Origin of the sequence: Flavobacterium sp. B183 (genome assembly GCF_023539155.1) — a bacterium.
In the GTDB taxonomy this organism is placed as follows: domain Bacteria; phylum Bacteroidota; class Bacteroidia; order Flavobacteriales; family Flavobacteriaceae; genus Flavobacterium; species Flavobacterium tructae.
Genome location: NZ_CP097434.1, coordinates 4,266,399 through 4,323,844, shown reverse-complemented (window position 1 = coordinate 4,323,844; position 57,446 = coordinate 4,266,399). Strand labels below are relative to the sequence as shown.

60 protein-coding genes, 2 tRNA genes and 1 pseudogene (1 of these 63 only partly in view) are annotated in these 57,446 nt (G+C 35.9%); 21 read left to right on the top strand and 42 right to left on the bottom strand.

The window, feature by feature from the left end; genetic code table 11:
- The 4 genes in view from traN to M4I44_RS17910 are tightly spaced (at most 35 nt apart) and all read left to right on the top strand, a layout consistent with a single transcriptional unit that may run on beyond the window.
- A protein-coding gene (gene traN, locus M4I44_RS17925; protein ID WP_249965621.1) for a conjugative transposon protein TraN crosses the window boundary here: on the top strand, window positions 1–261 show its 3' end. Its footprint begins 603 nt before the window's first position; 261 of the gene's 864 nt are visible here — the last part of the coding sequence; its start codon lies off the left edge, out of view; it ends in the stop codon at window positions 259–261.
- Between the two features lie 15 nt (window positions 262–276).
- The gene (locus M4I44_RS17920) at window positions 277–1,428 is read left to right on the top strand and encodes a hypothetical protein (protein ID WP_249965620.1); all 1,152 of its coding nucleotides are present in this window, start codon (window positions 277–279) and stop codon (window positions 1,426–1,428) included.
- Between the two features lie 5 nt (window positions 1,429–1,433).
- Complete coding sequence (locus M4I44_RS17915) at window positions 1,434–1,736, top strand: hypothetical protein (protein WP_012026321.1); 303 nt, start codon at window positions 1,434–1,436, stop codon at window positions 1,734–1,736.
- 35 nt (window positions 1,737–1,771) lie between these two features.
- Window positions 1,772–2,047, top strand: coding sequence for a DNA-binding protein (locus M4I44_RS17910; protein ID WP_249965619.1), 276 nt, complete (start codon window positions 1,772–1,774; stop codon window positions 2,045–2,047).
- 349 nt (window positions 2,048–2,396) lie between these two features.
- Here M4I44_RS17910 and M4I44_RS17905 read toward each other — a convergent pair whose 3' ends face one another.
- The 7 genes and pseudogenes from M4I44_RS17905 to M4I44_RS17875 form a co-directional block, all read right to left on the bottom strand.
- Entirely contained in the window at window positions 2,397–3,704 is a 1,308-nt protein-coding gene (locus tag M4I44_RS17905; protein WP_035688725.1) for a site-specific integrase, read from the bottom strand.
- Between the two features lie 291 nt (window positions 3,705–3,995).
- Window positions 3,996–4,076 (bottom strand) — tRNA-Tyr (locus M4I44_RS17900).
- Between the two features lie 273 nt (window positions 4,077–4,349).
- Window positions 4,350–4,430, bottom strand: a tRNA-Tyr gene (locus M4I44_RS17895).
- 617 nt (window positions 4,431–5,047) lie between these two features.
- A pseudogene (locus M4I44_RS17890) lies at window positions 5,048–5,434 on the bottom strand (peroxiredoxin family protein); the annotation flags it as partial.
- Window positions 5,435–5,452: 18 nt separating this feature from the next.
- Window positions 5,453–6,214 (bottom strand): DUF4369 domain-containing protein, encoded by a 762-nt coding sequence (locus tag M4I44_RS17885; RefSeq protein ID WP_017495547.1) that lies wholly within the window; start codon window positions 6,212–6,214, stop codon window positions 5,453–5,455.
- Window positions 6,215–6,473: 259 nt separating this feature from the next.
- Window positions 6,474–6,914: a KTSC domain-containing protein gene (locus M4I44_RS17880; protein WP_017495548.1), complete on the bottom strand. Its 441-nt coding sequence runs from the start codon at window positions 6,912–6,914 to the stop codon at window positions 6,474–6,476.
- A gap of 335 nt (window positions 6,915–7,249) precedes the next feature.
- Complete coding sequence (locus M4I44_RS17875; protein WP_017495549.1) at window positions 7,250–7,501, bottom strand: hypothetical protein; 252 nt, start codon at window positions 7,499–7,501, stop codon at window positions 7,250–7,252.
- A gap of 88 nt (window positions 7,502–7,589) precedes the next feature.
- On the opposite strand from M4I44_RS17875, the gene M4I44_RS17870 reads away from it, so the two are divergent.
- The 13 genes from M4I44_RS17870 to M4I44_RS17810 all read left to right on the top strand — a co-directional run bounded on the left by M4I44_RS17870 (window position 7,590) and on the right by M4I44_RS17810 (window position 19,953).
- Window positions 7,590–8,132 carry a hypothetical protein gene (locus M4I44_RS17870; RefSeq protein WP_017495550.1) on the top strand — a complete coding sequence of 181 codons (543 nt, stop codon included), beginning with the start codon at window positions 7,590–7,592 and terminating at the stop codon, window positions 8,130–8,132.
- Complete coding sequence (locus tag M4I44_RS17865; RefSeq protein ID WP_089059935.1) at window positions 8,132–8,275, top strand: hypothetical protein; 144 nt, start codon at window positions 8,132–8,134, stop codon at window positions 8,273–8,275. Before M4I44_RS17870 ends, M4I44_RS17865 begins: the two co-directional genes overlap by 1 nt.
- An 81-nt stretch (window positions 8,276–8,356) precedes the next feature.
- Entirely contained in the window at window positions 8,357–8,587 is a 231-nt protein-coding gene (locus tag M4I44_RS17860) for a hypothetical protein (protein ID WP_017495552.1), read from the top strand.
- On the top strand, window positions 8,559–8,957 hold the full coding sequence (locus tag M4I44_RS17855) for a YchJ family protein (protein ID WP_249965618.1): 399 nt from the start codon (window positions 8,559–8,561) through the stop codon (window positions 8,955–8,957). The genes M4I44_RS17860 and M4I44_RS17855 overlap by 29 nt, the downstream gene beginning before the upstream one ends.
- 106 nt (window positions 8,958–9,063) lie before the next feature.
- Window positions 9,064–10,182 carry a VWA domain-containing protein gene (locus M4I44_RS17850; RefSeq protein WP_017495554.1) on the top strand — a complete coding sequence of 373 codons (1,119 nt, stop codon included), beginning with the start codon at window positions 9,064–9,066 and terminating at the stop codon, window positions 10,180–10,182.
- A 212-nt stretch (window positions 10,183–10,394) separates the two neighbouring features.
- Window positions 10,395–11,858 (top strand): AAA family ATPase, encoded by a 1,464-nt coding sequence (locus M4I44_RS17845; RefSeq protein ID WP_249965617.1) that lies wholly within the window; start codon window positions 10,395–10,397, stop codon window positions 11,856–11,858.
- 139 nt (window positions 11,859–11,997) lie between these two features.
- On the top strand, window positions 11,998–12,591 hold the full coding sequence (locus M4I44_RS17840) for a 2OG-Fe(II) oxygenase family protein (RefSeq protein WP_017495556.1): 594 nt from the start codon (window positions 11,998–12,000) through the stop codon (window positions 12,589–12,591).
- A 103-nt stretch (window positions 12,592–12,694) separates the two neighbouring features.
- Window positions 12,695–13,135: a MarR family winged helix-turn-helix transcriptional regulator gene (locus M4I44_RS17835; RefSeq protein WP_249965616.1), complete on the top strand. Its 441-nt coding sequence runs from the start codon at window positions 12,695–12,697 to the stop codon at window positions 13,133–13,135.
- Window position 13,136: 1 nt separating this feature from the next.
- Window positions 13,137–14,456, top strand: a complete 1,320-nt coding sequence (locus M4I44_RS17830) for a serine hydrolase (RefSeq protein ID WP_249965615.1) — start codon at window positions 13,137–13,139, stop codon at window positions 14,454–14,456.
- Between the two features lie 30 nt (window positions 14,457–14,486).
- Entirely contained in the window at window positions 14,487–15,341 is an 855-nt protein-coding gene (locus M4I44_RS17825; RefSeq protein WP_249965614.1) for an EamA family transporter, read from the top strand.
- Window positions 15,342–15,771: 430 nt separating this feature from the next.
- Window positions 15,772–17,058, top strand: coding sequence for a Glu/Leu/Phe/Val dehydrogenase (locus M4I44_RS17820; RefSeq protein WP_249965613.1), 1,287 nt, complete (start codon window positions 15,772–15,774; stop codon window positions 17,056–17,058).
- A 160-nt stretch (window positions 17,059–17,218) separates the two neighbouring features.
- Window positions 17,219–18,442: a sterol desaturase family protein gene (locus M4I44_RS17815; RefSeq protein ID WP_249965612.1), complete on the top strand. Its 1,224-nt coding sequence runs from the start codon at window positions 17,219–17,221 to the stop codon at window positions 18,440–18,442.
- Window positions 18,443–18,783: 341 nt separating this feature from the next.
- Window positions 18,784–19,953 (top strand): hypothetical protein, encoded by a 1,170-nt coding sequence (locus tag M4I44_RS17810; RefSeq protein WP_249965611.1) that lies wholly within the window; start codon window positions 18,784–18,786, stop codon window positions 19,951–19,953.
- A gap of 25 nt (window positions 19,954–19,978) precedes the next feature.
- On the opposite strand, the gene M4I44_RS17805 is transcribed toward M4I44_RS17810, so the two are convergent.
- From M4I44_RS17805 to M4I44_RS17685, 25 genes are all read right to left on the bottom strand, one after another.
- The gene (locus M4I44_RS17805) at window positions 19,979–20,413 is read right to left on the bottom strand and encodes a DUF6526 family protein (RefSeq protein WP_249965610.1); all 435 of its coding nucleotides are present in this window, start codon (window positions 20,411–20,413) and stop codon (window positions 19,979–19,981) included.
- 116 nt (window positions 20,414–20,529) lie between these two features.
- Entirely contained in the window at window positions 20,530–21,045 is a 516-nt protein-coding gene (locus tag M4I44_RS17800) for a DNA-deoxyinosine glycosylase (protein WP_249965609.1), read from the bottom strand.
- A 193-nt stretch (window positions 21,046–21,238) separates the two neighbouring features.
- Window positions 21,239–22,438, bottom strand: a complete 1,200-nt coding sequence (locus M4I44_RS17795) for an FAD-binding oxidoreductase (RefSeq protein ID WP_249965608.1) — start codon at window positions 22,436–22,438, stop codon at window positions 21,239–21,241.
- Window positions 22,435–22,923 (bottom strand): low affinity iron permease family protein, encoded by a 489-nt coding sequence (locus M4I44_RS17790; protein ID WP_017495567.1) that lies wholly within the window; start codon window positions 22,921–22,923, stop codon window positions 22,435–22,437. Before M4I44_RS17790 ends, M4I44_RS17795 begins: the two co-directional genes overlap by 4 nt.
- An 11-nt stretch (window positions 22,924–22,934) precedes the next feature.
- Entirely contained in the window at window positions 22,935–23,762 is an 828-nt protein-coding gene (locus M4I44_RS17785) for an MlaD family protein (RefSeq protein WP_249965607.1), read from the bottom strand.
- Between the two features lie 22 nt (window positions 23,763–23,784).
- On the bottom strand, window positions 23,785–24,564 hold the full coding sequence (locus tag M4I44_RS17780) for an ABC transporter ATP-binding protein (RefSeq protein ID WP_249965606.1): 780 nt from the start codon (window positions 24,562–24,564) through the stop codon (window positions 23,785–23,787).
- A gap of 2 nt (window positions 24,565–24,566) precedes the next feature.
- Complete coding sequence (locus M4I44_RS17775; RefSeq protein ID WP_249965605.1) at window positions 24,567–25,325, bottom strand: ABC transporter permease; 759 nt, start codon at window positions 25,323–25,325, stop codon at window positions 24,567–24,569.
- Between the two features lie 251 nt (window positions 25,326–25,576).
- Window positions 25,577–26,050 carry a DUF1440 domain-containing protein gene (locus tag M4I44_RS17770; RefSeq protein ID WP_249965604.1) on the bottom strand — a complete coding sequence of 158 codons (474 nt, stop codon included), beginning with the start codon at window positions 26,048–26,050 and terminating at the stop codon, window positions 25,577–25,579.
- A gap of 2 nt (window positions 26,051–26,052) precedes the next feature.
- Window positions 26,053–26,559: a DinB family protein gene (locus M4I44_RS17765; protein ID WP_249965603.1), complete on the bottom strand. Its 507-nt coding sequence runs from the start codon at window positions 26,557–26,559 to the stop codon at window positions 26,053–26,055.
- Between the two features lie 15 nt (window positions 26,560–26,574).
- Complete coding sequence (locus tag M4I44_RS17760; RefSeq protein WP_249965602.1) at window positions 26,575–26,952, bottom strand: VOC family protein; 378 nt, start codon at window positions 26,950–26,952, stop codon at window positions 26,575–26,577.
- Window positions 26,953–27,041: 89 nt separating this feature from the next.
- A complete protein-coding gene (locus M4I44_RS17755) occupies window positions 27,042–27,254 on the bottom strand; it encodes a hypothetical protein (protein ID WP_249965601.1) in 213 nt (70 codons plus the stop codon).
- Between the two features lie 9 nt (window positions 27,255–27,263).
- Window positions 27,264–27,644 carry a DoxX family protein gene (locus M4I44_RS17750; protein ID WP_249965600.1) on the bottom strand — a complete coding sequence of 127 codons (381 nt, stop codon included), beginning with the start codon at window positions 27,642–27,644 and terminating at the stop codon, window positions 27,264–27,266.
- Between the two features lie 290 nt (window positions 27,645–27,934).
- A complete protein-coding gene (locus M4I44_RS17745; protein WP_249965599.1) occupies window positions 27,935–28,681 on the bottom strand; it encodes a GNAT family N-acetyltransferase in 747 nt (248 codons plus the stop codon).
- Window positions 28,682–28,753: 72 nt separating this feature from the next.
- Complete coding sequence (locus M4I44_RS17740) at window positions 28,754–29,359, bottom strand: Crp/Fnr family transcriptional regulator (RefSeq protein WP_249965598.1); 606 nt, start codon at window positions 29,357–29,359, stop codon at window positions 28,754–28,756.
- Between the two features lie 242 nt (window positions 29,360–29,601).
- A complete protein-coding gene (locus tag M4I44_RS17735) occupies window positions 29,602–30,051 on the bottom strand; it encodes a hypothetical protein (RefSeq protein WP_249965596.1) in 450 nt (149 codons plus the stop codon).
- A 454-nt stretch (window positions 30,052–30,505) separates the two neighbouring features.
- Window positions 30,506–31,924 (bottom strand): TolC family protein, encoded by a 1,419-nt coding sequence (locus M4I44_RS17730; protein WP_026109892.1) that lies wholly within the window; start codon window positions 31,922–31,924, stop codon window positions 30,506–30,508.
- Window positions 31,925–32,054: 130 nt separating this feature from the next.
- Window positions 32,055–35,222, bottom strand: coding sequence for an efflux RND transporter permease subunit (locus tag M4I44_RS17725; RefSeq protein WP_249965594.1), 3,168 nt, complete (start codon window positions 35,220–35,222; stop codon window positions 32,055–32,057).
- 11 nt (window positions 35,223–35,233) lie between these two features.
- Window positions 35,234–36,445 carry an efflux RND transporter periplasmic adaptor subunit gene (locus tag M4I44_RS17720; protein ID WP_249965593.1) on the bottom strand — a complete coding sequence of 404 codons (1,212 nt, stop codon included), beginning with the start codon at window positions 36,443–36,445 and terminating at the stop codon, window positions 35,234–35,236.
- A 295-nt stretch (window positions 36,446–36,740) separates the two neighbouring features.
- Window positions 36,741–37,334 (bottom strand): TetR/AcrR family transcriptional regulator, encoded by a 594-nt coding sequence (locus M4I44_RS17715; protein ID WP_249965592.1) that lies wholly within the window; start codon window positions 37,332–37,334, stop codon window positions 36,741–36,743.
- 451 nt (window positions 37,335–37,785) lie between these two features.
- Window positions 37,786–38,709: a bifunctional helix-turn-helix transcriptional regulator/GNAT family N-acetyltransferase gene (locus M4I44_RS17710; RefSeq protein ID WP_249965591.1), complete on the bottom strand. Its 924-nt coding sequence runs from the start codon at window positions 38,707–38,709 to the stop codon at window positions 37,786–37,788.
- A 190-nt stretch (window positions 38,710–38,899) separates the two neighbouring features.
- Complete coding sequence (locus M4I44_RS17705; protein WP_249965590.1) at window positions 38,900–39,244, bottom strand: cupin domain-containing protein; 345 nt, start codon at window positions 39,242–39,244, stop codon at window positions 38,900–38,902.
- A gap of 51 nt (window positions 39,245–39,295) precedes the next feature.
- The gene (locus tag M4I44_RS17700; protein WP_249965589.1) at window positions 39,296–39,688 is read right to left on the bottom strand and encodes a MauE/DoxX family redox-associated membrane protein; all 393 of its coding nucleotides are present in this window, start codon (window positions 39,686–39,688) and stop codon (window positions 39,296–39,298) included.
- Window positions 39,689–39,815: 127 nt separating this feature from the next.
- Window positions 39,816–40,610 (bottom strand): AraC family transcriptional regulator, encoded by a 795-nt coding sequence (locus M4I44_RS17695; RefSeq protein WP_249965588.1) that lies wholly within the window; start codon window positions 40,608–40,610, stop codon window positions 39,816–39,818.
- A gap of 300 nt (window positions 40,611–40,910) precedes the next feature.
- Complete coding sequence (locus tag M4I44_RS17690) at window positions 40,911–41,408, bottom strand: SRPBCC domain-containing protein (RefSeq protein WP_249965587.1); 498 nt, start codon at window positions 41,406–41,408, stop codon at window positions 40,911–40,913.
- Window positions 41,405–41,725 carry a helix-turn-helix transcriptional regulator gene (locus tag M4I44_RS17685; protein ID WP_089076467.1) on the bottom strand — a complete coding sequence of 107 codons (321 nt, stop codon included), beginning with the start codon at window positions 41,723–41,725 and terminating at the stop codon, window positions 41,405–41,407. Before M4I44_RS17685 ends, M4I44_RS17690 begins: the two co-directional genes overlap by 4 nt.
- Window positions 41,726–42,379: 654 nt before the next feature.
- Between M4I44_RS17685 and M4I44_RS17680 the strand changes: the two genes are divergently transcribed.
- Window positions 42,380–42,613 (top strand): hypothetical protein, encoded by a 234-nt coding sequence (locus M4I44_RS17680; RefSeq protein WP_249965586.1) that lies wholly within the window; start codon window positions 42,380–42,382, stop codon window positions 42,611–42,613.
- 48 nt (window positions 42,614–42,661) lie between these two features.
- On the opposite strand, the gene M4I44_RS17675 is transcribed toward M4I44_RS17680, so the two are convergent.
- The 5 genes from M4I44_RS17675 to M4I44_RS17655 all read right to left on the bottom strand — a co-directional run bounded on the left by M4I44_RS17675 (window position 42,662) and on the right by M4I44_RS17655 (window position 50,414).
- On the bottom strand, window positions 42,662–43,201 hold the full coding sequence (locus tag M4I44_RS17675; protein WP_249965585.1) for a hypothetical protein: 540 nt from the start codon (window positions 43,199–43,201) through the stop codon (window positions 42,662–42,664).
- Window positions 43,202–43,517: 316 nt separating this feature from the next.
- Complete coding sequence (locus M4I44_RS17670) at window positions 43,518–44,198, bottom strand: hypothetical protein (protein WP_089076464.1); 681 nt, start codon at window positions 44,196–44,198, stop codon at window positions 43,518–43,520.
- Window positions 44,199–44,522: 324 nt separating this feature from the next.
- Window positions 44,523–45,608 carry an efflux RND transporter periplasmic adaptor subunit gene (locus M4I44_RS17665; RefSeq protein WP_202704009.1) on the bottom strand — a complete coding sequence of 362 codons (1,086 nt, stop codon included), beginning with the start codon at window positions 45,606–45,608 and terminating at the stop codon, window positions 44,523–44,525.
- A gap of 117 nt (window positions 45,609–45,725) precedes the next feature.
- Window positions 45,726–49,016 (bottom strand): efflux RND transporter permease subunit, encoded by a 3,291-nt coding sequence (locus M4I44_RS17660; protein ID WP_249965584.1) that lies wholly within the window; start codon window positions 49,014–49,016, stop codon window positions 45,726–45,728.
- Between the two features lie 12 nt (window positions 49,017–49,028).
- Window positions 49,029–50,414, bottom strand: coding sequence for a TolC family protein (locus tag M4I44_RS17655; protein WP_249965583.1), 1,386 nt, complete (start codon window positions 50,412–50,414; stop codon window positions 49,029–49,031).
- Window positions 50,415–50,580: 166 nt separating this feature from the next.
- Between M4I44_RS17655 and M4I44_RS17650 the strand changes: the two genes are divergently transcribed.
- Both M4I44_RS17650 and M4I44_RS17645 read left to right on the top strand, forming a co-directional pair.
- Window positions 50,581–51,621: a sensor histidine kinase gene (locus tag M4I44_RS17650; RefSeq protein ID WP_017495598.1), complete on the top strand. Its 1,041-nt coding sequence runs from the start codon at window positions 50,581–50,583 to the stop codon at window positions 51,619–51,621.
- The gene (locus M4I44_RS17645) at window positions 51,618–52,316 is read left to right on the top strand and encodes a LytTR family DNA-binding domain-containing protein (RefSeq protein WP_017495599.1); all 699 of its coding nucleotides are present in this window, start codon (window positions 51,618–51,620) and stop codon (window positions 52,314–52,316) included. Before M4I44_RS17650 ends, M4I44_RS17645 begins: the two co-directional genes overlap by 4 nt.
- Before the next feature lie 356 nt (window positions 52,317–52,672).
- Here the strand turns inward: M4I44_RS17645 and M4I44_RS17640 are convergent, their stop codons facing one another.
- Window positions 52,673–53,389, bottom strand: coding sequence for a DUF4386 domain-containing protein (locus M4I44_RS17640; protein WP_249965582.1), 717 nt, complete (start codon window positions 53,387–53,389; stop codon window positions 52,673–52,675).
- Window positions 53,390–53,536: 147 nt separating this feature from the next.
- Between M4I44_RS17640 and M4I44_RS17635 the strand changes: the two genes are divergently transcribed.
- On the top strand, window positions 53,537–54,010 hold the full coding sequence (locus M4I44_RS17635) for a hypothetical protein (RefSeq protein WP_249965581.1): 474 nt from the start codon (window positions 53,537–53,539) through the stop codon (window positions 54,008–54,010).
- A gap of 95 nt (window positions 54,011–54,105) precedes the next feature.
- Here the strand turns inward: M4I44_RS17635 and M4I44_RS17630 are convergent, their stop codons facing one another.
- The 4 genes from M4I44_RS17630 to M4I44_RS17615 all read right to left on the bottom strand — a co-directional run bounded on the left by M4I44_RS17630 (window position 54,106) and on the right by M4I44_RS17615 (window position 56,929).
- Window positions 54,106–54,870, bottom strand: coding sequence for an SDR family NAD(P)-dependent oxidoreductase (locus M4I44_RS17630; RefSeq protein ID WP_249965580.1), 765 nt, complete (start codon window positions 54,868–54,870; stop codon window positions 54,106–54,108).
- Window positions 54,871–54,970: 100 nt separating this feature from the next.
- Entirely contained in the window at window positions 54,971–55,894 is a 924-nt protein-coding gene (locus M4I44_RS17625) for an AraC family transcriptional regulator (RefSeq protein ID WP_249965579.1), read from the bottom strand.
- 116 nt (window positions 55,895–56,010) lie between these two features.
- Window positions 56,011–56,571 (bottom strand): 2'-5' RNA ligase family protein, encoded by a 561-nt coding sequence (locus M4I44_RS17620; RefSeq protein ID WP_249965578.1) that lies wholly within the window; start codon window positions 56,569–56,571, stop codon window positions 56,011–56,013.
- Between the two features lie 43 nt (window positions 56,572–56,614).
- Window positions 56,615–56,929, bottom strand: coding sequence for a hypothetical protein (locus M4I44_RS17615; protein ID WP_017495605.1), 315 nt, complete (start codon window positions 56,927–56,929; stop codon window positions 56,615–56,617).
- Between the last annotated feature and the right edge of the window lie 517 nt (window positions 56,930–57,446).

Below are 57,446 nucleotides of genomic sequence, written 5' to 3'. Positions count from 1 at the left end.
GACCAGAAGAAGTCAAAACGTACCGCGTCGCAGGAAATTGAACTGCAGCCTTTGTACGCGACTTCATCTTCTTCTGTAATTCCTTATAAATCTGAAATAATAAAAGTTTATGCTCTGGAGAAATTTACCATCCCGGAGAATAAGTATCTAACCATTCAGATGATTGAAAAAAACGGCGGAAGACATTTGGAAGTGGATATTAATAATAATCTGACTGATAAGGTAATTCCGATTACAGAATTAAGCAGTGACACTTTTTAAGCTTTAAAATAAATTATGATAATCAATTTAGCTGACACTGAAATGATGCTGTCATTTGCTGAGGAAATGGCTTATAACGGCCATCGATTTGCCGCCTTTAATACCGATGAGGTGACTGATACCGACACAATTGAGTTTTTTAGAAATCCCTTGGATGCGAAGGAGTACTGTCTGGTTATGAACAATGATGCGAATTATTTTCAGAGCCTGCCGATTGAATCAGTTATCGACGACTTGCGAGCAGTTTTGAATAGCGGGGCAGATACTTCCGAAAATGAAGCAATAGAACTTACTGGATTTGCTAAAAGGGAAATAGATAGGAGAGAAATTTTAGAAAATAATTTAAATGAAAACGCAATGAATGAGAAAAATTTAGAATACCTGAAAGACCAGTTAAAATATACTGGATTTGGAGAAACGTTCGATGCTGAACTGCGAGAGAACATAATGAAGGGAGATAAGGATTTTAAAATTATGCACACCGGCATTATGAACAATGGTCTGCCAAATAAGGATACCTTAACTGTAGAATTAAATTTCAAAAGGTCTGAGCAGACAGATATGTACTTTTTTAATTCCTATCATGTCAATCTTCAGAAAGAAGAAAACAAACCTGGTCTGGAACAGACCTTCTACATCAACAAAGACAGCGCCAGCATTACAATGAAAGAGGCTTATAATTTGATGGAAGGCAGATCTGTCAATAAAGATCTTAAAAACAAAGAAGGGGAGAGCTATAATTGCTGGCTGAAAATCGACTTTAAACAATCTGACAATGGTAATTTTAAGCTGAACCAATACCATCAGAATTATGGGTATGATTTGGAAGCAAGTCTGGCAAAACATTCAATCAAAGAGCTCAATACTCCGCAGTATAAAGAAGACCTTTTAAATTCCCTTAAAAAAGGAAATCTTCAATCAGCGACTTTCGTAGTTAGCGGTGTTGAAAGTAAAATGTTTGTGGAGGCAAATCCCCAGTTTAAGACTGTTAATGTTTATGATGAAAATTTACAAAGAATTAATCATCGAGAGAGTAAGGAAGAGAAAAAGGCTGAATCTCAAAAAGAATCAGTATCTAAAGATCAAAAAAAAAATCTAGATTCTGATGAAGGTGATTCAGGGAGGAAAGATAATAAAGTAAAGAAAAGAAAAACTCCCTCACTTTAAAAGTTATGGAAAAATTAAAGCCTTTATCGGATTTTTTCAAAGCAATAGAGAATGATTACCGGATTAGTCCAATGCATATTGCCATTTATGCAGCTCTATTACAATTTAGATCCGTTAAGGGCTTTATTAATCCAATTTTTGTCTTTAGCTCGGAGATTATTGTTATTGCTAAAGTTTCTTCAGCAAATACGTATCATAAATGTGTCCAAGAGCTTCATCAGTATGGATATATAAAGTATAGACCATCTTTTAAAAAAAATCGTGGAAGTGAAGTATATTTTTTGTTTTCAGCTGACGCGGACATCTAAAGATTCTGCAATTAATAATTTTATGAAATTGTACTATGAATGAAATTGTAACCAAGGAAGATCTGAGACAGTTTGGTCTTCTTCTAGTAGATAAAATACAGGCTTTATTTAAAGATAAGCATTCTGGACGGAAAGAAACTTTGGAACCAGAGTGGATTAAAAGCAAGTCTGTGAGAAAACTGCTTGATATTTCAGCAGGTTCAGTACAGAATCTTAGAACAAGCCAAAAAGTCCGTTTCAAAAAAGTGCTTGGGTCGTACTACTATAATAAAGAAGATCTTCAAAAATTATTTGATGATGATAAACACTAAGAGATTAAAAGAAAGCTATATAATGAGTTATATGTCAATGTATAGTAATGATCCTAAACTAAATGTCTGGCATCTTTCAATTTTGACAGCAATACTAGGATTAGGCTACAGGCAAGGCCAAAGAAGAAGGATTAAAGTCAGCCGCAGTAAAATTATGGAGCTGTCACATGTGAATACGCTGCCGACTTATCATAAGTATTTTAAACAGCTTCAGGATTTAGGATACATTAAGTACACCCCATCTTATCATCCAGGATATAAAAGCGAAGTTAAGTTGTGTAAAAGGAGGCTATCTCAAAATATTTGAGATAGCCTCTTTTAATTTTAAATATATTTTGAAATTTATTGATCACGAAGAAATGTTGTATTTCTTTTTGATTGCCTGAATTTCCTTTTCGAGCCTGCTGAGAACCGCCAAATCAGGTTTAGATATTTTGGATCCAGTTTTATTGAGTTTTTTATTGAGAATAGACATTTCACGACCGATTGTAGCCTGCTCAGTTATAGCATATGCCTCAGTCTGTTTTACCGATGCATGACCCAGCAGTTCTTTAACTACATTAATAGGGACGTTGTTATTTAATGTCACAGTGCTTCCAAAAGTACGGCGGGCCATATGCGTGTTTAATGTAAAAGGAAAGCCACACAAGACTGCCACCTCTTTTAGATACTCATTCATTTTCTGGTTGGATGAAACAGGAAGCACGGTTCCACGCTGGATACACAGCGGGTGCTCTTTATATTTTTCAACTATTTTCAGTGCTTGGGGAAGAAGAGGTACATTAAATGATGAGTTTGTTTTCTGCCTTTCGGACATAATCCATAGATTTCCATCAATGCCTTCTTTGATATCAGTTTTCTTTAATTGATAAGCGTCTATGTAAGCCAGGCCAGTGTAGCATTGGAAGACAAATACATCCCTTACGACATTGAGCCTGTCAGTTGTGAAATAATGACTTTCAAGTTCGTACAATTCCTGTGCGGTGAGTGGTTTTTTTACCAGTTTTGTTTTACGTCCCTTAAAGTTCTTAAATGGGTCCTTGGTGATTAATTCCTTATCAATGGCGCGGATTACAATCTTTTTGAAATTTGCAATATACTTTAGGGTTGTGTTGTTGCTGCAGTCGCGTACAGTTCTAAGGTAAAACTCGAAGTCCTTCACAAACTCAAGATTCAAATCCGCAAATTCAAGATCGTGCTTTTTAAGCTTGAATTTTATAAACGCAGTCAAATGGTTTTTAGTAATGGTAAACCGGTCAAGGGTGCCTTTTGCATAGCCTTTTCCAAGAAGCGCCTCCATTTCATCATTATGCTTTTGAAATTCTTCGAGCACCTTAATCTTTGGGGCTGTCCTTCCCAGAACCTCGTCCATAATTTTCTCAGCGGTTATGGTTTTGCCGCTGTACATCATTTCGGTTTTGATTTCATTGATTTTTAAAGTCAGCGAATCCAAAAAGAAGTTCAGCGACTTTGCATCTTCCTTTGAGCCGACCGCTCTTTCGAACCTTTGATCCCATCGTGTATTATCCCATTTTCTCTTAGTTGAGCTTTCCTTACGGATACCGTCAACAGTTATTCTGAAATATACGATCCATTCTTTACTTTCTATTTTGGGTCTTTTTAAAAAGAATCCCAAACCAAAACTACTTTCCAACATAATCCTACTTTTTAAATTAATAAATGTAGAATAATATTACTGCCAAATCAAGTCGTTAATCTCTTTAACCCCTATGATATAAGGGATTTTCACTGTTTCTGGTGCACTTTTCGGCGCGCCGGAAAGTGCACCGATTCTGCACCTTTAATTTTGTGAGGATTTATAAATATTGAAAACAGGCCTAAAATAAAAAAAACCTGCAAATCGTTGAATTTGCAGGTCTTCAGACATTTTTTGTGGCTTTTTAAAAAGAATGAAAACTTTAAGTTTTCCGCCTTTTAGGCCTTTCCGTGGGGAGAGCAGGATTCGAACCTGCGAAGTTCACACAGCAGATTTACAGTCTGCCCTCGTTGGCCGCTTGAGTATCTCCCCGAAGCTTTGTATTTGTTGCGCTTTGTTGTTCTAAGCGGTTGCAAATATAGGAAGGTTTTTGATGTTTGCAAATAAAAAACGTACTTAATTTTAAGTTATACTTTTTAAAGTTCTAGTCGGACAGATAAAAGCTTATGTAAGAATGTCTTTAAGAATTTCTTGAGGCAAAATTTTTAGGAGAAAAATATAGAAATAGAGTTTTAGGATAACTAAGCAGGAAAAAAAATGAAACTAAAGCAAAAAAAAGTCCTGATTTTCATCAGGACTTTTCAGTGGGGAGAGCAGGATTCGAACCTGCGAAGTTCACACAGCAGATTTACAGTCTGCCCTCGTTGGCCGCTTGAGTATCTCCCCAAGACTTTGTATTGTTGCGCTTTGTTGTTCTAAGCGGTTGCAAATATAGGAACGTTTTTGATGTTTGCAAACAAAAAATGAACTTAATTTTACGTTAGTTTTACATTGTTTTTTTAATTCGTTGGAATTGAATAAAGTAAAAATAAAGTTTTTTTAGGTGTTTTTTATATAGTAGGGTTATTTTTACAGGTTATCACGGGGTATTTGTTTGTTTTTTTGATTTCTTAAACGTTTTAATTACTGCTTTTTCTCAGAAAGCAGCAACAAATACGAGTTGAACCAAATAAATCTATTCTGAAATGTTTGACATTTGTTCGCGCAGAAATTTGCAGCTTGACGAAGACAGGTAGGTTTTGATCTTCTTTTGATAAGTTGCGTTTTCAAACTTTTCCGAGTAGTTTTTTCTTTGAAATTAAGCGCTATTTTTTTATTTGTGAGAGAGTCAAAAGAAAGGCTGTTTATCTCTTAAATGAAGGTTATTGGGTTTGATAGAATATGTTTTGTTTTTTATCGATAATAGAGCATCTCTTTGGATTAGCCTATAATCTGGCAGTACTATATAAAAACAAAAAAATCTCCACTAGGGAGATTTTTTTGTTTTATTCTGAAAGGCAATATTATTTGGCTAAAAGCTCTATTATTTTGGCTCTTAATTCCGGACCTCTTAAATCCTGAGCAACTACTTTTCCTGATGCATCAAGAATAAAAGTTGCAGGAATAGATTCAACACCATATTGTTTTGCAATTGGCTCGTCCCAAAATTTTAAGTTTGAAACTTGTGTCCAGGTTAGTCCGTCTTTTGCGATGGCTTCTTTCCAGGCAGCAGCCTCTTTGTCTAATGAAACTCCAATAATATTTAAACCTTTAGCGTGTAATTCTTTGTAAATAGCTACCACATTCGGGTTTTCTTTTCTGCATGGACCACACCATGATGCCCAGAAATCAACGATAGTTACTTTGCCTAAGCTTTCTTTAAGCGAAACTACTTTTCCTTGTGGATTTGGAGCCGAAAAATCTGCTCTTCATTTAGGGCTTCCAACAGGAGCTGCTGATGCACCAACTGCAGGATTTTTCAATTGTCCTAGTTTAGTTTTGATTTCTTTTCCAGGAGTAGAGTTTTTTAAAGACTCGTCTAAAGAGTTGTATAAGCCTTCCGCTTTTTTGATGTCAGTGCTTGGGTCATTAACCATACTTTGAATGATTAAAGCAGAGATAAATGCTTTTGGGTGAGTCTCAGCGTAAGCTAAATATTTCTTTTTAGAGTTTTCCTGAACTTCTGTTTGAAGTGTCATGTATTGTTTCATCAAGCTATTGATCGTTGCAGTATCCTGAGCTTGTTGAGCTTGTTGCATTTTTTGAGTGTTTTTCTTTTGAAAATCAACTAAACCTTTTTGAGTTTTTGTCATATCCTCATTGAATTTTACATACTCGTCATTGTTGTAAGTACCTGAAATTTTAGATTTGTGGATACTGTCTTTGTCAACTGCAACAGTAATTTCTCCTGTTTCTAAGATGAATGGAATTGGACCATTAGCTCCCTGAACAATTAAAGTATGAAAAGCTGGTTCTGTTACTTTTCCTTTAATTTCGAATTTTCCGTTTTCAACTTTTACTGTGTCAAGAGATACAGCCATTTTTGTTGTTGGATCCTGACCTTGAAGAATGATTGTTTTTCCGTTTTCGATACCAGTTGCAGTTCCTGTAATTAGGTATTCTCCGTCTTTAACTTTGCTGCAAGAAATAATCGCTGCAGAAGCAGTTAGTAAAAAAAGTATTTTTTTCATTATAAAAAATTAATTAGTTAATTGATTTGTGCAACAAAAGTATTTAAAATTATAAAACATAAAGAATTTTGGAACCTAAAATTTTGTTATTGTTTTTTTAGGTTTAATTGTCATGTAATCAGAAGGTTTGTGAGGTTTATTTGATTTAAAACTCTTAATTATATCGTTATAATGAAAATAAATAACGTTTTTTTAAATTTTTGCGCATAAAAAAAGCACTCCGTTGAGAGAGTGCTTTTGTAGATATTTTGGTATAAATCTATTCTTGATTCGTTTTCTTTCTCCATGTGAAAGAATTAAGAATATGTCTTTTTGCAAATCTTCCAGGAGAATCAGCATTTACCATTTTAACGTAAGTTGCTTTAGGAACACTAATGTATTCGTAAACACTTCCGTTAGAGAAATCGATAATTAAACGACCTTCAACAAATTTATAATCAGTAATTGAACAAGTCGAAATCGTTTCAGTGTATTCTGGTAAATTAAGTTTAATCGTTTCAGGATTAATACTTACCAAGAAGTGATAAGCCTCAATAATAGCTTTACTTTTTTCTTCTGCAGCTTTTAAACCAGCATCATCACCTTGAAATTTATCAGGATGAGATTCTTTCATCGCATTACGATAGATTGTTTTTAAATCTTTTAATTCAGCAGTTTTGTCTACGTTTAGTAACTTGCGGTATTCAACTATTTTTTTCATAAATAAAAGGTAACTTCTTGTCTATTAGTTTGAAATGATTGTTTTTTACTTCAAAACGACAAATTTTTTGCAAAGGTACACTTTTTTTTAACTTTTTACTTTTGAGCGGAAAAATATTTGTTTTTGTTTGAGGTTTATGATCTCAGGGTCTAAGTTTTGGGTGTACTTAACTGCAAAAACGCAAGTTTTTTTAGAATTAAGATGTACTCCAAAAGCAAAGTTCGCAAAGCTTCATAAATAAAAACTTTGCGAACTTTGCGTAAATCTTTGCGTTAAAAGTGACTTGAAACTTGAAACCTAAAACTTGAAACCTGAAACTTGAAACTAATCTTTAATTACTTGTTCTCCGGTTTATTATTAGCCTTATCGAAGTTTTTAGATTTTTTTGGATACTTATCATAGCTGATATCGCTTGGGTTTTCGATAATAGATTTAATCGTGATCCAATCACCTATATTAAAGTTAGTATGTGCGATTTTATAGTCTAAAAGGTACTCACCACAAAAATAGTTGTTGTTTTCATCTTTTTCTATGATGCCCGTATAAATTCCTTTTTGCAGCATTTTCCCTTGTGGATCTTTAGACATAATTTTTTTGTTTTAAAATTGAAGCTACAAAGTTAATCATTATTATGTTTGTTTTAGGGAGTTCTTGACAATCTCAGTATATTTGCACATGCAAAAAAACTTCAAACCACATCCTAATTCCTTTAAAAATACCTTTTGTGTTTTTCATGAAGTGCTTTCAGATAAAATTGAAGGTTTAAAGAAGCAGTTTGAGAGCAAAGCCGGAAGCGCTTATTATTATACGGAAGCCGGAATGTATCGGGTGTCAAATCATTGGGGAAGACTGGCCAACAGCAAATGGCGTTTGGTAGCAATGGTACCCGAAACTGCTTCGAAAACTAAAATAGGTTTTGCGGCCTGGAACGAATTTTATCCGGATAACGCTGAGGAAAAACTGTACTATATCGAAGCTGACTTCGATCAGAATCTGGTAACCTATCAGCATAAGAAGAACCCAAATTTTGATGGAAAGCCTGTTTTAAGAACCAGTTTTGAAACCACGAAACGAATCAAACAGGTTCGCAATCTGCAACAACTCACTTCATGGGCAAAGCATTTTGATTATGAAGATATTGATGAGTTGAGAAAGCAAATTATCAATGAGTTGATTTATACCGAGAAAACTTTAGACGAAATTAAAAGAGAAATATAATGGGACGCAACAACGAAAGGAACATCAAAAAGCATAATGACAAATTGCATAAAGCCCAGAACAAAGTAAAACAGGCTGAGATTGCACGCAAAGAAAAGCTTAAAGAAATTATTAAAAAGTTCAACGAGAGTAAAGGAGAATAAAATGTTTCAGGTTTTTGGTTCCAATAAAAAAACTTGAAACCTGAAACCTGAAACTTGAAACAAAAAAATAATACAATACAGATGAGTAAATACGAAGATTTAAAAGCAAGTGTGCAGGAAATTATTGATTTAATTGCGGCAAAGAATAATAGAGAAGCGAATAATAAATTGCTTGAAGTAAGTGATACCTTAGACGATATGCTGGATCATGCTGAAGAAGATGAAGATTTAAGAGAAATTAGCAGGTATCAGGTTTTATTGAATCAGTTGCATGTAAAAATTAATGGAGAAGAGCAGGTTGATGGAGAGTAAGAAGTGTTTTTGTGATACTGGATTATTGTTCGAAAATTGCTGTGGTCAGTACCTTGAAAACAATCAAAAAGCACCAACGGCACTAGCCCTAATGCGTTCCAGATATTCGGCTTATGCCTGTCACAAGGCAGATTATTTATTAGAAACCACTTATATTTCGGAAAGAAAATATTATTCGAAGACCGAAATTTTAAAATGGGCAACAGCTAATAAATGGCAGAGACTCGAAATTTTGAGTTTTACTGAGAATACCGTCGAGTTCAAAGCCTATTTTTTAGATTCAGACAACAAACCACAAGTGCATTATGAGTTTTCGACTTTTAAATTCGAAAATAAGGAGTGGTTTTATGTTGACGGAAAGTTTGAATAATTGTCAGGCCTAACACTGTTAGTTGTTGGTTTTGGTTAGATATTTTAACTAAAAATTAATAAACGTTTCGTTTTTCATAATTCTAAAATAGCGTAATTTTAAAATTATGAAAAACGAATTTAAAAAAGGTTTTTATTTTAAGTCGTACGAAGCTCCGTTTCAGTCTCCGTTTGAAAAGCTTTTTGGTATTTTTAAAGAGCTGATCACCCATACTTCGGGTGATTTTGACGAAGCAATCAGCTGGTTAAGGGAGTTAGACATAGAATACAAACTAACAGACGAGAACTACACTATCGATGATTTTATCGAAGATTTAAAAAAGAAAGGTTACATAAAAGACGAAGTTAAACCTGACGGAAGCGGTGGTTTTGGTATTACTGCCAAGACAGAACGCGCTATCAGACAACAGGCCCTGGATCAAATTTTTGGTAATTTAAAACGTTCCGGAAGTGGTAATCATAAAACCAAACATGCCGGAAACGGTGACGAACATACAGGGGAATTTCGTGAGTTTAATTTTGGAGATGGTTTAGAACGAATTTCATTGACAGAAAGTCTGCGAAATGCCCAGATTAATAATGGTGTTGAAAGTTTCATGCTAACCGAAAATGATTTGGTAGTAGAAGAAACTCAATACAAAGCGCAAATGAGCACCGTTTTGATGATTGACATCAGTCACAGTATGATTCTCTATGGCGAAGACCGAATCACACCTGCAAAAAAAGTAGCCATGGCTTTGGCCGAATTAATCACAACTCGTTATCCCAAAGACACACTCGATATTTTGGTTTTCGGAAATGATGCCTGGATCATCCCTATTAAAGACTTACCCTATCTGCAAGTAGGCCCTTATCATACCAATACCGTTGCAGGACTTCAATTGGCCATGGATATTTTAAGAAGAAAACGAAATACCAACAAGCAGATTTTTATGATTACCGATGGAAAACCCAGCTGCGTACGTGAGCGTGACGGTTCCTATTATATGAATAGTAACGGACTCGACGAGTACATCGTTGATAAATGTTATACACAGGCACAGCAAGCCAGAAAATTACACATTCCGATTACAACATTCATGATTGCAAACGATCCGTATTTACAGCGTTTTGTCAACCATTTTACCGAAGCGAATCAGGGAAAAGCATTTTACACCGGATTAAAAGGACTGGGAGAGATGATTTTTGAAGATTATGAAACGAATAGGAAGAAGAGGGTGAGGTAGTGTTTAAGCTTGGTTTCAGTCTCTGTCTTGGTCTCGGTCTCGGTCTCAGTCTCAGTCTCAGTGACGGTGTCCTGCTGAGCGAAGTCGAAGCATAAGTTGCAGTGACAGTCTCAGTCTCGGTCTCAGTCTCAGTGGTCTCGTTGAGCGAAGTCGAAGCAAGAGGTCATTAAAAGTTTAAAAAAAGCAAATTAGAAATTTTTCAATCAGTAAAAATGGAAATAAAAAATATAAAAACATTAGGACAGTTAAAAGCTGTTGGTTACAAAAGTGTCAGTATTAAAGACGAATTACGCAATAATCTTCGTGAGAAAATAAAGTCAGGAAAGCCTGTTTTTGAAGGTGTTCATGGTTTCGAAAATACGGTAATTCCGGAATTGGAGCGTGCCATTCTTTCTCGTCATAATATTAACTTATTAGGACTTCGCGGTCAGGCAAAAACACGTTTAGCACGTAAGATGGTTGAATTGTTAGACGAGTACATTCCGTTTGTTGCGGGCTCGGAAATTAATGACGATCCGTTACATCCTATTTCACGTTTTGCAAAAGATTTAATTGCGGAGAAAGGTGAAGATACGCCAATTTCATGGCTGCATCGCAGTGAGCGTTTTTTTGAAAAATTAGCCACACCCGATGTTACTGTTGCCGATTTAATTGGTGATGTCGATCCTATAAAAGCAGCAAATTTAAAGCTTTCTTATGCCGATGATCGTGTCATTCATTTCGGAATGATTCCGAGAGCCAACCGCTGTATTTTTGTAATTAATGAATTGCCGGATTTACAAGCCAGAATTCAGGTTGCTTTATTCAATATTTTGCAGGAAGGGGATATTCAGATTAGAGGATTTAAATTGAGAATGCCTTTGGATATGCAATTTATTTTTACTGCCAATCCGGAAGATTATACCAATAGAGGAAGTATCGTAACGCCTTTAAAAGATAGAATCGGTTCGCAGATTCTCACACATTATCCTGAAAGTGTTGCCATTGCAAGAGCTATCACAGAGCAGGAAGCCAAACTGGATGAAACACAGCACAAATTAGTTTATGTGCCGGCTCTGGCCAGAGATATTTTAGAACAGATTAGTTTTGAAGCGCGTGAAAGCGAATATATCGATAATAAAAGTGGTGTAAGTGCGAGAATGAGTATCACCGCTTTCGAGAATTTAATGAGTACCGCAGAACGTCGTGCCTTAAAAGCCGCAGTAGATAAAACCACTTTGCGTTTGTCTGATTTTGTGGGTATTATTCCTGCTATTACCGGAAAAGTAGAACTGGTTTACGAAGGAGAGCAGGAGGGAGCTGCTGTCGTAGCACAAAACTTAATTGGTTTAGCAATCAGAACTTTATTTCCAACATTATTACCGCGAATAGAGAAACTTGAAAAACCAGGAGAAAAAACACCTTATTCAGATGTGATCGAATGGTTTTTTGCCGAAAGCGGTTTCGAATTGTTAGACGATGCTTCTGATTTAGAGTATCAGAACATTTTAGACGAAGTAACTCCGCTAGATGTTTTGTTGAAAAAATATTTGCCTCAACTGGATAAAAAAGATCAGTATTTTATGAAAGAATTTATTCTGTGGGGATTGGTCGAATACAAAAAACTGAGCAAAGACCGTTTTGCTCAAGGACATCAGTTTAAAGATATGTACGGAAGTTATATCAGCAAATTGTAGTTTATAATCTATTTTTTTCTAACTAAACCCGACAGTTTTTTAAAACCTGTCGGGTTTATTATTTTGTAAAAAGCCCATTACCAGTTTTATTTCATCTACCTTGCTCCGTTGGCTGTATTTGCAGTTTCCCAAAATAAAGATGGAAGATAGTTTCGAAGATTTGATTGCGAGTTATATAGAAAATAAGGTTGGGATATCGGAGCATTTTTTAAGTCCTGAACTGGCCAATCATTTAAGGCAAAATCTAATAGATTTAAATCGTAAAAGTTTGTTGCTGGCTGCAGGAATCGGAAACTCAGAAAAGCTGTCTTACGATGGAGCTGTACGAAGTGACTCTATTTATTGGCTGGATAAAAAACACAACAATGTTTTTGAAAATGAGTTTTTTGATAAGATAGATGCTTTTATAGTCTATTTGAATGAAAGTTGTTATGCCGGAATTACAAGTTATGAATTTCACTATTCTTTATATGAAAGCGGCGATTTTTATCTGAAGCATTTAGATCAGTTTAAAAACAATTCCAGTCGAAAATATTCCATGATCAGTTATCTTAACAGCAATTGGAAAGAAAGCGATGGCGGAGAATTAATGATCCATCAGGAAAATAACAATCAAAAAATTGCACCTACGCAGGGAAAAACTATTTTTTTCAAAAGTAATGAATTGGTGCATGAAGTTCTGGTTACCCAAAACACCAGAATGAGTATTACAGGCTGGCTAAAAAGCGACTAAAATTGTTTATCACTATACCCGACAGGTTTTAAAAATCTGTCGGGTTTGAAATTTTTTTAAAAGATATTGATATATCAATTATATTTGTATCAAATAAAAAAATATGCAACTCGAAAATCCAACCGGAACAGCTCTGTACTCATTAGAGAAAGCAATAAAAGAATATCGAAGACTAGCACAAAAAAACATTACCAAGGTCGTAAAAGATATTACTGTAGATCAATGTCTGGTCTTAATTATACTAAACAACAATCCGGACATTTCTCAAAATGAATTGGCTAATCTTGTATTTAAAGACAGTGCTTCCATTACGAGAATGATTGAATTAATGGTGAAAAAAGAATATATAACCCGCACAATTCACCCTGTGGATCGAAGAAAATTTAATCTGGAAATCACTAAAAAGGGAAAAAAAACACTTGACGATATACAACCCGTTATTGAGATTAACAGGCAAACGGCATTGGAGGGCTTGTCTCTGGAAGAAATAGCGTTACTGGATAAAACGCTCCATAAAATAATCATTAACTGTAAAAATAATTAGTATGAAATCAGGATTAACATTAATTGTATTGTTCGTATTTACGTTCGGATATTCACAAAAAGAACTTAGTATACAATTAGAAAAATACATGGATGCACAATTTGCAGTTAATGATTTTAGCGGCACAGTATTGGTTTCTAAAAATGATTCGATACTTCTAAAAAAAGCTTATGGCTTTGCGAATTATGAATGGAAAGTAAAAAATGTAGTCGATTCAAAATTTAGCCTGGCTTCAGTTTCAAAGCAATTTACGGCTGTTGCGATTTTGCAGTTAGCGGAGCATAAAAAGTTATCATTGGAGGATCAATTGAGTAAGTACTTTGTTGGTTTCCCTAAAGGTGATGCCATCACTTTAAAAATGATGTTAAGTCATAATTCAGGTTTTCAAATGGATTTTGACGAACTGTATTTGGTAAGAACAGATCTCGATAAAGATTCTGTTTGTGCGTATCTGGCTAAAAAGCCTTTGCTGTTCGAACCGGGAACCAGTACAGCCTACAGTAACATTGGATATTATTTATTAGCGCGCATTGTTGAAAAAGTATCGGGACAATCTTATGAAGAGTATTTAAGGCAAAATCTATTCGATAAAGCTAAAATGCGCAATTCCGGAGTTTCTGCTAGTGATGCCGTAGTGGATAAAATGACTCAGTTGTATTATTTCAATGATAATAAATTAACTAAAAATCCATACATCAATTGGAATTTTAATCGTGGTCACGATGGTATATATTCAACTGTTGAAGATTTAAATTTGTGGAATAAAGCACTTTTCGATGGTCAGACCTTACTATCAGAGGAATCTAAGAAAAAGATGTTTACATCGTATAATGAACAGAAGTTTGGTTTTGGCGTAATAATCAATCCTGTTTACAATCAGGGCCATCAATTAATTGCGCATGATGGTGGTTTCTTTGGGGCAATGACATCCTTTAACAAATTTACTGCCGATAAAGTTTTTATTACCGTCTTATCCAACAACCAGTCAAAATCGTATTATATTGCTTATGGCCTTGCAGGAATATGTTTTGGAAAAGAGGCAGAGCTTCCGTACAAACACATTCAGGTAGCAGGAGATGCAAAGGCTTACGATCAATATGTAGGGGAGTATGAAAATGTTAAAATTGTAAAGAAAGAGAACAAATTGTATTATGCGGGTTCTGCTATCGAATTGTTGCCGGAATCTCAAACAAAGTTCTTTCGCTCAGATAATAATAATACGACAGTAGAATTTATTAAAAATAGTAAAGGAAAAATTATACAGTTAGAAATTAAAAAGGCTGGAATAAAAGAAACAAAAAATAGAACAAAAGGAGTTTAAGCGTTATTTTTGCATTCAAAATATAATCCTATGTTGTTTCTTATCCTCAGTATTTTGTGCAGTGTAATTGTTGGTGTGATCTTTAAAATAACCCGAAAATACAATACACATCCCACTCAGATTATTGCGTTCAATTATATTGTTGCTTTAGCACTTTGTTATTTTACTTTTAGTCCAAATTTAAAGGAAGTTGATGCAAACGCTCCCTGGAATATTTACATTGCTATTGGGATATTATTGCCGGTAGTCTTTTTTTTTCTGGTAGCTTCCATAAAAAATGTGGGGATTGTGAAAACAGATACAGCCCAGCGATTATCGTTATTCATCCCAATTCTGGCGGCCTGGTTCATCTTTAAAGAAGAATTTAATACCTATAAAATTATTGGGTTAATAATTGGCTTTCTGGCGCTTTTACTCCTCTTAAAAAAGCAACCGGATACCACAGAGAATAAATGGATTTATCCCGCGGTGGTTCTGGTAGGTTTTGGTATTATTGATATTCTCTTCAAACAAATCGCTCTTTATACTACTTTGCCTTATCCAACCTCTTTGTTTGTGGTGTTCTGTATCGCCTTAGCAGTAGCGTTTTTAATTTCGATTTATGAAATTGGCATAAAAAAGAGGAAATTGGACTCCAAAAATATTCTTTTTGGTGCCCTGGTGGGGATCTTCAATTTCGGAAATATCCTGTTCTATTTAAAGGCACATAAAGCATTTGCTGAAAACCCATCGACAGTTTTTGCAGGAATGAACATGGGAGTTATTGTTTTAGGAAGTTTTGTTGGTTTGCTTTTTTTCAAAGAAAAATTATCTAAAATTAACTTTATTGTTATCTTTTTAGCTTTAATAGCGATCATTTTTATTGTTGTTTCTCAGTTTAAATAAAATTTTACAGAATGTATTGTGTTGATTAACAGGTGTTATTTGTTAATTTTTTCATTTTTCAAAAATAAACTCTACTAATTCTATAGAATTTATAAAATATATTTTATAGATTTGCAATAACAATGAAGAACTATAGTCAAAATATCATCTCATCTTTATGTGGCTTCACGATGTGTCGCATGCAGGACTATGTGATGAAATGGCGTTGATAGAGAAATTTACTTGTTATTTTTTTTTTTAGCCTTTCATGCACCAATGAAAGGCTTTTTTTAGAACTGAAAAAAAAGAAACAAAATGAGAACCAATAGAAATGCCAGTGTTATGATGCGACGCTGTTTTAGGAAAATCCCATGTTAGAGCAAGTATCCATAAACCTTAGAAAAGACTTTTGTAAAAGATAAAAATAATAACCCCAATTAAACGATATAATATGAGTGCAGAATTAATAAAACAGAACCCCTTTCAATCCATGATTGATCGTTTTAACATTGCCGCCGACATTCTTAGATTAGACGAATCGATCAGGCAAAAACTCCAGCGTCCGGAAAAGCAAATTGTCGTTAATTTTTCAATTACCCTGGACAACGGTTCTGAAAAGAACTTTGAAGGTTACCGAATTATACACAATACCGCTTTAGGGCCGTCAAAAGGCGGAATTCGATATGATAAGGGAGTGAACCTTGACGAAGTAAAAGCGCTGGCTGCCTGGATGACCTGGAAATCAGCTGTGACCGGGATTCCGTTTGGAGGAGCAAAAGGCGGAATTATTTGTGATCCCACGACACTTTCTAAGAATGAATTAGAGAAAATTACAAGAGCTTATACCAAAGCTTTAATCGATATTTTCGGGCCTGAAAAAGATGTTCCGGCTCCCGACATGGGAACGGGTCCCGATGAGATGGGATGGTTAATGGATGAGTTTTCTATACTTCATGGCAAAACAATTCATGCGGTAGTAACCGGAAAACATTTGCATTCCGGCGGTTCATTAGGCAGGGTAGAAGCAACAGGAAGAGGGGTTAGTATCATCACTTTATTGGCCCTTGAAAAATTAAAACTCAGACCTGCAAAATCTACAGTAGCCATTCAGGGTTTTGGAAATGTTGGATTGCATTCGGCCTTGTTTTTATTTGAAAAAGGACTAAATGTGGTAGCGGTTAGTGATGTTTCCGAAGCGTTTTACAATCCTGAAGGACTTAATATTCCGGAATTGATTTTGTACTACAATTTGAACAATAAAAGTATTAAAGGATATCCGAATTCCGTTGCTATTAAACATGAGGATTTATTGCTGTTAGAAGTGGATGTACTGATTCCTGCTGCCACAGAAGATGTGATTACACAAAAGAACGCTAATGATATTCGTGCTAAAATTATTGTGGAAGGTGCCAACGGACCGATTTCTTCCGATGCGGATAAAATACTACACGATAACAATGTTTTAGTGGTTCCGGATATTCTGGCCAATGCGGGTGGAGTTACAGTTTCGTATTTTGAATGGCTTCAGAATTCGCTTCTGGAGTCCTGGAGAATTCATCAGATTAATACACGCTTAGAGGACATCTTAGAAAAAGGATTTGAGACGGTTTTCAGAATTGCGGCTAAATATAATGTAACACCGCGTATTGCAGCTTATATTATCGCGTTGAAAAAGGTAGCCGATACTCAATCTGTAAAAGAAGTGGCGCTGGATACTCCGAAATTTAAACAGAATTAAAAATTAGGTTTTTAAATAGTAAAGATTTTTTTCATCAATTAATAAGAAGATTTTCAGCCGAAAAGAACTTGTTGATTGATGAAAATGTCTTTGTTTTTATAAGGATATAGAAGTACTACTGCTTTGTGTTTTTTTATGAATTAAATAAGTATTTTTTAAAATGGAACATATTAATTTTCTAGCTTTCGCGATGCCTGCTTTTTTTCTCTTTCTCTTTTTAGAATATAAGCTTGCACAACGACGAAAGAGGCCGGAAATTTTTAATTATGAAAGTTCAGTTTCAAATATTAGCATTGGTATCGCAGAGCGTTTGATCAATTTGTTTGTGGCAGCCAGTTTTTACCAGTTGTATTATTTGATTTATGATAATTATCGATTTTTTGATATTTCGAATAGTGTTTTTGTTTGGATCGCCTTAATTCTTGCCACCGATTTTGTCTGGTATTGGTACCACCGATTGGGGCATGAAGTCAATTTTTTCTGGGCAGCACACATCGTACATCATCATAGCGAAGAATTTAATTTTACCGCGGCTGCCAGAATTACAACTTTTCAGGCCGTTATTAGAACAGGATTTTGGTGTGTACTGCCGCTTATTGGTTTTCACCCCTCTATGGTTATTACCATGCTGATTGTGCACGGAGCTTATTCCTTTTTTACGCATACACAGCTTGTTGGCAGAATAAAATGGCTGGAGTATGTTTTTGTTACGCCTTCTGTACATGGCGTACATCACGCGTCTGATGAGAAATATCTCGATAAAAATTACGGCGATATGTTTACCTTTTGGGATCGTCTTTTTGGAACTTTTCAGGAAGAAGAAGAAAAACCAAAATACGGTTTAACACATCCACTCAAAAGTTATAGTTTCTTGTGGCAGCATTTTCATTACTATTTTGAGATTTACGAGCTGTGGAAGCGCTCGACAGGATTTAAAGCAAAATGGAAAGCGGTATTTGGCAGTCCTGCCCATATGGATCAGGATATTCGGCCAACCTTAGAGAAACGCTTTTTACAGGACAAAGCGAATCCGCATCAAAGGCTTCGATTTAAGAATTATCTCTATATCCAGCTTGGAGTTTCCACGATGCTTTTAACGGTTTTTACGTATTGTTTTGAAGGACTAAATGTCTCGGACAAAATTTTTGTACTGTTACTTATTCTGGTAACATTAGTAAATTGTGGGGCATTATTAGAACAAAGAAGATGGATTTATTATCTGGAATACCTGAGAATTTTTATGGTAACCACTTATTTTTTATACGAAGAAAATTTGCTTTCCTTTTTCTTTATCCCGCTTGCTATTATGATTTTTGCCGAGCAATTATTCTCACTTAGCAAACATTATCAGGAAGTTGTGCTGCAATTGGAAGTTTCTGAATAGTATAAAGAATCGCCACGAATGCACGAATTATTTTAAACACAAATTCGGGAATTCGTGGCGAAAAAACTCAAGTATTTATCATTTTACTGATAATTTTTTAGCTTTTAAACTTAACGAAGAATAATCGCCCAATTCTTTTTTATTTAATTTGACTTTGAGTTAATGTATTTGACTATCAGTTGTGTATGTTGTTTTTTGTATTGGATTTGTCTCAGTTTCATTTGTATTGGAATTTGAAAATAGGACTCATTCTGATTTGGAGAATTTTCTTCAAGAGGGTTTGAAAATTTCATTTCTAAATCAGATTGGCTATATTTGAGAGTAAATTCTCAAAATAAAAAATGGAAAAAAAATTAAAGCAATTCTTTGTAAAGTCTTTTTTAGTACTGCTGTTCATTCATTTAGGGTATTTTTTATATGGTTTTTTTACCTTTAAAGGTATTGCCAATATCAATTCCTATTTTGAATTTTACAGATTTAAATTTTATGATGATGTTTCCATTTCCCATTTTTTCATCAGCGGTTTGTTTTTATTTTTCTTTCTGATATTTTTGGTTAGAAATCATTCCCGATATCCTTATTCTTTGACCAATCTGCTTAAAACCGGTTTGGTATTACTGCTGATTTGTTTTCTGAGTTTTTCCTTTTTTATCAGTTATAGTTTTGGATTGAATGCCAAATTAAGGAGCGAACTTCCGGAAGTTGATTTCAATAGAGATAAAACTTTACTGAATGTTTTAAATCCGTTTTTATACAATTATACTTCTTACAGTTCTGAAAAATTGTTTAATCCGGTTAATATCTTATATCCAAAACCCTATCCTGTCACGGAGGTAGTGGATAGCGTTTTAATATCAAATGGTTATTACAACACAGAGAGCAGGTATTACAGCATAGATACTTTGAAAGTACTCACAACCGATTTAGATAAAGTCTCGACCGTAACTGGTAAGGTTCTGGACGAAATTGGTTTAGATAAAAAGGAACTTTCGAAGCGAATTATAACCAAAAAAGTGATTAAAGACAGTACAGAAATCCTATTCAGAGGTGTCGAGGTACAGCCTCAATACGACGATAGCATTTGTATTTTTCTCGAGAATAAATCATTGTTTAAGGCTGTAGAAGGAATTGCAACAGAAAAACAACAGTACGATGCCGCAGTACAGCGATATAAACTGCTGTACAAATACAGAAAAGACTCGTTGCAGTTGAATTTTCAGAAGCTGGATACTCTTTTAAAGAAGTATAAAATCGAGAGTAATATTGTTCCTAAAGAACTGGCCGCAGATGCATTTTATTTTAGAGAACATCGCGATGAAGTACTCAATACAATTCGAAACAGCTTTGACCGAAAAGCACTAATGGAGAAATTTACCACTTTTGATAAGCTTTTTTACGAACCCAATTATTTACATCCTTCAATTATTGGGATGTATTTTGGCGTGATTGTAACCGTTTGGCTGATTCTTTTTTTAGTGTATGTTTGGTTTAATCGCAGAAATAGAAGTTAGGGAAAGTTTATCCTTTCCATTGTTTTTACACCCTGTTGTAATCTGCTCTCCAGTGCACGATGGCTTTTTTTATAGCATCTCCGGTGAGGTTATTTTTAAGAGCATCTTCCAAAAGCGGCAGGATTTCGTTGTCAGGAGCAAATCTCAAAGCAAAAATCTGATCGTCGGTTAGTTTGTACTCGAATTCTTCAAGCCTTTTTCCTGTAAGGCTCAAATAGCGATAACGAAGTTCCATCCTCACGATTCGGTTCTGAAGCGTCAGGGCGTAATGCTGGCGCAGCATATAGGCAAGAAAAAACAGCAATAGAAAACAAACACTTATAAAGGACCAAATAAGTGTATTTTCGGTCGTACAGGCGAAGTAAATACTGGAGCCTAAGAATAGTGCTAAAACCGGATAATAAACAAAATGATGTGGGGTATAAAACCGAACATGATTGTAGTAAGTTTGAATTTTCATAATGATATCGTTTTGGTTTCCGATTAAGTAACAAGGCTATTCCGGAAGAGAATAGCTTATTCAAAGAAAAAATAACGCAATCAATGTTTTTTACAACTTAAATGTATTAAAAAAAATTAATCTGTGTGAGGTGTCGATGCATTATTATGATGTGGATCAACAGAAATTTTCCACTCCTGAAGTTTAGATTCATAACTTTTACCTGCATTTGCCGGACTTGTCGAGGGTAGTGTGATCAAGTGATAGTTTTTCTTCAGCTGGACATATTTTTTAAAGAATGCTGCTGCTTTTTGTCCGTTGAAAAGAATGGTTGTGATATTGGGATGTTGTTTTAAAAAGGTTTCAAAATCGTTAGGGGTTTCATTTTTAATAGCACTGTCCAAACTCCCTATTCTGTCACAATGCTGTAACACATCCCACACCGCAATGTTGTTTTTTTGCAGCAAAGCTTTTCTGGTTTCATAATCAGTAGAGAGATCCTCTTTCAAAATAACAAACATAAATTTCCAGAAATTATTCTGACTGTGACCGTAATATTGATTCATTTCCAATGATTTGGTTCCCGGCATGGTGCCCAAAATCAGAATAACAGCATCTTTGTTGGATATGGGCGGGAAAGAAAAACTTTTCATGAAGTACTGTTTTTGTATAGCAGTAAGGTAAAGATTTTAAAAGTTACTTTTAAAGAGTTTCATTAAAACTTTGAGAAGAAAATAACGTTTGTTTTATTTGCAGTTCAACTTCAATAACCAGCTTTCAGAATACAACAAAAAACTTTGCACCTTTGCACCTTTGTATCTTTGTATCTCTGCACCTCTAAAAAAGTTATCTTCCAAACTTGTAATAGTCTAAATCCGGATTTTTTTTATTATTAAGAGAGTCCAAAATTGAGTTCATGCCTATGACACTAAAAGTAATTCCGTTTCCACCAAAACCCAGGACATAATGTTCGTTTTTATTGGGATCAGGTTTTCCAAAATAGGGCAATCCATCTTTTGTTTCTCCAAAAGTTCCCGCCCAGGAATAATCAATTTTAAAATCAATATCCGGAAATTTTCGTTGGAACTTCTTCAATAAGAATTGCTCTTTTTTTGGTAATAATTTGTCGCGTTTTACAGGGTCTTTAAAGGCTACATCTCCACCGCCCATAATAACACGATTGTCTGAAGTAGCTCTAAAATAGAGATAAGGAGAGGAGGTATCCCAAAAAATTGCATTTCTGAAAGCCATAGGAAGAGTAAGGAGACTTTCAGAAGCAATGACATAGGTGCTTTTCAAATCTACAACCTTTTCTTTTAGCGTTTCGGTACTTTCGTAACCGCTGCAATGTATAATGTGATCTGCGGTAATACTACATTTATTTTCAGTAACGGCAATTAGTTTATCTTTTTGATTTTGAATAGAGGTAATGTTGGTTCGATCCAGAATTTCCATTCCTTTTTTTTGACAATAGATCAGTAAATCATTGGCTAGCTTAAAAGGATCCATAACTGCCGCAGTTTTTGATTCGATTGCCGCCAGAGCATTGAGCCCCAATTTTTCAAGATCCCATTTTTCCAGCCAGTTCACGTCAAAGCCATTTTCCTTTCGGATTTTAAATTCGTCTTTCAGGAATTGGAGATCTTTTTTTAAAGAACAGAAATAAATACTTTTTTTGAATTCAAACTGACAATCGCTTTTTATAGTATCGATGATGTTGCGGAGATCAAAAATTGCTTTTTTACCGTTCCTGTAACTGTCAAGGGCACAGTTTAATCCTCTCATTTTGATCAGTTCGTGTAATGAAATGTCAATTTCATATTGTAGTAAAGCGGTACTCGCAGCGGTACTTCCATTGCAAATATCACGACGGTCGACCAATATTATTTTTTTCCCTTCAGTAATTAACTTGTAAGCGATCAAAGCACCTGTTATTCCGCCACCAATAATCAAAATGGTTGTGTTTTTATCGGAATCAATTGAAGGATAGCTTTTTTTCATGGCATTCCTTAGAAGCCAGAAGGTTTCGGTCGATCGTAGTTTCATTTTTTAGCACTATTTGATGTACGGGTTTTTGTTCTGGTTTTGCCTTTGCGCTGGTGTTGTTCGTGCGCTTCTGCAATGGAATGCGAGATTCTGATGCTTTCATCTTTTTTGGAGAGTTCGCTAAGATGTTGATAATATTTTTGAACAATAATCATTTCCTCTTCGGTCATACTCTCTATGTCTACCAGGCTGTTGCTTGAATATTCGTTGGAAGCGACTAGCTCGTTTAGTTTCAGCTGAATGGCCAGCGAATCTTTATTTTGTGCTTTCTGAATTAAAAAAACCATCAAAAAAGTAATAATGGTCGTTCCGGTATTAATGACCAATTGCCAGGTCTCGGAATAATCAAAAAAAGGTCCTGAAATTGCCCAGACTACTACAATTAAAAAAGCACCTATAAAGGCAGGAGTACTTCCTGAAGCTTTAGAAACATAGGTAGCAAATTTTTCAAAGGCACTGCTTTTATTTTGTTTTTTCGTTTTCATTGGAGTTTTATCTATGATTTTTCTTTTCCGGAAGGTGTCTTTTTAGCGTCTTCTTCTTTTTGTTTCTCCTGTTTTTGTTTCTCTTCTTTGGCTTTTTCCTCTTTTTCTTTATTGATTTTTTCCTGTTGTTCTTCTTTTTTCTCTTTTGCTTCCTCTTTCTGTTTTTCCTTTTCTTTCTCTTTTTTTCTAAAGTACCCTCTCAACAGAAAGTTATTTTTGGCAGCTTCCATATTATCACTAAAACCTTTGGTACCGCTTTCCAGATTTGAAAGGGTATTCGAAACGCTATTAGCCATTTTATCATCGCGGACTAATCTTGCCAGGGCTCCGTTTCCGTTGTTCATACTATGACTAAAAGTGGCAAGTTCATCAGAAATAATGCCTACATTATCAACACTTTTTTTGACACTTTTCATGATGTCCTGCATTTCTATTCCGTCAATTGAAGCAATTGCACCGTTGTTTTCGATTATTTTTTGTGATTTTATGCCGGGAGAAATAGTGAGAACCTTGTCACCCATCAATCCGTCAGAACCAATGCTGGCACGAGCGTCTGTTTTGATGAATTTTCTAACATCGTCTTTAATTACCATTAGAACCACAACAGAAGAGTCATTAATCAGTCTGATTTCTTCGACCGTACCAATGTTAATTCCCGAAAAGCGTACATTGTTGCCCACTTCCAAACCGCTCACCGTTTTAAATCGGGAGCTGATGTGAAAGGTGGAACCAAAGAGGTTTTTTTGTTTCCCTATAAAATAAATGGCCATTATAAAAAGTAACAATCCAATTGCTACAAACATTCCTAATTTCCAGGTATATCCAGATTGTTTATCCATGATTTCTACTATTTATTTTGCGTTATTCAAAGAATGAGCGTACCCATTCGTCTTCGTTTTTTTCCAGTTCTTCATATGTCCCTTCGGCATGTATTACTCCATCTTTTAAAACCATAATTCGATCGGCTGTGAGTTTTGCGCAAGCCATATCGTGAGTAATAATGATTGAAGTGGTTTTACGTTTGTGTTTGATATCGAGAATTAATTCGCTGATCTCACGTGAGGTTATGGTGTCTAAACCTGTTGTGGGTTCATCGTATAAGATAATCTCCGGTTTTAAGATTAATGTTCTGGCCAGACCAATTCTTTTTTGCATTCCGCCTGATAGTTCAGACGGCATTTTATCGATCGCATCCGCTAAACCAACATTATCTAAAGCTTCCATGACTTCAGTTTCAACTTCTTCCGGCGTTAAGTTCTGTTTGTGTTTTTGTAAAGTGAAAGCCAGATTTTCGCGTACCGACATGGAGTCATACAGTGCACCACTTTGAAATAAAAATCCAATTCGAACCCTAATCTGATTTAGCTCAGGTTTCTTCAGGTTCAATACATTTTCGTTAAACACTTTTATTTCACCCTGATCGGGAGTTATTAAACCCACAATACATTTTATGGTGACCGATTTTCCCGAACCGGAACGTCCAAGAATTACTAAATCTTCCCCTTTATTCACCGTTAGATTTACACCTTGAAGAACAGTATTGTCCGCGCCAAAAGTCTTGTGCAAATCCCTGATCTCGATGATTGGAGTTTTGCTTTCTGCTTTAGTTTTAAGTGCTGTATTTTCTTTTTCCTTAATCATCTTTAAAAGAATAAATCGGTTATTTGAACGGCAATCATATCGAGAATAAAAATGGTAAGTGAAGCAGTTACAACTGCTGAATTTGCTGCTCTCCCCACACTTTCAGTTCCATTAGAGGCATTAAATCCTTTAAAACATCCAATCATTCCGATAAAGAATCCGAAGAAGAACGTCTTGATCGTGGCAGGAATTAGATCCAGATATTCCAGCGATTGTAAAATTTGAGTCAGATAGCGATAGAAATTAACATCACCGTGGATATTAATTCCAACAAAACCACCAATAATGCCCACCGCATCTGCAAAAATGACTAAAATGGGAACCATTAAAGTACAGGCTAAAATTCTGGTTACGACCAAATAGTTGTAAGGATTAATTGCCGAGACTTCCATCGCATCAATTTGTTCGGTTACTTTCATCGATCCCAATTCGGCACCAATTCCCGAGGAGATTTTTCCGGCACAAATTAAAGCAGTAATTACGGGAGCAATTTCTCTTATTAAGGAAAGGGCGACCATTCCGGGCAACCAGGATTCCGCTCCAAAATTGACCAGTGTAGGACGAGATTGAAGGGTGAGTACCAATCCCATAATAAAACCGGTTATGGCTACTAAAGGCAATGATTTATATCCAATTACATAACATTGTTTTATAAACTCTTTGGCCTCATAAGGAGGAACAAAAACTTCCTTAAAAAACTGCTTCGCAAACAAAGTTGCATTTCCTATTTCGGTGAAAGTATTTTTTAGAGAGAGAATCAAAATAATATGTTTTTAGTATTAAATCGAAAATGAAACAACTTAAATCTTAAAAGACAGTTGTGGTCTGTATTATCAAAGATTAAAGTTACTTGACAACTGCAGAAGAAATCTTACATAACTTTTTTTGAAGTTTATATAATTAGCATTGTATGAGCAAAATAAAAGCAGAAAAGTTACGTTTGGGGGTAAAACAAAAAAAAATCCCTTTGTGTGAAAAGGGATTTTTGACGTTTTGTATTTCAGGTTTACAATTAGGATTGCGTCTGAAAACTATAATATTTTCGCGTTATAAGTGCTATGGGTAGACCGATGCAGAACATCAGGATCAACATGGATAAGAATAATGGGAAATCTAAGTGTTTTTCGGGAAGCACAGGAAAGGTAATAGGCAGTACAATTAAATTCATGATGATCCACACAAAAATTCCATAAAGGAATCCGGAAACAATTGCACTTTTTTTGAGAAAAGGCAGATAAGGATAAATGATAAAATAAAACCAGGCGAAACTTAGTGCAATTAAGTAATGGAATCCAATACCGAAGAGTGCCATTAATGAGCCTCCACTATAGGCTTCCTTTTTAAAAACGCCGCTTGCAATGGATTGCAACAGTTTTATCGCAGTGGTTTTTTGGAGTATAAAAGCATAAACTGTAATGGCTGCTGTTAGGTCTAATGTCCCGGCAACGAGCCAGGCGGTTAAAATGGTTTTGGTTTTGGATCTCATATTTAGTTTTTTACAACATTATAGACGTTTTTCAATTGATTTAAATGTCTTTTGGAGTGCATGACACAGAAGTTTAATAACTCGTAGATTGTTAAATTTCCAATACCCGGTATTTCAAAATCCATACAGGTGAGTGTTAAATCATAATTTTCAGCAATATCCTGCATTTCCTTTTCAATTCTTTGAAGACTCGAAAGCAACTCGGTTTTATCATATTCGCGGTCCTCGGGATATATAAAATCAGGGGAGTTGTATTTGGTGCTGAAATTGAGAAATATCTCTTTGATTAGAGGAATTTTTTCGTCGTAGTTAGCGGGGAGTTTTTGTGTATTAGCCTCGCAAACCTGACGCAGGCCTGAGGTCGATTTTATAATATGACGGGCAACCTGTCCGCCAGTCCAGCTTCCTTCAAACGGTACTTGATTTACTTCGTTCTGAGTAAAAAGAGAAAGCGTATCGTAAAATTGTCCAATAGTAGTGGTAATGTCTTGTTTTAATTCCGTTTTCATAAGTGTTTTTTGTTTTTAAGAAAGAATTGTAGTGATCCACCAGACATTCCCAAACGGATCTGTAACGCCGCAAGTTCTGCCATACTCTTTATCGCTGACTCCCATTATGCTCGTAGCACCATTTTCTAATGCTTTTTTATAGGTTTCATCGACATTCGGGACATAAACAAATAGGTTAGCGGTTTGTCTTGACCAGTCTTCAACTACGTCTGTAACCATGATAGTACTTCCGGTGATGATAATTTCTGCATGCATAACCGTTCCGTCTTCGCGTAGTACATGATCGGAAGAAGTTGTTGCATCAAAGACTTTTTGAGTAAATTCTATAAATTTTGACGCGCCATTTAAAATTAAATAAGGCATTATGGTTTGATGTCCGGCCGGTAAATTCATTTGGTTAGATTTGAAGGTTGATAGTATTTCAAATTTACAAATTTTATCAATAAAACTTTATAAATCAGATCTTTGTTGTTTTTTAGGACTCACAGAAGAACTTCACAATGATAGCCATAGGAATCCAGAAGTTCTATTATTCTTTGATTTGAAATTGACGGTGCATGAACGCGTAAAATTCTATCACAGTCCTCTAAATCAAAATTAATACGACTGTTTGGAAAATGTTCCAGAAGTTTCCCCACAATCAGTCGAGATTGCTCGACTTCCTGAACATTTGTTTTATAAACTTCTATCATCATTTCATGAGGTTATAAAGCGATGTTTTTATAACGCTCTATTTTATGAGAATAAACGTAAGAGATCGCCAGAATTACTAAAAAGATTAAAGGAAAGAAGGCCTGGAAATTGATACCGTCTACTGCAGCGTGACTGATCGAAGCAAAAATAAAGTCGAAACCAAATCCGGCATACGCCCATTCTTTTATGTTTTTTGGAATGGAAGGAATCACCAAAGCTAAAACACCAAGAATTTTAAAAACGACTAAGGCATTTCCGAAATACTCAGGATAGCCCAAATGTCTGATTCCTTCTTTTGCTAATTCTGTCTGAGAGGTTAAGGCCGGCATAACACCTTCGAATAAAAAGATAATAGTAGTAGTGATCCAAAAGATAATTTTTGCTTTTTTCATGGGATAGTTTTTAAAAGGTTGTTAATTAATTCATTACAAACTTACAATTCTTATCTTTTGAACGGACTACACATTTACGACTATTTTAGGGGCATTTGGGACAGAGTGGAAGATTTTAGATTTATGATTTTAGATTTTAGAGTCAAGAGTCAAGAGTCAAGAATATAGAATATAGAATATAGAATATAGAATAAAGAGAATAGATTTTGAAACTTGAAACTTGACTCTTGGCTCTTTCTTCTTTACTCTTGAAACCTGAAACTTGAAACCTGAAACCTGGAGTTTGGAATTTAAGATTTGGAATTTGCTCCCAAAACATAGTTTTTAATGACAAATAAGTCTTCGAAACCTAATCTCGTGTAAATATCTTTTCCCATTGCGGAGGCTTGTAGTAAGGCGTAATCAGCATTTAAATCGATGGATAGATTTAAAGCATATTTCATGATTTCCCCAGCAAAACCTTTTCGGCGCATTTCCGGAATCACTCCAACGCCATGAATTCCAATTGTATTTTGAGTCTGGAACAGCATAAATGTTCCGATCGGCTGATTGTCTAAAGAAACTAAATAAAACTGAACATCGTGATGATTATGAATCAGGATTTCTTTGCTAATCACATAACCAAAAGCATGAGGATATAGATCGGCCCATATTTTAGCGTCCTGTTCAGTGGAAACTCTTTTAAAACTCAGATTATTTTGAAGCGTAAATTTCTGATCTAATTTTAAAGCCATCGCAACCTGTTCACTTTTTAATGAGAAACCATAGGCATCCAGTATTTCGTACGATTTTGTTCCGTAGATATCCCAATAAGCGAAGGCTAATTCTGAATTGGCCTGCATGGTTTTAGTAATTTCACCGATGTCATTTTTAGAGAGATCTTTTCGAAACCACAATTTATTAGGCCAGCCTGAATTTTCGACTTTGCTATATTCAAAAAGAGGAGTTGTATGGTAGGATAGGAAAGAGGAACTAACCGTTTTCCACATTCCGGTAAGATTATTTAAGTTGTCTTCGATTAAGTTTATATTTTTCATTGGAATAGTGATTATAAGAATATAAGACAAAGATACCCCGGGCTTTTAGGAGAAACCTTTACATATGTTGATTTACAAATCTTTTTCGAGATTTTTTCGGATACGGCTTAGCTGGGTAGGGGTAATTCCTAAATGGGAGGCGATGTGAAGCAGCGGAATACGGTCTGCAATATCTGGATGTTTGGATAGAAGTTGTAGGTATCTCTCGGTAGCATTTTGCATGACTAAAGCAATTTCGCGTTGTTCTTTTTCGATTACCCAGTTTTTTTCCAAATAGGCAATGTAATAATTTTTGAGGTCGTTGTTCTGATCAATGAGCGCGCTGTATTTTTTGTAGTTAAGTTGAATCAAGGTAGAATCCTCGAGTGCTTCTATGGTGAAGTGAGAAGCGGTTTGCTGTAGTAAAGAAGCCTTTGAACCGGCAAAATCGCCTTCAAGAAAAATGTTTTTATTATAGAGATTACCTGCCGCATCGGTGATATAAGCCCGTAAAGCACCTTTGATTATAAAATATATTTCTTTTGCAATTTGTCCGTTCTGAAGTAAAATATCTCCTTTTTTAATAGATTGAATTTCAGCAATACCGGCAATTAAATGCCAGGAAGATTCTGAAATAGGAGCGTAGCTTTCGAATTTTATTTTTAAATTGTTGAGGTACTTATTGTGATTGATTGACATTTTGATTGAAGTTTTACTATCAAAAATAAAGAAAAATTACGGATTATAGGGTATGCTGATGACGCGGATTCGCTACCGCGAAGACACGGATTTTCGCTGATTTTTTTATTCTCCTTATTTGTCACTTTGAGGAATGAGGAACAGCCATTATAAAAAAAAACCGCTAAAAACGTAAAAGTTATTTAGCGGTTTATTTGGGAAAGTTTTTTACTGGTTTGATGTAAATCCCTTTATTTTATAATTTAATCGGCGTAATGATAAATGCTTTTTTTAATGGTATCTTTTATTTTTTCAAGTGTTACTTCAGTCACACCGCCTTCATAATTCATACTAATAAGGACTTTATCTTTGATAATTTCGTAATCAATTGAGATCAATCCGTTTTTATTTACAGGTACAGATTTACTTTCATTCGGGATTGTACTTAAAAAATAAGCAGATTCTTCAACCTCTTTATTTTGGATAATATTTTGATAGACCTGAGCAAGATCCGTACCTTTTAGGATACATTCTTTTCCGGAACCCATTTCTACTTCAACATCCTTACAATCTTCTTTTTTCTCTGCCTCTTTTTTTACAGCAGGGCTTGTTTTTACTGATTCTTTTATTGCTTTTACTTCTTTTTCTGAATTGTTTTCTTTACAGCTTGTAAATAGTAATGCTAAAATTGCAAGGCATGCTATTCTTTTCATGGGATTTAATGTGTTGATTAAGAGGATTGTTTTATTAATATTCGATGCGATATTCATTCTTTGGAGCCGTTTTTTGAGGGCTTGACAATATCAAAAGTAAGAAATATTGTGATTATAGGATACACGGATGACACGGATTCGCTATCGCGAAGAAACGGATTGACACTTTTTTTTATTCTCGCCATTTTTTATGCGTAATCTTGTCATCCTGACGAAGGAAGGATCATACAAGTAACTCCATACGGAATGTCGTTAATCTTTGTCGAAGCCCACGTGTGATTTGCTTCGCCTATTCGTTATCGCTCGAGTCTCTCTTCGGTTGAAATTACAAAAATGAGAATAAAAAAAACGTGTCAATCCGCGGATCCGCCTCATCCGCGTGCCATAAAAAAACGCCATGAAACTATAAGTCTCACAGCGTTCTCCTCTCAAAAAAATAAATAATTAACGGGTATTATTTCCAGCCACCACCTAAAGCACGATACAACTCGGTATTGGCAGATAGCTGCTCTCTTTTTATGTTGGCGAGTTCTAGTTCACTTTGTAACAAATTAGATTGCGCAGTAAGTACTTCAAGATATTCCGCCATACCATTTTTGAATAACAAATTGGCATTTTTTATGGCTTGCTGCAGCGTTTTTACACGTTGTTGCAAAAAGGATTCCTGTTGCTGCAATTTTTCTACTTTTACCAAAGCATCTGATACTTCACTAACCGCTACTAAAACCGATTGTCTGAAATTCAGAACCGCTTTTTCCCTTTCGGCAACGGCGATATGGTATTGTGTTTTTACTTTTTTATTGTTCAGCAAAGGCTGTGTCAATCCTCCTGCAAGAGTTCCGAACAAAGAGGCCGGAATGTTGAACCAATTGCTGGCTTCGAAGGAGTTTACACCACCCTGAGCAGTTATTCTGAGTGCCGGATACAAATTGGCTTTTGTAATTCCTACGCTGGCATTTGCGGCTTTAAGAGCAAGTTCGGCGCTTTTTACATCCGGTCTGCGGCTTACTAACGAAGACGGGATCCCGATGGCGGTATTGTTTTTAACTTCTAAAGCGCTCAAACGAATACTTCTCTGTTTGGAATCCGGAAAAGATCCTGTCAGAACACTCAAAGCATTTTCCTGAATCGCAATGTTTTGTTCCAATAACGGAATCAATTGCGCGGCGTTTAATTTTTGTGCTTCCGATTGTTGAATCGCCAATGAAGTGACCTGACCGGCATCGTATTTTAATTTGATAATAGTGGTGGTACTATCATTTAATTTTAGATTTTGTCGGGCAATATCCAACTGTGCGTCCAGCATTAAAAGATTGTAGTAGCCTTTAGAAACATTGGCAACGATGGTAGTCTGCAATGCTTTTTTAACTTCTTCAGACTGCAGATAACCCGCAAAAGCTTCTTTTTTCTGGTTCTTTATTTTTCCCCAAATATCGGCTTCCCATGAAAGTGTCGCTCCGGCTGTGAAGTCATTAATATGATTCTGACCCAATGCCTGACCTAAATTCTTTCCGGTAAAACTATTGTCTGACGGATTGCTGGTGCTTGCGGCTACCGATAAATTGACCTCAGGAACATTTCCCCATTTGGACTGTGTGAATCTGTAATGCGCAATCTCGATGTTTTTAGTAGCAATTTGCAGGTCGTTGTTTCGGGCAACCGCGCTGTCTATTAACTGAATAACATCTTTTTCGGTAAAGAAGTTTTTCCACTCCGTATCGCCAATACTTGTCGTATCTTTTGAAACCGATGCACTCCTGAAATTTTCAGGAAATGCATCTTTTGGAGTTTCAATATCCTTCGAAACCTTACAGGATATTACTGTGGTGATCAAAATAGCGATCATCACAATTTTGGTTATATGATTTTTCATTTTAGGTGTTGTCATTAAATTTCTGTACAAGTATCTTTTCTGCTTTCAAGATCTCTTGAAATTTTATAAGAGATGTATCCGATGCCAATGATAATGGCTACGAGTATGGTTGTGATATAGTTTTCCATTTTTATTTTTCTTCGTTATGAATTACGGCTACCGGTTTTCCGGAAACCTTTTCTTGTAAATATTGGAAGATGATGAATAAAACCGGGATGATAAACAATCCTAGAATTACCCCTGAAATCATACCTCCTGCGGCACCAATACTAATCGAATGGTTACCTTGTGCTGATGGTCCTTTGGCACTCATCATTGGAATTAATCCGACAACAAAAGCAAGTGATGTCATGATAATTGGTCGTAAACGCAGTTTTGCCGCGTCGATTGAAGCCAGAATTAATGCCTGACCGGATTTTCTTTTCTGAACCGCAAACTCCACAATCAGAATGGCATTTTTAGCGAGCAGTCCGATTAACATTACCAGAGCAACCTGTACATAAATGTTGTTTTGAATTCCGGTGAAACCAATAGCCACAAATACTCCAAAAATACCTGCAGGGATAGAAAAGATTACCGCCAAAGGCAAAATGTAACTTTCATACTGTGCAGCAAGTAAGAAATAGATGAATATCAAACACAGTAAGAATATCGTTGCGGATTGCCCTCCTGAAGAAATCTCTTCACGGGTTTGTCCCGAAAATTCAAAACTATAACCTGCAGGTAAATGTTGTGCAGCAACTTCTTCTATGGCTTTAATGGCATCCCCCGAACTAAATCCAGGTTTCGGAATGGCATTTATCGAAATCGAATTAAACAAATTATATCTGGAGGCCGTTTCAGAACCATAAATACGGCTTAGTTTCACCAAAGTATTTATTGGAACCATTTCTCCGGTTTTGTTTTTTACAAAAACACGGTCAATAGAAGATGGATCAGCTCTGTCGGCAATATCTGCCTGAACAACCACTCTGTAATATTTACCAAATCGGTTAAAGTCAGAAGCCTGTGCGCTACCAAAATAAGTCTGCATCGTTTGTAAAATGTCTTTTACATTTACCCCCAGCTGATTGGCTTTTTCGTCATTAATATCCAGTTGCAACTGCGGATAATCGGCTTTAAAACTTGTAAAGGCCATTGCGATCTCGGGACGTTTCATCAATTCTCCAATAAAGCTTTGAGAAACACCGCTAAACTTATCCAGTTTACCTCCGGTTTTATCCTGTAGCACTAAATCTAAAGCTTCAACGTTACTAAATCCGGGAACAGTTGGGAAACTAAAGACGAAGAAACTTCCACCGCTAATAGTTCCTAATTTCCCTTGTACATCGGCCATTATTTCGTCGATTCCTTTTATTTTTCCACGCTCTTCATCCGGTTTAAGCAAGACAAAAATAACGGCTGCTGATGGACTCGTAGAATTCGTTAATAAATTGAATCCTGAGATCGCTGTTACAAATCGTGATGATTCGTCGGCTCTTAGTAAATTTTCTGCCTGAGTCATTACTTTTTGTGTTCCGTCAAGAGAAGTTCCCGAAGGAGTATTTACTGCAATCGCAATAAATCCCTGATCTTCTGTTGGAATAAATCCTGTTGGAGTCGTTTTTACTAACAGAATGGTTGCTGCTGTAATTAAGGCCAGACCTCCTAAGCTTAACCATTTGCGGCGAATTAAAAATTTAATTCCGCCCACGTAGCGATTCGTCAAAGATTCGAAGCTGCTGTTGAATGCTGTAAAGAATTTTTCTTTAAATCCTTTTTTAACATAAACGTCATTTTCGTTTCCTTGTGCACCGTGATTGTCTTTCAGGAACAATGCAGCAAGCGCCGGGCTTAAAGTCAACGCATTTACAGCCGAAATTACAATTGCAATCGCCATCGTAAAAGCAAACTGACGATAGAAAACTCCCGTAGAGCCTTCCATAAAACCAACCGGCAGGAATACAGCAGCCATTACCAACGTAATCGAGATAATAGCACCCGTTATTTCGTGCATTGCTTCATGTGTGGCTACTTTTGGAGACAAATGTTTGTGCTCCATTTTGGCATGCACAGCTTCGACGACTACAATCGCATCATCTACCACAATACCAATCGCCAGAATTAAAGCGAAAAGTGTTAGAAGATTAATCGAAAATCCGAATAACTGCATGAAGAAGAACGTTCCTAAAATTGCTACAGGTACAGCAATAGCCGGGATTAATGTTGATCTAAAATCTTGCAGGAATATAAATACTACGATGAATACTAATATAAATGCTTCGATTAAAGTATGTTCTACCTGTTCTATCGATTGATCCAGCGATACTTTGGTACTATAGAAAATATTTTGTTTGATCCCTTTTGGAAAATCTTTTGATGCTTTTTCCATTAGTTTGTTAATCGCGATCTGAATGTCATTGGAGTTAGAACCTGCCAATTGAATAATACCGATTACAACTCCTTTTTTACCATTCAAACGCGTTAAACTGTTGTACGAATAAGCACCAAGTTCAACTCGGGCAACGTCTTTTAAGCGAAGAACCGAACCATCTGCATTAGAGCGAATAGCAATATTTTCATATTCTTCCGGTTTGGTTAGTTTTCCTTTGTATTTGATTACGTATTCGAAAACTTCTGTACTTCTTTCTCCAAATTTACCCGGAGCAGCTTCCAAACTTTTGTCCTGAATAGCACTCATGATTTCGTTTGGCGTCACTTTGTAAGTTGACATTTGTGTCGGATTCAGCCAAACACGCATCGAGTAATCTTTTACACCTCCAAAAATACTGGCCGATCCTACTCCCGGAATACGTTTGATTTCAGGAATAATATTGATTTGGGCATAATTGGCCACAAATGTCTGATCGTATTTCGATTCATCCTCGGTGTACATGCCGATGGCCATAATGAAACTGTTTTGTTGTTTCGCAGTGATCACCCCTTGCTGTACCACTTCGGCAGGCAATTGACTGGTCGCCTGAGCCACCCTGTTTTGTACGTTTACGGCTGCCTGATCGGCATCGGTACCTAATTTAAAGAAAACAGTAATGGCTAACGATCCGTCGTTACTGGCGGTAGAACTCATGTAAGTCATGTTTTCCACCCCGTTGATAGATTCTTCTAAAGAGGGCGCTACCGAACGTAAAACCGTTTCGGCATTAGCTCCCGGATAAACCGCCGTTACCAAAACCGATGGCGGTGCAATATCAGGAAACTGTTGTAAAGGTAATTTCGTAAGTCCAAGTACCCCCAGAATCACCAATAAAATGGAGATTACGGTTGCCAGTACAGGTCTTTGTATAAATATTTTGAACATTTGCGTGTAAATTATTTTTTAGTGATTACTTGGGCAACTTTAGTAGCCGGTTTTTCAGGTTGAATGACCTGACCTTCCTGAAGTTTATCGATACCGCTTAATACAATCTGATCACCTGATTTGATACCATCTTTAATCAAATAGTTTGTACCGCTTTTACCAATAACCGTGATCGGCATTTTGTTGACCTTATTTTCTTTATTAACGGTGAAAACAAAAACTTTGTCCTGCATTTCAACAGTAGCCGATTGTGGTACCAGAAGAGCATCGTCATGGTGAAGTCCTAATCGAATTTTCCCGGTGTTTCCTGAACGTAAAGTCCCGCCAGCATTAGGAAAAGTAGCTCTTAGCGTAATAGCCCCCGTTGTTTTATCAAACTGACCGTCTACCATATCGATTTTTCCGGTTTGAGGATACGCATTATTATCGGCTAAAATCAAAGTTACAGGAGGCAACTTTTTGATTTTATCGCCTAGGCTGCTGCCGGCATATTGAGCTTTAAAGTTGATGAAATCGGTTTCTCCCAATGAGAAATAAGCAAAAACTTCATGCACATCAGATAAGTTGGTTAAAGGTTCAACATCCGTTGCCGAAACTAAACTTCCTTGTTTTTTAGGTAATCTTCCAATGTAGCCGCTTACAGGAGCTGTAACATTAGTATATCCAAGATTAATTCTGGCCGATCCTACCATTGCTTTGGCCTGTTCGATATTGGCAGCAGCAATTTTTTGAGAAGCTTTAGCCGTTTTTAACTGATAATCCGAAACTACTTTGTTTTGAACTAATGGAGTTAATTTATCTACTTCTAACTGGGCGTTGATTAAAGCCGCTTCAGCAGCGTGCAAATTGGCTAGCGCATTGTTTAATTGTTCACGGAATGGACGTTCGTTTATTTTGAATAAAGTCTGACCTTTATTGACATAAGCACCTTCATCTACAAAAACTCTTTCCAGGTTTCCGCTTACCTGAGGACGAATTTCAACATCAACAGTACCTTGTATAGAGGCAGGATATTCGGCATCGGTAGTAGTGTTTTCACTTGTAATGGCGGCAACAGGTAATAATGGTGCAGCAGGAGCTGCCGGGGCTTGCGATTTATCTGCACAACTGCTTAGTACGAGTGCCAGAATAAAACTGGTTATGATAACATTTTTCATTTTATTATTGGTTTTAAATTGTTGAACATTCTTTTGGATTAATTGATGTGGTATTCTGGCATTCATATTTAATTATATTAAATTATCTAACGTTGTTAAGCTTTTAAGCCTGAATTTCTATATAATGAGCCTCCCAGTCCTATTCACAAACTAGTATTAAATTATTTATCACTGTTAAGTAAAATAAGAAAAAAAGGTTTCTAAATTACTCTATTAAATTATTTATCACTGTTAAGTAAAATGAGAAAAAAGGCTTCTAAATTACTCTATTAAATTATTTATCACTGTTAAGTAACAAGGCAAAGGTATTTTTTAATCGGCTATTAAATCATTTATCACTGTTAAGTAAAAATGAAATTTTTTATTGGATTGATTTTATGATACCACCAATCGCATCTTTTAGGATTTGAGCGTTAATGGTTTCCAGGATGTCACTTTTGTTAATGATATTAATGGCGATCAGACCATGAATAACAGAAAAGAAAGTAAAATATTTTTGTTTGATAATATCTTCACTTGGATTACTGTCCTTCATAACTTCAGCAATTACCGAGGTAAACAATTTGTAAGGTGCTTCCTGAGCCGAACATCGTTGTGCACAGCAGGTCATTTGAACACCAAACATTAATTGGTACATTTCAGTATTACTAAAAGCGAAATCCCAGTAGGCCATCCACATGGCTTCTAACTGATCTTCGGGTTCTTCAAACTTATCTTTTGCAGTTTGCAACTCTTTGGCCAGTTTCAAAAAACCTTTGCCGGTTAGTTCTTCAAGTATCGCTTCTTTATTCGAAAAGTATTCGTAGATAATTGGAGCAGTATACTCAATTCTGTCGGCAATTTTACGCATACTCAAACCATTCCAGCCTTCTTCTTTTACGATATCATAAGCAGCCCCAAGAATGTTATTTCTGGTCTCTTCTTTTTGTCTTAAAATTCGATCTTTACTAGCCATTTTATTTGAGTATTAAATTGTTTAACACCGTTAGGCAAATGTAGGACGGTTTTTCTGATTATGAAATAATTTTATCATAATATTTTCTTATCGTATCATAGGTAATCAATAAAAACTTCGTGAAGCCTTTATTTTATTGGATATTTTGAAGTGTAGTTTTTTTTTAGAAGCAGAACATTTTGGCACTTTTAAAACCATTTGTCCTGCTTTTCGCTAAATCTTTTTCTGTTCTCGTTAAAGAAACGAGAACAGAAAAAGGATACCGCTGCAATCAGGGCTAGACTAGGGGGATTGTTTTTTATAAGAGGAACTGAATTTAGATAATTATTAAAGTTGATAAACTAATCTAGGCAAAAGTGTGATTATCATGTTAGCCGTTACTATTTACTTCTATTGCTTACCTCATGAGTTATCCTTTTTTATTGGTATTTCACACAATTCATCTCACATCTCACTTTTTCACATAATCCATTTCGACATGCTCGATTCCTGCATCCAGGAAAAAATTATCGGTTTGTTTAAATCCGTTTTTGATGTAAAAACGACTTGCATTGACTTGTGCGTACAAATAGATCTTCTGCTCGTCTTTTAAATCCGCTAAGATTTTTTGCAGGATTGCTTCTCCAATTCGCTGTCCACGATAGGAATTCAAAACGGCAATTCTTTCAATCTTAAAACCCTTTTCCATTTGACGGTAGCGTGCCGCTCCGGCCGGTAAACCGTTAACAGTAGCGAGATAATGAATTGCTTCTTCATCGTCCATAGATTCGCGTTCCTGCGATACATTTTGTTCTTCAACAAATACTTGACGACGAATAGCAAAAGCAATTTCTATTAATTTGCTGTCGTCAATCTTCTCAACTTTTACAGTATTTCCTGTTGATTTTTGAGCAGATTCGCTCTTCATTTCTTTAATTGTGGTCATTCGGTCAAAAAGATTTTTAGTTTTTAAATTCTGGGTTACTTCGTGTATGGCTTTAAATAAATTGTTTTCAGTATCAGTAAGTTCAATCAACGCTTCGGTCATGATTTGCCATAAAGGCTGCAATTGATCGATCATCTCGTTGGCTTTGTCAGTGAGCGTAATCAGGCGTTTCCTTTCATCTTTGGCGTCTTTCGTTGAACCAATCAGTTCTTTTTTCTCCAATTCTTTCAGTAACGAAATAGTAGTAGGGTGAGAGTAGCCAATTTCCTGTGAGAGTTCGACAACACTAATGGCTTTTTTCTGCGAAAGCACATACACCACCGGAAACCATTTAGGTTCAAAATCGATGTTCTGACTTTTGTAGAATAACTGCGCTTCTTTCCTCAGGTTCTCATTCAAACGCTGCAAAAGATTCCCCAATACCAATGACTTTGATTGCTCTAATACCATAAAAAATAATTTTAGTTCAAATTTACGTAGTTAACTACATATATTCAAAAGGCTAAAGTAAATTTTAAGATTTATTTATCTTTTTTGACTTTTGTTATTGGCTAAAAGAAATTTGCAGGACCGAATTAAAATCTGATCCTGCAACAAGGTTTTTTAAGTAAGATGTGAAAATGTGAGATGTGAGATCTGTTTATTTAAGTATTACAACTTCCTCCGGAACTTTAAACAGTAACACACAACCGGTTTTAGAAAATACAGAGTGACTGCTTCCCGGTGGCATGTACAGATAATCGCCTGTTTTTAATTCGTCTTTTCCCGAGCGGACTTCGCCTTCAAGCACATAAATTTCTTCTCCGGCAGGATGAACATGATTAGGGTAGGAGGCACCCGCTTCAAATTTGAGTAAAAAAACAGTGGGTCTGTTTGTAGTGGGGTCAAAGTATAAGGACTTGGCAAAGATGCCATCCGTTTTTACGCCTTCTTCCATTAGAACTTTCCAGTCTTTTTCGCTGCTTCTTGTGATTTGTTTTTCCATTTTAGTAATTTTTTAGTTTGTTTTATTTTTCGAAAAGATTTCATCTAAACTTCAGTGGTATTTTTCTACAGTTGACAAAAGAAAAGCTGCCATAGAAAAGGTAAATACAGAATAATCTAAAGGTTCTTTTACTCCGAAAGAATAAGTCATGGCAAGTGCGAAGCCAAAAGTTAATATGGCAGCGCCAACAGCCACAAATTTCGTTTGATAGCCTATGAGCAGGAGTAGAGCCAATAGTGTTTCCAAAATTGTCGATGCAATAGCAATAGTTGGAATCCAGTTTTTAGGAACAAAAGAATTTACTTGTTCGGTATAGGTTAGAAAGTTTTCCCAACCCGAAGATTGCGTTCCCCACAATCCTAACCGACTTGAAACGGCGGATAAAAAACCTGCTGCTAAGGCAACACGCAAAAGCAAAACGGCATATTTCTGATTTTTTTTCATCTTTTTGATTGCTTAATTATTACAATACAAAGATGCGGAAGGCAGTGTTGCTAAAGAATAGAGAATCCTCGAAAAAGCATGTAATCAATTGAAAAAGCAGACGTTAAAAACGATGAATTGGGTGAAATTACGAATGTGCAGTATTTTCTTTATAGGCTTTTGGGGAAGTGTTGGTGTGTTTTTTGAAGAAATTAGAGAAGTAAAAAGGATCATTAAACCCTAAAGCATAAGCGACTTCTTTTACCGATAGTTTCTCATAAGTAAAAAGGCGTTTGGCTTCGGAAATGATCAATCCGAAAATTACATTTTGAGCCGTTTTATTGGTATGCAGTTTCGAAAGTTCGTTTAGTTTCGATTCTGTTGTACCTATCAGAACAGCGATTTCGTTTACAGAAAGGTTTTTGTCGAAGTTTTGTAAAATCGCTTCCAGAAAGTGAAGAAACAGCGCATCGGGTTTGTAGATTTCATCCCCGCGATTAATTTTAGTTCGGTTGATTTCAATCAATATCAATTCAATTCGGCTGTGAATAGAGGTGAGGTATTGATAAGGCATTTGTAGTAATTCTTTGCCTATCGTTTCTAATTCCTGAATAACAAACGGGCTATTGTCCACCACAATCATTTCATTCATGGCGAAGTGGCAAAACAGTCCGTTATGGAAAATCAATTCCATATCCGTATCGTCTTTACAGAAAAAATTATAGGTAAATTCTAAAACAAATCCCGTGGCATTCCCGATGTTTTTAAAATAATGAATCTGACCGGAAGTAATGGTAACAACAGCATTTTGGGTTAATGTAAATTCGTTTTCATCTACAGAAATAACAGTCGAACCCGAAGTACAATACACAAGTACATATTTTAAAACGCGTCTGGGTTGTTCTAAATCTGTCGCCTGATCGAATGTTTTTATCGAAACCATATTGAGGATAGTGTTTAATCAAAAGTAAGATTTATTTCATGAAGTTGATCAAAGAAGGCTTGCAGATTTGTTCTGTTATTACATTTTGGGGTACTGTGAGTGAATTTCTGTTCTGTGTAGTTGGAACGCACAAAGCACACGGATGGTACTGATTCGCTCTGCGAAAACGCGGATCAACACAGATTTTTTTATATTATTAGGTAGAAGTTAATTAATGTTTTAAAAATATTACTACCGTAAAAATCCGCGTTGATCCGCGTTTTCGTGAAACGAACCCGCGCAATCAGCGTTTCTTTATTATTATTCTGATAAAGTTTTTAGTAATTGTTCCAGGTTGTCGATGCTCATTTTGAAACCTTGTTCGAAGCCCATTTCAATCATTTTTTCCAGACGTTCCAGTGATTCATTTACAATGGTGATGCTCACCTTGGTAATGCCGTTTTGTTCACTAAAGCTATGATCCCAGTTGGAGCCCGGCAGTTCGCGGTTTTCATTTTGGTCTGCAAAAGTATTGAACATCTTAAAATTCGTCTTTGGCGTAATCGAAGTGTATTCCTGAACCGCCCAGCGTTCGAATCCTTCGGGACTTACCATGGCGTAGAATCTGCGTCCGCCAACTTCAAATGTCATGTGTTTGGTTTTAGACGACCAGGGTTTTGGAGCTACCCATTGATCGAGAAGTTCCGGTTTTGTAAAAGCATCCCAAACCAGTGGAAGTTCTGCATTAAATTCTCGGTTTATGATTACCGTTTTGGTGGCTTTGTCTACGGTAAAATCAAATTGCAAATCGTTTTTCATTTGTTCTGTTTTTTAAGCGTTACTAATAGTTCGTCAAGCTGATTGAATTTGGTTTCCCAAATGGCTCTGAATTGCTCTAACCATTGATCAATCTCTTTCATTTTTTCAATTTCAAGTGAATAATAAATTTCCCGGCCTTGTTGTTCCTGTTTAAGCAAATCACATTCTACCAGTATGCGAAGGTGCTTCGATACCGATTGTCGGGAGGCGTTGAAGTTCTCCGCAATGGCATTTGGTGTCATTGCCTGTACAGCGATCAGCGTTAGAATTGACCTTCTTGTCGGGTCGGCTATGGCTTGGAAAATGTCGCGTCTCATACTATTCTGATTTTAATTAAGAAACCAATTGGTTGCAAATATACGTGCAACTATTCGGTTTCGCAATTTTCTAGTGAATTATTTTTGAGAAATTTTAAAGAAATGGTTCTTTAAGTGGCAGAATCGTAGTGTTTTAGGTGTTTGTTTTAATGTTTCAAGTTTCAAGTTTCAGGTTTCAGGTTTCAAGTTTCCGAAATGACAACATTGCGAAAAAATTCCGTAGGAATGAAATATTTCTAGATTCATAAAACGTGCCGTACCAAAAGCTCCGGCGGAGCGACATTTGCTAAATAAGATTTCACCCCGCAGTTTTTTTTTGAAATGGGGTGATTTTTTTTTATAAATATTTCGCCCCGTTGGGACTTCATGAGAAATAGATGTAATTTTTTTCAGGACCTGACAAATGACAAAAATGCGATAAATGCTTACCGAAATATAGATTTCTTATATTTGATAAAAGAATGTAATTTATTGAAAGAAAAATCTTTCTTTTTTAGATGATTTTTCTTATATTTGAAGTTCTTAAATCTTCACAATTAAGATAAAATAAAATTTGCCCTTGTGCTATGTAGTAAAGTTTCGAAAGAGCTTTGACGCCGTGAAGAAGCGTAAGACTACTAAGGCATGAGGGTTTTTTCTTAAATTCTTCAAATTATGAAAACAAACACCTTTTCCAAAGAAGCCGAAACAAGGCTTATTGATTTTTTTAATCACACCATCGATCCCACCGAAATGGCAAAAGCCATAAGACAAGCCAATCACATACTAGCTTTAGGAGTCATCAGAGAACACGAAACTCTTGAAAAAGAAAGAGCTAGTCTAGAAAATAGCTTTTATTGGCTGAATGAACTGGCGGAGATTTTGAATCCTTATTTGTGTGAGGAGTAGAATTTATAAAATGAAAAACCTCGGCTTTTTAAGGTCGAGGTTTTGTATTTATTGTTTACCAATTAGTGGATTTATTCTATTTCTTAATTGATTTTCGATAACTGGAACTATAGCGTCATAATTTGTTAACTCAAGATTTATTATACTAATTCTAAAAATTTCTTTTTTCATATTTTCTCTTGCTAAAAGTTTCATAGCAAAAGTTGTTTTGCTCAGTTCCTTATAAATATGACCATGCAATCTCGATTTAATGTTTTTAGACTTCCCAATATACAATGGAATCCATTCTTTTAATTCATTGTGAGCTTTGATTCTTTTCAATTTAAAATTTAGAGTAAACTTTTTGACATAATCTTCGTTTTCCCATCTAAATTTAAAATCATTAACCCATTCTTCATATATTTTAAATTTTTCATTATTTCTTACTTCTATTAGATAAATACCGGGATGATTTAGAATATCCCATGGAATATTGTCTAATTTTTCATTTAATTCAAATTGACATATCTCTTTAAAATGAAGTTCATTGCTAAATGCCTTAATTAAATAAAGTTGTTTTGTTATTTCTGAATCTATTTCTTTAATCATTTATTTCTTTTTATTATTATCACTAAAAAATCCAATTGCTATAAAAATTCCGAATCCTATTAACATCCATTTTCCAAAACTTGAAGAACTACCTCCGCCACAGACTCCACAACTGCCTCCACTATTACAATGACCACAATAATTACAGCTTGAACACGCGTTACAATTTGAGGAGCCTGAGCATCGTCCAGCAAATATTGAATTGCTTTGGAGAAGAGAAAATATTAGAAATAAGTAAATTACTTTTTTTTGAATTATTTTTTTTGTTATCTGCATTGAATTTATATTAACTCAGGTATAATATTAGTTCTCAAGATCAATTATCAAATTTCTTCAAATCATCCAATGTCGATTCAATCAAAATTGGAATTTTACCACTTTTTATTTGAGAATAGTTTACTTCATGTCCATTAAATAAGTCAACCGCAATGCAATAATCAGGATTTATATAAAATTCCTTTGAATAATACTTATCAAGATATCGATAAATCATGTCAGTAAACATTCCTAATTCACTTTTTTTGAATCCTTCTTTTTGGGCTATGAACCAAATCCCTGCAATTTCCTCACTACCATTGTTTGAAAATGTATAAATATGACAAGGTTTAGCTTCAATCGGAAATTTTTTAATAGTGATTATTGCTTGATCTTTTGGTTGAGTTAAATAATTCAAATCAACATTAGGCTTTAAGTGTTGAAAATCATAGTCTTTAAAATTATTTACAATATCAAGATTTTTTTGAAACTGATTTTTATTCTTATCATGTTCTTCTATTCTAATTTTGTCTTGTAATAGTTTGATTTTTTCGTCTAGTAAATCTATATTATCACTCTTAAAAGTATTTCTAATGGCACTTAGGCAACTTATCCAGTAATCACCGCCAGAATTTCCTTCAGATTTTATTTTCTCTTTATGAAGATTTTTAACAAAAGTGATTTTGGTTCTATCATTTTTTTCTCGAAACTCAATTAGTTCTTTTATTGTTACTTTTTTCATATTTGTCAATAATTCAATGATTTTTAAGTGTTTATGTAATGATTGAAACAAATGTAAATACTCCAGATATATACTTTTTACGGAAAACCATATTTAGTCTATAATTCATTCGGAACAAGTTTAATAATTAATTGAACGAAAAAAGCGAGTATTAATACCTGATTTATTTTTTGAGAAAAATATTGTAATTATAAAGAGAGATTAATAGGAATAAAAAAAACAGCCCCCAAATCAATGAGAGCTGTCCTAATGCAAATTTTAATTTTACATTCCTAAAAATACGTACAGTAATTGTTAATCACTAAAATAAAGACTAAACGCAGGTTACTCGTTTATAACATCCCCATCTTTAGTTTCTTCGCTGGCAATTTTTACCAGTTTATCTTTTAGGTTTAAATCTCCAAAGACTTCCACTTTGTCGTCGATTTCTCTTCCTTTTTTAACGTCAACGCGGGTGGCTTTGTGGTTCAGGACTTTGATGACAAACAAACCTTCGGCTGAATTTACCAATGCCGATTTCGGAATGACGAAGGTACTGTCTTTGGCGTTAAGCGGTAATAATACTTCGGCTACCATTCCGGGTAATAGATTGGTTTGGGTGTTGTGAACGTCCATTTCGACTCTTTCAGAACGCAGTTTTAAGTCTAAAGCGCCGGACATTCTGGTAATTTTAGCGGTAAAAGTGTCCGGAAGCGATTTTACATTGAAACTCATTTCGTCACCATTGTGTAAATATCCGGTGTACAATTCCGGTACCGAAACTGCCAAACGTAATTTATCCTGTTGCTGAATGGTCAACAAAGGCAAATCGGAACCTTTTCCTGCGGGACCTACAAAGGTTCCTAGATTGACATTTCTGGCGGCTACCACTCCGTCAAAAGGCGCACGGATTTCTAAGTACCCTCTCATAATCGAGATTTCTTTGTGTGCCGCGATGGCTGCCTGATATTGCGCGTAGTCTGAGTTTTTCTTTCCGCTGGCCATTTCTAAGTCGTTTTTAGAAATGGTTCCTTCAACTTTGCTCGTTTCGTACAAACGGTTGTAGGTGCTTTTGCTGGTGGCGTAAATGGCTTCCATCGATTTTAATCTCGATTCGGCAGCAGCCAATTGCGAACTGATCTCCGGTGCTTCAAGAACAATTAAAAGCTGTCCTTTTTTTACTTTCGAACCAATATCTACTTTCAGCAATTTTACAAAACTGCTTACTTTGGCATACAAATCTACTTGTTGAAAACCGGTTAATTCTGCCGGTAAACGCAATTCTGTAGTCAGTTTTTCTTTGGCCAAAAGGAAAGTTTCTACTTTAGGTTCAATTTCCGCTTTAGGCGCTTCTTCTTTTTTCTTTTCACAGCTTAGTACAACTAAAGCTGTAAATAGTATCGCTGTAGATTTTATAATGTTATTTTTCATTTTTTGGTTTTATATATGTTTTTATAAGTATTCAGAAAGTATAAAAGTTTATCGAAGTGTTTTCGCGACGATCGTAACTTTCGACTTTATGACTTTCGGCTTTATGACTTTATCACTTTATGGCTTTCCAACTTTAGACTTACTTAAGGATGAGATATAATGGATACTTTCTTCGTCTTCAGGATCTAAAGAAACGGATTGTGTCGATGTTTTTTCCTGTGCCCATGCAAATATCTGCGGAAGGATCAACAATACGGCAAAAGTAGAAAATAACAATCCGCCGATAACCGCTCTTCCTAACGGAGAAACCTGATCACCTCCTTCGCCGTGACCAATCGCCATTGGGAGCATTCCTGCAATCATCGCAACCGATGTCATGATAATCGGACGAAGACGCAGTGCAGCGGCTTCTCTCGCAGATTCTAAGGCATTCCCGTTTATTTTTCGAAGCTGTTCGGCATTGGTCACCAATAAAACGGCATTGGCAATAGAAACTCCGACAGACATGATGATTCCCATATAAGATTGTAAATTAAGCGTTGAACCTGTAAAGGTCAGCATTAATAAAGCGCCTAAAACAACCGCAGGAACTGTGGTTAAGATCACCAGCGAAACTTTGAACGACTGAAAATTAGCGGCCAACATTAAGAAGATTACAAAAACGGCAACCAATAATCCGGTCTGTAAACTGCTTAATGTCTCGCTCAATACCGTGCTTAGTCCAATTGGAGTAATAAATAAACCACGAGGCAATTCGCCTAGTGAACTAATGGTCGATGCAACATCTTTTGTGGCCGTCCCCAAATCGGTCTGGTTGATGTTGGCCGTAACGGTAATGTATGGCATGGCCCCTAAATTGTCATTTTCACCACTTACAAAGCCGGGTGTAATTTTGGCAACGTCACTTAAAACCGGACGAAGCGAGTTTTTCAATACCGGAATCTCTCCAATATCGGTTTTGCTTTTCATTTTATTCAACGGAACCTGAACTTGTACAGAATAGGACAATCCTGCTTTTTCGTCGACCCAGTTATTTTTTTCGGTATAACGTGACGATGAAGTCGATGCGATAAGAGAACGTGAAATATCATTCATATCAACGCCCAATTCGGCGGCACGTGTTCTGTCAATATTAATGTTCATGGCCGGATAATGTATCGGCTGACCAATTTGTACGTCTCTGAAATAAGAGATCGCGTTTAGTTTGTTTACAATCTGAGTAGCATATAATTCATTTCGTTTTTTGTCTTTTCCGGCAATTCGAATTTCAATTGGAGTAGGAGACCCCTGACTCAATACTTTATCGGTCAATTCGATAGGTTCAAAAGAAAGTTTAGTGTCCGGTAAAACTTTTTTCAGTCTTGCTCGTAACTCATCTTTAAACTCATCCATATCGACATGATACTCTTTTAAACTTACCTGAAACACAGCTTCATGTGAACCTGCCATAAAGAGATAAATAGGGTTGATCGAGAACAGGGAAGGGTGTTGCCCCACATAAACAGAAGAAATTCCGATATGCTCTTTACCTACCATTTTTTCCAATTCTTTCAGCACAATTCGGGCTTGTTCTTCGGTTCTTTCCAATCGCGTTCCGTCAACAGCACGCATTCTTAATTGAAACTGACTTGAGTTTGTTTTTGGAAAAACATCTTTTCCGATAAAACCAATTAAAACAATAGCCAAAACAGTCGCTGAAACTAAATAAACAACGGTCGTTATTTTTTTGTGCACAAACAATCGGTCTAAAGTTCGCATGAAACGAATTCTGAAACGCTCAAAAGGACTTATTTTTCCGTTGTTATTGGTGTCTTCTCTTTCTACATAACTTTTTTTCTGAGTGATCAGATTTTGTTCTGATTCGGGAGTTAAACCGCAGTCATTAAATTCGGCTTCATCGTCAGTAATTTCAGGGCCATGTGGATGTTTTTCGTGTCCTTTCATCATCCAGTTCGCCATTACCGGCACAAAGGTTTGAGACAATAAAAACGAAATAACCATAGAGAAACCAATTGCTAAGGCTAAAGGCAGAAACAAGGCTCCGGGAATCCCCACCATGGTAAATGCCGGCGCAAATACAGCTAGTATACACAGTAAGATCAATAATTTAGGCAAAGCAATTTCCTGACAGGCATCCCAAATGGCGAGTGCCTTGGGTTTTCCCATGTCGAGATGCTGGTGAATGTTTTCGATGGTTACCGTACTTTCGTCTACCAGAATTCCAATAGCAAGCGCTAGTCCGCTCAAAGACATTAAGTTGATCGTTTGTCCGAATAATTTCAGGAATAAAACTCCGGAGATAATCGAAATTGGTATGGTCATAATTACGATTAAAGCAGCACGACGGTCGCCCAGGAAAAGCATTACCATTAATCCCGTTAAAACTGCACCGATAATTCCTTCGGTAATCAAACTTTTAACGGAGTTGATTACATAAACCGACTGGTCAAATTCGTAAGATAAATTAACATCTTCGGGAAGTGTACTCTGAATTTTAGGAAGTTCTTTTTTTAATTTCTGAACCACATCCCAGGTCGAAGCATCTCCCGCTTTTGCAATACTGATATAAACCGAACGTTTTCCGTTTACCAAAGCGTAACCCGCTGTAATATCGGCACCGTCTTTTATGCTTGCCACATCACCTAATTTTAAGTTTTGAACACCGCCTTTGAATAACGGAATCTGCTCAAAATCTTTAACTTCTTTAATGGTATTATTGGTAGGTGTAATATAATTTTTGTCGCCCATTCTCACGTTTCCGGAAGGAGCTGTCTGATTGTTTAAACGAATGGCTTCGACAATTTGATCGGGTGTCATATTGTGCGAACGCAATAAATCCGGATCTACGTTAACCTCTATAGTTCTTGGGCTTCCGCCAAAAGGAGCCGGAGACAATAAACCGGGAATCGAAGTAAAAGAAGCACGAACATAAACGTTGGCTAAATCCTGTAATTCGTTGTTGGATCTGATTTTTGAACTCAAAACCAACTGTCCGATTGGCAATGATGAAGCATCAAAACGTATGATAAAAGGAGGTTGTGTTCCCGGAGGAAAAACCGCCTGGATTCTGTTGGATAGTGCACTCAATTCGGCAGCGGCCTGTGCCATATTGGTTCCTTCATAATAGGTTAATTTCATAATCATTAACCCCTGAATATTTTTGGTTTCTACCGATTTGATACCATTCGAAAAAGGTAAAACGTTGACGTAGTTTTTGGCAAAATAAGCTTCCATCTGGTCGGGTGTGTAACCTCCAAACGGATGCGCAATATAGATAACCGGCAAATTCATTTTCGGTAAAATATCAACCTTAATGTCTCTGATGGCACCAATTCCGAAGAAAAAGAGACCCGCAACCAATACGAGAATGGAGATGGGCTTGCGGAGTGCAAAACGTATTAAATTCATTGGGCTTTATAATTAAAATTCATTTATAAATAGGTCAAAATTTCCTGTTGCAGCGACTTTCAGTAAGTACGACTGCCACACATTATTATTGACAATATCACGATCGATCTCGGCACGGTTTAAAACGTACATGGTCTGCGTTAAATCAGTCAGATCGGTTAAGCCGTTTTTGTATAAAGTCGATTTCTGAAGGTAGGCTCTTTTGGCAGCATCTACCTGAATGGGCGCTTCGGCATAATTCTCTAAAGTGATTTTGATTTTATCTTCAGCAAAATTCAACTGCGATTTCAGCTCACGGTCTGCCTGGTTGTATTCTTCCTGTAGTCCCTGAGAAATAAATTTCTGAGCAGTGACTTGCTTGTTGGAACGAAAAGGAGTCGTTAAATTCCATGTAATTCCAATTCCAACTAAATAATTAGTACGATCCGGATTGACACCATCCCAGTAATTTCGGGTAAAGGCATGCTGATTCGTGGCATAACTACTGTCAAATCCTGAAGCTCTGGTTTGCAAAACACCAAAAGCAGTCATGGTTGGATAATAGAATCTTTTGTACAGTTTGACCTGCTGATTGCTGTAATCGATTTTTGTTTTATACAATTGTAATAAAGGATGAAGACTGTCTGTTGCAGTATTTTCCTTAAGCAGTTCTTTTGGAATCTGAGTGACAAAAAGGGAATCGGTTACAAAATCCTGAGGAGCAACGCCCATGAGATCGACCAATTTGTTGTTTTGTTCTTTGACAAAGTTTTTGGCCAGATTCAGTGCGATTTTAGCTTTTGATACTTCGGCAGTGGCTAAAGTAGAATCGACTCCGGCTAATAATCCGTTTTTAACTCTTGCTACGGCTGTTTTTTTGAAAACCTGAGCGCGATCCAGATTTTTTTGCTGTGAAATCAACAATCTCTGACTTGCGAGTAAATTCAGATAAGCGGCAGAAATTTTGATTTCCTGTTGGAATTTTTCCTGTTTCAGATCTTTTTCTTTGGCCTGAACATCAATTTTAGATAAATTGATTTTTTCCTGTGTTTTTCCAAAAGTGAAAAAATCCCAGTTCATGTTGACCAGATAAAGTGCGCCAAATGCCGAATTCCAGTTTTGTTCCGGTAATGGAAGCCCGGACGAAGCTACTCCAAGACCCCCAAAACCATAAAGAGGTCCGTTTTGACCGTTTACAGTTCCGTAATCCTGTTGTGCCGATAAGTTTAGGTTGGGCAGGTAATCACGTTTAGACTGCTTAAGACTTTCGCGTGACGCATTGGTGTAATTGTTTTTTGCCTTGATGGAACCGTAGTTTTCCAAACCTGTTTTTATGGCTTCTTTTAAAGACAGGGTTTGAGCAGAACTACCACAGGCAAAAATCAAGAAAACTAATAAAGTAATTTTTTTGAAGTACATATAAATTAGTGGTGTGAATTTGATCTCTCAAAATTATTTCACTTGGTCGGATAAAAGCTTTCTTAAATGATGTAATGCGATTATAAATGACCAATTCAATTGGTCATTTATTGGAAATAAAAACTAAAAAAATGTGGTTAATTTGTAAACTATTTAAGTTTTAAGAATGAATAAAGAACTGGAAAACATATTGGATCACAAATGGTGGCAGGAAATTGCCGTTGTTGCCTTTTCATTTACTATTTATACCTTAAAAAACGACTGGATGTTGTTCAGTTCGTTTACCTCCATCTTAATGGGCATTTTTTTCTATTTAATTTTATACTTACACGCTCAATTCAACCGTTTCTTTTTACTTCCCATACTTTTTAAAAAACAACGCCCTGTGACTTATATTTTTCTGACACTGGCGGGAGTATTGCTCTTTTCGGTTGTTTTATATGAGGTTACCAGTCTGGAAATGTTTAGCAACTGCCGTTTGTACCAAAACTCTCATCAGCGCAGTTATGTGTATCAACTGGCCAGTGTTTTAGGGACTTTGGTTTGTATATTGAGCCCGATAATTGTTTTTAAGTTTTACAGAATCCACAAGAGACAGACGGATGAGACTCTTTTGTTCAATCAGATGCAATTGAATTCATTAAAAGGACAATTGAATCCGCACTTTTTATTTAATACCTTTAATACGCTTTACGGAATTAGTCTCGAGTTTCCGGACCGGACATCTGATTTAATCATGAAAGTATCACAGCTGATGCGGTATCAGCTCGAAAGCAATAACAAACAATGCGTGTCTTTGGAAGACGAACTCGAGTTTATAAACAGTTATGTCCAGTTGGAAAAAGAAAGGGTAGGGTATCGCTGTGAGATTACGTACGACTGTAAAATCGACAATGAAAATGCCTATAAAGTATCACCAATGCTGCTGATTGCGTTTATCGAAAATGCATTCAAACACGGAACCTGTGCAATTGAAAAATGTTTTGTGAGAATCATCATTACAGTCGAAAATGGTTTACTGCATTTGCATGTAGTAAATTCTATTCCAAAGAAAAAAACGGATGTTATTTCGACTAAGATTGGTTTGAAAAATACCATTGAGCGATTGAATTTGATTTATGGCAAAGCCTATAAATTGGACATTCAGGACGATAAGAATACTTACATTGTAGATTTGAAAGTACAATTGAAAAAGTTTGTCGAATGAGAGAACCTAAAAAATGTATAATTGTCGATGATGAACCGGCAGCGCATTATGTGCTGGCGAATTACATCAAGCAAAATCCGCAATTAGAATTGGTTTTTCAGGGCTTTAACGGTATTGAAGCGATGGATTATTTAAGAGACCATCCCGTTGATTTGATGTTTCTGGACATCAATATGCCGGAGATATCAGGGATGGAATTACTGAAGATTATTCCAACGCATCCCAGTACAATTTTAACCACCGCTTATTCTGAGTATGCCCTTGAAAGTTATGATTACGGTGTTATAGATTATCTTCTCAAGCCTATTTATTTTCCAAGATTCCTCAAAGCCATCGATCGTTTTTTTGCCACGGAAAATGGTAAAGCGAAAACTGAAGAAGCAGTAATCAATTCCGTTACAGTGAAGGTTGACGGTTACTTTATTGAGATAGAATTGGATCAGCTTTTGTTTGCACAGAGTTTTGGGAATTATGTGAAGTTACATACCATAAAAAGAACTTATCTGGCCTCTATCACGACCAGTGAATTGGAGAAATGCCTACCCGAGAAGAATTTCATGCGCATTCACAAGTCCTATATCGTGGCTCTTGATAAAATTGAAGCCACCGATAAAGATTTTGTGGTCATTAAAAACGAAAAATTACCGATTGGTATTACCTATAAAAGAGAATTATCAGATCGATTAAAGAAATAATACAGATGTAAAATTGGACTGAAACAGAAGTAAAATTGATGAAAAAACAGAAATGAAGGGAGCTTACTAATTCAATTATTTCAAAGAAGAAGCCTGCTCAGGAGTAATTTCCGGCAGGCTTTTTTGATTGTATTTCAGTTTTGGTAATTACACAGTTTGAATGATTTTCAAAGTAATAGCTTCTACTAAAAAGGATTAAAAAAAATCTGCAAAATCTGCCAGATCTGCGTGTGAAAAAAAACAAATTCCCGCAGATCTGGCAGATTTTTTAATCGATTTAATCCTTTAAATCTGTGGCTATTATTATTCAACATTTAGAATCTTTGTGTTTAAATTAATTGCATTATTAAGGTTGATTATACCAACTGCTGTTTCCAGACAGGCAGTTTTACCCCTTTAAAAACAAGCCATAAACTAAGAGACAATTCGGCAATCAAACATGGCATCAATAAAATTATACTTGAAAGTTTCGGGATGAGAATTAAGAAGAAACTATTGGTAAGATAACAAATTCCCGCCAGGCTCATTAAAACTCCAATTGCCTTTGGTAAATAACCCGATTTAAAGATCAGATAGCCTTCCAGTAAACATACAAATCCAAAAAAGATCAATCCGATTCCGAAACCATAATCGTGTAACTTAATCGAAAGATAAGATAAGGTGTGTAACTGATCCGGACTGAAAGATTTTAAATATTCGGCATCTCCCAGAAAGAACAATGCCGCTAAAAGATTCAGTTTATTGGCGACTAAAACGGCAGTCTGGATTAAATTGAACGATAAATTTAAAAGAGCAAGCTTTCGGTTTACCGGCTTTAAAAGATAATAGAGAATAATCATGACCGGCAGATCGCAAATTTGCATAATAAGATCCGCTGTAATGCCAATTTTCCACAGAAATTGCGAATGCATAATATTTTGAGCGGTGGCAGTGGCATCCCCAGACACAAACAATTTGTTTCTGACAAATGTTTCTGCGAAGAATCCCATGACGATAATGACCAAATATAATATCCCGGCTATGCGTGCATAAAGCTGCGGTGAAGCCTCAAAATTTTTCAGGTTAGATTTCATTTTTTAGGTTTTGGTTTTTCGTAAGACGTCTGACACAGAACATTGTTACCGTTTATTTTAACATTTTTTTATAATATCATTTTTTCTTCGGAATAAAGTAGTAATTTTAATACGTTATTTAAGAGATGTTAATTTAAAATTTGGCACATGAAAAAAATATTCCTGATGATAACCTTTTTGTATAGCAGCTTTTTAATAGGGCAGAGTGGAGTTTCTCCCGATAAAGTTGTCACACCTCCTGAAAAAGTAGTTTTTACTTTTCAGAAAGAATATCCTGGTAAAGTTCCGGTCTGGACCTTGAAGTATGTGGGAGACGATGATGATGAAATTCGGTATGAAGCCAAGTTCAAAACAGATAAAAACACCAATGCATTGGCGGTTTATGATAATTTGGGAGTTCTGAAAGCCTTTGAGTTGCAAATTCCATTCAATCAGCTGCCGCAAAAAGCACAAACCTATCTGAAGAAAAATTATCCTGCCAGTGCCATTAAAGAATCGGCAGTAGTGGTAGACGATAAAAACAAAACCACTTATGAGGTCGGAATACAAAAAAACGCCAAATTCTATGACGTTGTTTTTGATAAAAACGGAGGTTTTGATGTAATCATCGAGAAAGATTAAAAACAGAATTCTTACTAATTCAATATACTCAGAATGACAAACCCGACAGGTTTTTAAAGCCTGTCGGGTTTAAATTATAAACTCACGTGATAAAATTACAAATTCATTCCGCCTGAAACCTCAATGCGTTGTGCATTTACCCAGCGTGCCTCTTCGGTACATAAAAAGGCAACGACTCCGCCAATATCGTCCGGTAATCCAACTCTTCCTAAAGCGGTAACTGCAGCTATATTTTTGTTCAATTGTTCGTTGTCGCGAACTGCACCACCTCCAAAATCGGTTTCGATTGCCCCCGGAGCAACTACATTGGCTCTGATTTTGCGTTCGCCCAATTCTTTTGCCTGGTATTTGGTTAACGTTTCAATAGCACCTTTCATAGAGGCATAGGCGGAAGCACCCGAAAAAGAAAATCTTGCCAGACCAGTTGAGATATTTACGATTCCGCCACCATCATTCATAAGGTTTAATGCTTTCTGAGTTAAGAAGAAGGGGCCTTTAAAATGTATATTGCTCAATTGATCAAATTCGGCTTCTGTTGTTTCCATAAATGAATTGTGGAGTCCCGTTCCGGCATTGTTTACTAAAAAGTCAAACTTATCCGTTTTAAAAGTACTTTTCAGAGTTTCTGCAACAGAGTTGAAAAAGGGATTAAAAGTACCGGAATCGGCAACATTTAATTGAAGCGCGGCTGCTTTCTGACCTAAGCTTTCAATTTCTTTCACTACTGAATCAGCTTCTTCTTTTTTACTGTTGTAGGTAATAATTACATCGATTCCTTTTTTAGCAATTGCAATCGCCATATTTTTTCCTAAACCTCTGCTGCCACCTGTTACCAGAGCAATTTTTGTATGTACTGCCATTTTATTTTATGTTTTAAATTGATAAGACAAAGGTAGGGGCGAAGTAGTGTGGGGAAATTGTAAATATCAAATCGATGTTTGCGAAATTCAAATCATGAATTTAAGATCGGAAAGCTAAAGGAGTAAACGAAGTTTGTTTTTTAAAGAAGTTAGAGAAATGTGCCAATTCTTCAAATCCTAAGGAGAAGGCAATTTCAGAAATATTCCAGTCCGTTTGTTTTAAAAGGATTTTGGCTTCGTTTGTCAAACGGCTGCTGATTAATTCGGTTGTAGTTTTTCCGGTATTTTCCTTTAAAACTTTATTCAGATGATTGACATGGACCGATAATCTTTCGGCAAAATCTTTGGCGGTTCTGAGCTGTAAGCGTTGATTTGGAGATTCAATAGGAAATTGTCTTTCCAGCAATTCAGCAAACAAAGAAGAAACTCTGGCAGCCGAATTGTGTTTGGAATACAATGCCGTTATTGGCTGTAGTTTTTGTCCGAAGTGAATGAGTTCGGCGACGTAATTCCGAATTAAATCATATTTGTAAACGTAATCGGAATTGATTTCTTTTTGTATTTTGTTGAAAATCAATTCTACTTCTGCTACTTCTTCATCGGTTAATTGAAAAATAGGATACCCGTCAGAAGCAAAAATAGGAAGCTCGTCCAGATCAATCCCGCTTTTGTTTTTTGATAAAAATTCACTGGTAAACACGCAAAACTGCCCGGATTGATTCATATCCTGTGGTAAATAATTGTACGGAATCTTTGGGGTGGCAAATAATAGTCCCTGCTTTTCAATTTCAATTATCTTATCGGCGTATTCAGCCCTGTTTTTTCCTTTAATCAAACTGATTTTGTAGTAAGCACGGCGATCATAAGGCATGATTGCTTTACCCTGAAGACGATCTAAAACCTCTTTGATATTAAATACATTAAAATGACCAATCTCTTTTTTGATGTCATTGGGCAATAAAGAACCCGGTTCAACGGAGGAACCTTCAGTAATATCTTTGTAAAAAGAATCCAGTGATTTCATGACGATGATTTGTAAAATTCAAATATACGGAAATTTCAAGTTTCAGGTTTCAAGTTTCAGGTCACATCTCGTATCTTGCATCTTGCATCTTGCGTCTCACATCTCACAATAAACATTTAAAACAAAGTTCCCTGTATAAGTTCCGGCTGTGGATTACTGCCAAAAGGAAAAGTATCGATGACAAAAAACTGTTTTTTCACCGGATCTAATTCACGGAGAATAATTTCTTCACAGGAAAAATCCATGGCAATTGTGGTAAAGAGCTGCGATGCGATTTTAAGATTTTCGGGAGTTAGTTTTCTGCCGATAGAAATATGCGGATCACTGCTTTTTTTTAGGTTGGAAAGAAGTAACGCTTTCTGTGTCTTTTTCATGACTGGTTGTAAGCTTTTTTTTGATTCTTCATTTGGGGCAATGAAAAAAGCACCACTTTCGTACGAACCAAAATCATCCAAATGTACCTGAAACGGAGTAAAGGTATCGCAAATATTAAAAAGCTTTTGCTTGAATTTATCCAGTTGAGAATCGTCAGTTGTAAACTCACAAATCGTAATATGTGCCACCGAATTTTTACTGTTGAACCAGCCAATTTTAGTTGCCAGATGTTCTTTCATGGTTTTGATGTCCTCAATTATTTCTGGTGAGGGATGAATGACAACTGAATATTTCTTTTCCATTTTAGCGTTCGGTTTTTGGCAAATTTAAAGAATTTGTTGGCATCTAAATTTTTCCTTTCAGATGCAATCGATATTCAATTTCTGATTTTAATAGACCGCTTCCTCCTCCAAAATGTTCAATTACTTCAACATCAGGTTGCTGTTTTAAACAAAAAGAAGTAAATTCTTTTTCGATATGATCTTCTATACCTGAACTCAAAAGTACAATATCAATTTTGTGGTTCAGAAAATAATCCTGAGCCAGTTTTTCGTCATTAAAACCAACTGCATTCCAGTTTTCATAAGCATTCACCAATCGGAGCAAAATCTCAAGAATGGCTTGGTTTTTTCCAAGCAGTAAGAATTCGTATGTTTTCATAGATAGTAGTTTTTTGAGTTCTTTCTAAGATGCTAAGGTGTTGAGATACTAAGGTTCTAAGATTCCATAAGTTTAGGAACTTTACGTCTTAATAGCTTAGAAAAAAAAATCTGTATTTTGCAAATGTACTAGTAAAGAGTTTGTTATAACTTAATCTAGAATAAGAAAACTTCGAAAATTTTTAAAACCTTATTATCTTCGAGTCTTAGTATCTCAGAGCCTTAGTTTCTTAGTCCTTAAAAAAAACAAAAGATTTTAGAACTGTAGTGTTTCAGATAGTCAATGACTTAGCATTTTTAGGAGGAAAAAGTTTTTCATAATGCGGAAAGCCGTAATGATTTCTCTAAAGTTGCTTGTAATTTCGCGCCATAATAACGGGTAATTATGCTGTGTTTACCTTTTTAGACCGCATAATAGGTTGTTATAATTAACTGTTTTTGGAGAAACATTTTTTTAATTACAATGAAAATTGGACTTATTCATTTGATCGTGGGTATAAGCTTTGTATGAATTTGCA

Coding starts and splice junctions, on each gene's coding strand:
- M4I44_RS17790 (WP_017495567.1), bottom strand. CDS start 22,923: ATGAAAACGAAAAAACAAAATAAAAGCAGTGCCTTTGAAAAATTTGCT.
- M4I44_RS17700 (WP_249965589.1), bottom strand. CDS start 39,688: ATGAAAAAAAATCAGAAATATGCCGTTTTGCTTTTGCGTGTTGCCTTA.
- M4I44_RS17820 (WP_249965613.1), top strand. CDS start 15,772: ATGAGTGCAGAATTAATAAAACAGAACCCCTTTCAATCCATGATTGAT.
- M4I44_RS17845 (WP_249965617.1), top strand. CDS start 10,395: ATGGAAATAAAAAATATAAAAACATTAGGACAGTTAAAAGCTGTTGGT.
- M4I44_RS17765 (WP_249965603.1), bottom strand. CDS start 26,559: ATGAAAACGGAATTAAAACAAGACATTACCACTACTATTGGACAATTT.
- M4I44_RS17920 (WP_249965620.1), top strand. CDS start 277: ATGATAATCAATTTAGCTGACACTGAAATGATGCTGTCATTTGCTGAG.
- M4I44_RS17660 (WP_249965584.1), bottom strand. CDS start 49,016: ATGAATTTAATACGTTTTGCACTCCGCAAGCCCATCTCCATTCTCGTA.
- M4I44_RS17720 (WP_249965593.1), bottom strand. CDS start 36,445: ATGAATGCCAGAATACCACATCAATTAATCCAAAAGAATGTTCAACAA.
- M4I44_RS17870 (WP_017495550.1), top strand. CDS start 7,590: ATGCAAAAAAACTTCAAACCACATCCTAATTCCTTTAAAAATACCTTT.
- M4I44_RS17885 (WP_017495547.1), bottom strand. CDS start 6,214: ATGAAAAAAATACTTTTTTTACTAACTGCTTCTGCAGCGATTATTTCT.
- M4I44_RS17800 (WP_249965609.1), bottom strand. CDS start 21,045: ATGAAAAGTTTTTCTTTCCCGCCCATATCCAACAAAGATGCTGTTATT.
- M4I44_RS17650 (WP_017495598.1), top strand. CDS start 50,581: ATGAATAAAGAACTGGAAAACATATTGGATCACAAATGGTGGCAGGAA.
- M4I44_RS17850 (WP_017495554.1), top strand. CDS start 9,064: ATGAAAAACGAATTTAAAAAAGGTTTTTATTTTAAGTCGTACGAAGCT.
- M4I44_RS17825 (WP_249965614.1), top strand. CDS start 14,487: ATGTTGTTTCTTATCCTCAGTATTTTGTGCAGTGTAATTGTTGGTGTG.
- M4I44_RS17865 (WP_089059935.1), top strand. CDS start 8,132: ATGGGACGCAACAACGAAAGGAACATCAAAAAGCATAATGACAAATTG.
- M4I44_RS17915 (WP_012026321.1), top strand. CDS start 1,434: ATGGAAAAATTAAAGCCTTTATCGGATTTTTTCAAAGCAATAGAGAAT.
- M4I44_RS17655 (WP_249965583.1), bottom strand. CDS start 50,414: ATGTACTTCAAAAAAATTACTTTATTAGTTTTCTTGATTTTTGCCTGT.
- M4I44_RS17905 (WP_035688725.1), bottom strand. CDS start 3,704: ATGTTGGAAAGTAGTTTTGGTTTGGGATTCTTTTTAAAAAGACCCAAA.
- M4I44_RS17795 (WP_249965608.1), bottom strand. CDS start 22,438: ATGAAACTACGATCGACCGAAACCTTCTGGCTTCTAAGGAATGCCATG.
- M4I44_RS17740 (WP_249965598.1), bottom strand. CDS start 29,359: ATGTCAATCAATCACAATAAGTACCTCAACAATTTAAAAATAAAATTC.
- M4I44_RS17730 (WP_026109892.1), bottom strand. CDS start 31,924: ATGAAAAATCATATAACCAAAATTGTGATGATCGCTATTTTGATCACC.
- M4I44_RS17860 (WP_017495552.1), top strand. CDS start 8,357: ATGAGTAAATACGAAGATTTAAAAGCAAGTGTGCAGGAAATTATTGAT.
- M4I44_RS17620 (WP_249965578.1), bottom strand. CDS start 56,571: ATGGAAAAGAAATATTCAGTTGTCATTCATCCCTCACCAGAAATAATT.
- M4I44_RS17805 (WP_249965610.1), bottom strand. CDS start 20,413: ATGAAAATTCAAACTTACTACAATCATGTTCGGTTTTATACCCCACAT.
- M4I44_RS17875 (WP_017495549.1), bottom strand. CDS start 7,501: ATGTCTAAAGATCCACAAGGGAAAATGCTGCAAAAAGGAATTTATACG.
- M4I44_RS17735 (WP_249965596.1), bottom strand. CDS start 30,051: ATGAAAAGAATAGCATGCCTTGCAATTTTAGCATTACTATTTACAAGC.
- M4I44_RS17690 (WP_249965587.1), bottom strand. CDS start 41,408: ATGAAAAACGATTTGCAATTTGATTTTACCGTAGACAAAGCCACCAAA.
- M4I44_RS17745 (WP_249965599.1), bottom strand. CDS start 28,681: ATGAAAAATATAAACTTAATCGAAGACAACTTAAATAATCTTACCGGA.
- M4I44_RS17840 (WP_017495556.1), top strand. CDS start 11,998: ATGGAAGATAGTTTCGAAGATTTGATTGCGAGTTATATAGAAAATAAG.
- M4I44_RS17785 (WP_249965607.1), bottom strand. CDS start 23,762: ATGGATAAACAATCTGGATATACCTGGAAATTAGGAATGTTTGTAGCA.
- M4I44_RS17835 (WP_249965616.1), top strand. CDS start 12,695: ATGCAACTCGAAAATCCAACCGGAACAGCTCTGTACTCATTAGAGAAA.
- M4I44_RS17705 (WP_249965590.1), bottom strand. CDS start 39,244: ATGGAAAAACAAATCACAAGAAGCAGCGAAAAAGACTGGAAAGTTCTA.
- M4I44_RS17780 (WP_249965606.1), bottom strand. CDS start 24,564: ATGATTAAGGAAAAAGAAAATACAGCACTTAAAACTAAAGCAGAAAGC.
- M4I44_RS17910 (WP_249965619.1), top strand. CDS start 1,772: ATGAATGAAATTGTAACCAAGGAAGATCTGAGACAGTTTGGTCTTCTT.
- M4I44_RS17680 (WP_249965586.1), top strand. CDS start 42,380: ATGAAAACAAACACCTTTTCCAAAGAAGCCGAAACAAGGCTTATTGAT.
- M4I44_RS17755 (WP_249965601.1), bottom strand. CDS start 27,254: ATGATGATAGAAGTTTATAAAACAAATGTTCAGGAAGTCGAGCAATCT.
- M4I44_RS17615 (WP_017495605.1), bottom strand. CDS start 56,929: ATGAAAACATACGAATTCTTACTGCTTGGAAAAAACCAAGCCATTCTT.
- M4I44_RS17695 (WP_249965588.1), bottom strand. CDS start 40,610: ATGGTTTCGATAAAAACATTCGATCAGGCGACAGATTTAGAACAACCC.
- M4I44_RS17665 (WP_202704009.1), bottom strand. CDS start 45,608: ATGAAAAATAACATTATAAAATCTACAGCGATACTATTTACAGCTTTA.
- M4I44_RS17630 (WP_249965580.1), bottom strand. CDS start 54,870: ATGGCAGTACATACAAAAATTGCTCTGGTAACAGGTGGCAGCAGAGGT.
- M4I44_RS17855 (WP_249965618.1), top strand. CDS start 8,559: ATGGAGAAGAGCAGGTTGATGGAGAGTAAGAAGTGTTTTTGTGATACT.
- M4I44_RS17710 (WP_249965591.1), bottom strand. CDS start 38,709: ATGGTATTAGAGCAATCAAAGTCATTGGTATTGGGGAATCTTTTGCAG.
- M4I44_RS17670 (WP_089076464.1), bottom strand. CDS start 44,198: ATGAAAAAAGTAACAATAAAAGAACTAATTGAGTTTCGAGAAAAAAAT.
- M4I44_RS17810 (WP_249965611.1), top strand. CDS start 18,784: ATGGAAAAAAAATTAAAGCAATTCTTTGTAAAGTCTTTTTTAGTACTG.
- M4I44_RS17715 (WP_249965592.1), bottom strand. CDS start 37,334: ATGGCTAGTAAAGATCGAATTTTAAGACAAAAAGAAGAGACCAGAAAT.
- M4I44_RS17640 (WP_249965582.1), bottom strand. CDS start 53,389: ATGAAATCTAACCTGAAAAATTTTGAGGCTTCACCGCAGCTTTATGCA.
- M4I44_RS17830 (WP_249965615.1), top strand. CDS start 13,137: ATGAAATCAGGATTAACATTAATTGTATTGTTCGTATTTACGTTCGGA.
- M4I44_RS17645 (WP_017495599.1), top strand. CDS start 51,618: ATGAGAGAACCTAAAAAATGTATAATTGTCGATGATGAACCGGCAGCG.
- M4I44_RS17635 (WP_249965581.1), top strand. CDS start 53,537: ATGAAAAAAATATTCCTGATGATAACCTTTTTGTATAGCAGCTTTTTA.
- M4I44_RS17685 (WP_089076467.1), bottom strand. CDS start 41,725: ATGAGACGCGACATTTTCCAAGCCATAGCCGACCCGACAAGAAGGTCA.
- M4I44_RS17625 (WP_249965579.1), bottom strand. CDS start 55,894: ATGAAATCACTGGATTCTTTTTACAAAGATATTACTGAAGGTTCCTCC.
- M4I44_RS17815 (WP_249965612.1), top strand. CDS start 17,219: ATGGAACATATTAATTTTCTAGCTTTCGCGATGCCTGCTTTTTTTCTC.
- M4I44_RS17880 (WP_017495548.1), bottom strand. CDS start 6,914: ATGAAAAAAATAGTTGAATACCGCAAGTTACTAAACGTAGACAAAACT.
- M4I44_RS17750 (WP_249965600.1), bottom strand. CDS start 27,644: ATGAAAAAAGCAAAAATTATCTTTTGGATCACTACTACTATTATCTTT.
- M4I44_RS17760 (WP_249965602.1), bottom strand. CDS start 26,952: ATGAATTTACCGGCCGGACATCAAACCATAATGCCTTATTTAATTTTA.
- M4I44_RS17725 (WP_249965594.1), bottom strand. CDS start 35,222: ATGTTCAAAATATTTATACAAAGACCTGTACTGGCAACCGTAATCTCC.
- M4I44_RS17770 (WP_249965604.1), bottom strand. CDS start 26,050: ATGAGATCCAAAACCAAAACCATTTTAACCGCCTGGCTCGTTGCCGGG.
- M4I44_RS17675 (WP_249965585.1), bottom strand. CDS start 43,201: ATGATTAAAGAAATAGATTCAGAAATAACAAAACAACTTTATTTAATT.